The organism is Nocardiopsis sp. MT53, from assembly GCF_019598965.1.
GTDB lineage: Bacteria > Actinomycetota > Actinomycetes > Streptosporangiales > Streptosporangiaceae > Nocardiopsis > Nocardiopsis changdeensis.
Genome location: NZ_CP080599.1, coordinates 2,568,814 through 2,623,749 on the forward strand (window position 1 = coordinate 2,568,814; position 54,936 = coordinate 2,623,749).

The following is a 54,936-nucleotide window of genomic DNA, read 5'->3' on the forward strand; positions in this document are numbered from 1 at the left end:
GGTGCTGGGCCTCGGTCTTGGTGCCCTCGTCCAGCCCGTGGTAGATGAGCGGGTTGTAGGTCTCCAGGACCACCACACCGTCGTCGGCGGTGCGCGAGCGCATCAGGCGCAGGGTGGCCAGCTGCTTCTCCGCGTCGCTGACCATGCAGAGCGTGTTGAGCGGGTTGACCGTGACGTCGAAGGAGCCCTCGGGCAGCTCCTCGGAGAAGTCGCCGGCCACGGCGGTGATCCGGCCCTCGGGGTCGTTCTCCCGCAGCTTGCGGAGCATCTCCTCGGAGGCGTCGATCCCGGTGACCCGCAGGCCCCGGGCCGCCATCGGCAGGGCGACGCGGCCGGTGCCCACGCCCAGCTCCAGGACGCTGCCGCCCGGGGCCAGGCCCGCGATGAACTCCGCGGCCTGGTCGGCCAGGGGGCTCGCCGGGTAGATCATGTCGTAGACCCCCGCCAGGGAGTCCCCGTAAATATTCGCCGTCTGCATGGCTCTCCGGGCGGCTCCGCCCTGTCCTTTCCCGTTCGCCTTCGGTGTGTCCCGCTCTTTCGTTGTCACCATCCTGGACCCGCGCCCCGATGAATGCGCTGCCCGTCTTTCCATTCCTGTTCCAATCCAAGGTCGAGGAATTCTCGGGTGGGTTTGACCCGTTTTGCGCGGAGGTTTGCTAGGGTGTGATCGTTGCAGTTCAGAGGGCTTCTGGTCGAAGGATTGGCCGGGTCCTGGTCTTTGGTCCAACCGGTTTCCAGGCCGTTCGGGGAGTGCGCTAAAAAATAATCCGTGCTTCGCGTGCGGGTGCGGTGAATGATATTGATCGCGCCGTTCCATCGAGGTAGAAAAGGGGGCATGGAACAAACCGCGAAAAAGAACAAGGAAACCGACCACCGAACCGCCGGCCCCGTCGTCGAGGTGCGGGACCTGCGCCAGCGCTACGGCGACTTCGAGGCCGTCAAGGGGATCTCCTTCGAGATCCGCCCCGGCGAGCTGTTCGGCCTGCTGGGCACCAACGGCGCCGGCAAGACCACCACCATCGAGACCCTGGAGGGCTTCCGCCGTCCCAGCGCGGGCACCGTCCGGGTGTTCGGCGTGGACCCCTACGGCCAGCCCTCCCGGATCCGCGAGCGCGCCAACGCCGTGCTCCAGGGCAGCGGGCTCTTCGACGACCTCACGGTCCGCGAGACGCTGGACTTCACGGTCGGCCTGGCCTCCCGCCCGCGCGACGCCGCGGAGCTCCTGGAGACGGTCGGCATGGCGCACAAGGCCGACACCATGGTCCGCCAGCTCTCCGGCGGCGAGAAGCGCCGCCTGGACCTGGCCTCCGCCCTGGTCACCCGGCCCGAGGTGCTCTACCTCGACGAGCCCACCACCGGCATGGACCCCGAGGGCCGCCGGGACACCTGGAAGATCATCTCCGACCTCAAGGAGCAGGGCACCGCGATCCTGCTCACCACCCACTACCTGGACGAGGTCGAGCAGCTCGCCGACCGGCTCGCCATCATGCACCGCGGCGAGATCCGGGTGGAGGGCACCATCGGGTCCGTCCTCGCCGAGTACGGCGACCACATCGGGTTCCGGGTCCCCGCGGGCGTGCGCAGCGGCGACCTGCCGACCCTGTCCGGCGAGCGGCCCGGCCTGGAGACCCGGGACGGGCACCTGCACGTCTCCTACACCGTGCGCGGCGAGGCCGGCCCGCACCGCGCCTACCGGGCGCTGGCCCCGCTGGTCGAGTGGGCGCGCGACAACGACCTGGAGCTCGCCGACCTCCAGGTCCGCGGCGTGACCCTGGAGGACGTGTTCCTCCGGATCGCCGACGAGGGCGACGAGTAGACCCCCGATCCAACCCGCTACGGAATCAGGAGCACCCCATGACGCACACCCTCATCCCGGACACGGCGCGCGAGGCCGCTCCGGCCCCCGCCGACCCCGCGACCCCGGAGGCCCGCCGCCCCAGCGGCCTCTTCCAGCAGGTCTCCGTCCTCGCCCGGACCGAGTTCCGGCTCTTCCTGCGGTACAAGACCGCGCTGATGTACCTGGCCCTGCCCGGCGCCTTCCTGCTCCCCTTCGCGGTGATGGAGCCCACGGAGCTGGTGCCCGGCGTCCTGTCCGTCCACTACCTGCTGCCCGGCACCCTGGTCGCCATCGCGACCACCCTGGGCCTGGTCCACCCCGCCAACGTCCTGACCATGCGCCGCGAGGCCCTGGTCCTCAAGCGGCTGCGCGTGAGCGGGGTGCGCCCGGCGGCGGTCCACACCTCGATGGTCGCCCTGGTCACCCTGCTCTGCCTGGTCGTGGGCGCGGTCTTCCTCGCCCTGGTCGGGGTGATGGCGGACCGGCTCCCCGCCGACCCGGTGATGATGGCGCTGGGACTGCTCCTGTCCTCGGTGTCCATGGCGCTGCTGGGGACCCTCATCTCCCCGCTGGTCCGCAACGGCGAGACCGCGCAGATGGTCTCCATGGTGCCGATGCTCGGCATGCTCGTCCTGGGCGGCGTGATGATCCCCCTGGACGTCATGCCCGACTCGCTGGCCACCGTCCTGCGCTTCCTCCCGATCGCCCCGGCCGTGGACATGCTGCGCTCCGGCTTCCTGGGCGCGGACGCCTTCGGCTCCATCCAGGAGCTGCACGACGCCGGCTTCGCGGAGCTGTGGGTGAACGCCCTGCCCGCCATCGGCGTGCAGCTCTTCTGGATCGCGGTGTTCGCGTTCCTGGCCCACCGGTTCTTCCGCTGGGACCCGCGCCGGTCCTGACGACGGCCCCGACACGACCCCGACACGGGTCGCCCCGCCCCGAGGGCGGAGCGGGCCCGGGAGCGCACGACGCCGTGCGTTCCCGGGCCCGTTCCGCGTTCCGGCGTCCGGCCGGGCTCAGCGCCAGGTGACCCCGGCGTGCTCCCGGGCGAGCTGCGCGTAGTGGACGGAGGTGTACTCCAGCACGGCCCGGTCGTCGTCGTCGAGCTCCCGGACGACCTTGCCGGGAACACCCGCCCACAGGGTGCCGGGCGGCACGGTCTTGCCCGGCGGCACCAGCGCGCCGGCGGCGACGAAGGCGCCCCTGCCCACCCGGGCCCCGCCCATGACGATCGCGCCGATGCCGATGAGCGAGCCCTCCTCGACGATCGCGCCGTGCACCATCGCCTTGTGGCCCAGGCTGACGCCGTCGTGCAGCTCCACCGGCTGGCCGGGGTCGGAGTGCAGGCCGCACTGGTCCTGGATGTTCACGCGCTCGCCCACCACGATGTCCTCGGTGTCGGCGCGCAGGACCGATCCGTACCAGACACTGCTGTCCGCGCCCAGCCGGACGCGGCCGACCACGACCGCGCCCGGGGCGATCCAGGCGTCGGGGTGGATCTGTGGGGCGCCGAATCCGGCCTCCCCGATCCGCGGCCCGGGGGCCGCCTCGCTGCCTTCGGTCCCACTGCCCATGTCGTGCTTCCTTTCGGTGGAGCGTGCACCGGCCCTCACGGCGGTGCGGAAGGCGGCGAAGTTGACCGCTCCGCCCCCGCGCGGGGATGATCGCGCATACCTTAGTAAGAACGTGATCGTAGGCCGCACGCCGATGTCCCCCTCGGGACCCTTGACGGGGTGTAGCGGCGTGTGCCTACCGTGGTCGTTCGGTCGTCCACAGTGTGACGCTCCGCGCCCGGCCGTTCCCCTCGTGCGGTCGAGGTCGCGGTGAAAAAGGACACTCGCCCACGGAGCATGCTTTACACGGGCTTGCGGGTGTTCACCGGACAATGGGGTACGGGGCAAGTCTCACCAGCTGCGACGTGCAGCCGATGACGGTGTACTAGGACATGAAAGGCACATGAGCGATATGTTGCCGGGTAGCGGACTGCAACAGGACATGTTCCCGACGGTGCGCAAGGGCGGTTACGACAAGGCGTCGGTCGACGAGCGCTTCATTCGTCTGAACAACGACAACCAGAGTCTGCGCCAGCGTCTCAACCAGATGGACGACGAGCTGGAGCAGTACAAGCGCGACCTGGCGGTCGCCCGTGAGAAGGCCCAGACCAAGCCCGAGCACGAGCAGATCAGCGAGCGCATGGCCGAGATCCTCCGCATCGCGGAGGAGGAGGCGAACGAGCGCCGGGCCAAGGTGGACTCCGAGGTGCAGGAGGCCCGGAAGCGGGCCCAGGAGGAGATCGCCAAGCTCCGCAAGGACGCCGAGGACCACGCCGAGCGCATCATCTCCTCCGCGCGCTCGGAGGCCACCGAGATGGTCACCGGCGCCAAGAAGGAGTCGGACCAGCTCCGCGAGCAGGCCCGCCAGGAGGGCGAGCGCCGCCTGGGCGAGGCCGAGGCGCGGGCCAAGAAGATCCACGACACCGCCGACCGCAGGCTCGCGACGCTGACCGCGACGCACTCCGAGGCGCTGCGCCGCCTGCGCGACATGCACTCCACGCTGGCCGACCTGGTCGCGGCGGAGGACAAGGCGGGGGCGCTGGAGACCGGTCTGACCCGTGAGGAGAACGTCTCCCCGGCACCGGCCAAGCCCGCTCAGCCCGCCAAGCCCGCTCCCGCCAAGCCGGAGCAGGCCAAGCCGGCTCCCGCCAAGCCCGAGCCGGAGGCCGCCAAGGCGCCCGGCCCGGTCGCGACGGAGCCCGCGGCCCAGGTCGAGGCCAGGACCGAGGTCTTCACGCCCAAGCCCAAGCCGGAGCAGGCCAAGCCCGCTCCCGCCAAGCCGGAGCAGGCCAAGCCCGCACCCGAGGCCGCCAAGCCCGCTCAGCCCGCCAAGCCCGCGGAGGCCCCCAGGCCGGAGCCGGCCCCGGACGAGGCCACCATCCGGATCACCTCCCTTCCCGAGGTCCCGGACGAGTCCACGGTGCGGATCAAGCCCAACCCGCGGCCCCAGGGCCCGGCCCAGGGCCAGGAGCCCAAGGGCCCGCAGGCCGAGGCCCCGCGTCCCCCGCAGGGCGCGCGGTTCACCGGCCCCGCCCCCGAGGGCGGCCCGCAGGCCCCGCAGGGCACCGGCCCGCAGGCCCCCCAGGGCACGGGACCGCAGGCTCCGCAGGGCACCGGCCCGCAGGCCCCGGCCTCCGCCGAGCCCGGCGGCGACCCGGGCATCACCGGCATCTACCGGCGTCCGGAGGGCGGCCAGCCGCCGTCGGGCGACGAGGGCGTGCGGGTCATCCGCAAGCCGTAGCGCCGGCGCCGCGCGCACGACGATTCCGGGGTGGGGACCGAGGTCCCCACCCCTGGTGTTTTATGTCCGGTTGTAGGGCGACGTCCGCCTTGTCGCGGGAGGTCGGCTACCATTCCGGAAGCCATGATTATCCGCGCGGCCATCCGGTCCGACCTCGGTGCGATTCTGCGTCTCCTCCGCGAACTCGGCGATACGACCCACACGCAGAGCGCTCACGTCCGCATGTCCTCCGCGGCCGTGCGCGCCTGGACCCGGATGGAGAACGACCCGGACCGCACCGTCCTGGTCGCCGAGCAGCGGGGCCAGATCATCGGCACCCTCGACCTGCTGGTGGTCGCCAACCTCACCCACGACGCCCAGCCCTGGGCGGTGGCCGACAACCTCGTCGTCGACCCGAACCTGCGCCGCCGCGGCATCGGCCGGGCCCTGATGGAGGACGCGCTGGACCGCGCCTCCCGGGCCGGGTGCTACAAGGTGGAGCTGCTGTCCCACGAGAGCAGGCGGGGGGCCCACGAGTTCTACAGGGCCCTCGGCTTCTCCGACTCCGCCGAGGGCTTCCGCCGCTACCTCTGACCCGTGCCCCGGGCGTCCGCTCCGGGCCCGCGGCGCCTACCGGCCCCGGGCCGGGGGACCGCCGCGCAGCGGCACGCCCCGCATGAACGCCACCGCGACCAGGCCCAGTACGGCGATGGGCACGCCCGCCAGGAACACTCCCTGCATCGCGTGGTCGAACGCGCCCACGATCACGTCGCGCACCGGACCCGGCAGCGTGTGCACCAGTTCCGGCGAACCCTGGGCCGCCCGGCCCGCCCCGGCCAGCTGCTCCGCCAGCTCCGCGGCGCCCGAGTCGGTCCCGCCCGCGGCGTCGGCCGCCGCCCGCTCCCGGGCCGCCGCCACCGCGGCCGCCAGCTCGGTGTTGAGCCGCCCGACCATCACCGCGCCGAACGCCGCCACGCCCGTGGCCCCGCCCAGGTTGCGGAAGAACACCACCGAGGCGGTGCCCGCGGCCATGTCGGCGGTGGGCAGGGAGCTCTGCGTGGCCAGCAGCAGGAGCTGCATGTTCAGGCCGAAGCCCAGCCCCACCAGGGCCTGCCCGGCGACCACCGAGGTCAGCCCCGGGTCCAGGTGCGCCAGGGAGAGCAGCACGAACCCGACCACGCACAGCACCATGCCGACGACCGGGTAGGCCTTCCAGCGGCCGCTGCCGCTCACGGCGTACCCGGAGCCGATCGAGGTGACCAGGAACGCCGCCACCAGCGGCAGCGTCATCATCCCCGACACGGTCGGGCTCATCCCGTGGACCATCTGGAGGTACTGCGGCATGTAGATGATCAGGCCGAACATCATCATGCCCACGCACACCGACGCCGCCGAGGACAGCACGAACGTCCGGTCGCGGAACAGCCGGGCCGGGATGATCGCCTCGCGCGCCCGCCGCTCCACGACCACCGCGCCCGCCGTCAGCAGCACCGCGGCGGCGCCCAGGCCGATCGCGAGCGGCGAGGTCCAGGCGATCTGGGTGCCGCCCAGGCTGAGCAGCACGATCGCGGTGCTGGCCGCCCCGAAGATCAGGGCGGCGCCGGTGTAGTCGACCGGGGCGTCGCGCCGGGGCGTGAACGGCATGGTGAACATGAACTGGATGACCACGAACGCGAACACCGCCAGCGGCACCGTGATCAGGAAGCACCAGCGCCACCCCAGCGGGCTGTCCACCAGGAACCCGCCGACCAGCGGCCCGAGCACCGTGGACACCCCGAACACCATGCCGATGAGGCCGCTGTAGCGGCCGCGCTCGCGGGGGGCCACCACGTCGCCCAGGATGATGTTGGGCAGCGTGGCCAGACCGCCCACGCCCAGGCCCTGGAGGGCGCGGGCGGCGATCAGCCAGTTGATGTCCTGGGCCAGCCCGGCCGCGACCGACGCGACGATGAAGATGCCCAGGGACACCTGGAACAGCAGCTTGCGGCCCCAGATGTCGGAGAGCTTGCCCCACACGGGGGTCGAGGCGGTCATGGTGAGCAGGGCGGCGGTCGCCACCCACGCCAGCCGGTCCTGTCCGCCGAGTTCGCCCATGATCGTCGGCAGCGCGGTGCCGATGATGGAGTTGGTGAGCATCGAGGTGAGCATCGCCAGGACGAGGCCGACCATGATGCGCCGGACCACCCTGGGGGAGGGGAGGACCTGGGCGTGGGGATCGGGCGGTTCCGGGGTACGGGGGACGGATGCACTGCGTACTGCCTGTTCCAACGAGATCCCTCATCCCGGACACACGAAAGGCCCCGCGGCGTATTGCCGGGGGCGGAATGTCCATCTCCAGGTATAGGTAAACGGTGTTGACCTTGTCAAGTCGATATCACCGGGGACGATTCGGTAGGCGAACCGGCAGCCGGGGTGTCAACCTGGAATCCGCACAGTCAGAGCAGGTCCGCCGAAGGGTGTGGAGATGGACGGTACGGACGGAACCGGAAGCGGTGCCGGGCCCGCCCGCGGCCGCGAGGCGACCAGAGAGCGCATCCTGGCCAGTGCCCGGGAGCTCTTCACGGAGGAGGGCTACGGCGCCGTGTCCTCGCGCAAGATCGCCGCGCACGCCGGGGTCAACGTCGCCCTGATCAACCGCTACTTCGGCGCCAAGCGCGGCCTGCTCACCGAGATCCTGCGCGAGGACGGCGTCTTCCCCGGCCTGATCGAGGGGGACCGGGACACCCTCACCCGGCGGCTGGCCGAGCACGTGGTGAGCCGCCTGCACGGCGAGAGCAGCGCCCTCCAGCGCGCCTTGGACCACTCGGCGGGCGACCCCGACCTCCAGGCGGTCTACCAGGGGCGCATCACCAGCGCCCTGATCGACCCCCTGGAGGCCTACCTCGGCGGCGGCACCGGAGCGCGCGCGAACGCCTCCCTGGTGACCGCGCTGATGCTGGGCATCACCCGGGTCCGCCTGGTCGAGGGCGCCACGGCGCTGCGCGCCCAGGCCCGGGAGGACCTCACCCGCCGGGTCGAGGCGCTCCTCGACCTGTGCCTGGAGGACTTCGCCGGGGAGTGACCCCGCCCGCCGCCCGGTACCTCCCGGCCGTCGTCCGCCGACGCCCTCCCGTCGCCCGCCACCGCCCTCGAAGGACGGCCTGCGGCCGGCCCGCCTTCCGGGGGCGGCCCTCGACCGACGGCACCTCCCACGGACGGCCTGCGGGCCCTGTTTTGCCGGATCGGCAAGGAGAGTGGCGTACCGGGGCCCCGGCGGTGAGTCTGGTCGTGGAGGTGGTCGACGATGACCGATGAGCAGTTCCCCGACGCGCCCCCGCCGGAGATGTTCCGCGCGGAGTACTGGGACGAGCGCTTCGCCGCGCCGGAGCGGATCTGGAGCGGGAACCCCAACGTCGCGCTGGTGGCCGAGGCGGCCGGCCTGGAGCCGGGCCGGGCGCTGGAGGTCGGCAGCGGCGAGGGCGACGACGCCCGGTGGCTGGCCGAGCGGGGCTGGGAGGTGACCGCCACGGACATCTCCGCGGTGGCCCTGGAGAAGGCGGCCGCCCGGGTCGCCGAGCAGGTGCCCGAGGCCGCCGCCCGGATCACGTGGCGGCAGGCCGACATCTACACGTGGGTGCCGCCGGAGGGCGCCTACGACCTGGTGACCTCGCACTACCTGCCGCCGCGCCCGGAGCGGCGGGCGGAGGTGTTCGGCGGGCTGGCCGCGGCGGTCGCCCCGGGCGGGACCCTGCTGCTGGTCTCCCACGCCCTGCGCGACCTGGAGGACGGGGTGCCGCGCCCGCCGTGGCCGGAGATGTTCCCGACCCTGGAGGACATGGCGGCCCTGGTCCCCGAGGACCGCTGGGAGACGGTGACCCTGGAGGAGCGGCCGCGCCCGGCCGTCTACAACGGCACCGAGTACACCATCCACGACGTGGTCCTGCGCGCCCGCCGCCGCTCCTGACGCCGGGGCCCGCCCGCCGTCCCCGCGGACGGCGGGCGGACCCGTACCCGGCCGCGGGGCCGCGCCCCGGGCCCGCCTCGGCGGCGCGGGGCGCCCGGCGCCCCGCCGCCGAGACGGGACCCGGAGACGCCCGTGTCCGGGCGCTGCGGTCTCACGCGCCCGCGGTCGGGTGCCGCGCGCCGGGGCCCGGAGGAGCCTGCGTCCGGGCGCCGCGGTCTCGTGCGCCTGCGTCCGGGCGCCATGGTCTTGTGCGCCTATGGTCGGGTGCCGCGCGCCGGAACCTGGAGGTGCCTGCGTTCGGGCGCTGCGGTCTCACGCGCCCGCGGTCGGGTGCCGCGCGGCGCGCGGTCCTACCCCTCGGGATCGCGCGGAAGCAGGGAGCCCAGCGGCCCCAGGTCCAGGTTGAGGTCGGCGGCGGTGAGGCCGTAGCGGTCGCGCAGCTCGGTCATGCGCTCCTCCAGCAGCATGAGGGTCATGCCGATCCGCTCCTCCTGGTCCTCGGTGAGGTCCCCCTGGTCCACGCGCCGCAGGGCCTGCCTCTCCATGAGCTGCCGCACGAGCTCGACCACGGTGAGCACGAGCTTGATCAGGTCGCGCTCGACCGTGTCGGGCTCGGTCTCGATGCGGTGGCGGAGCCGCTGCCGGGCCGAACCGGAGTGCGCGCCCGCGCCCTCCTCCCGCCGCTCCGCCGTCGCGTCCAGCACGTCCCGGAGCGGAGCGAGGACGCCGTCCACACCGTTCGCGCCGGCCTCCCGCGCCTCGTCCGGGTCCGCGCGGGCCGTGGTCCCCGGAGGGCGTCCGTCCGTCTCCGACATCGCTTCACCCCTTCCCGGGCGGGTTCCCGTCATGGCCGGATCCACCCGCTCAGGGGGTGGCCGTGCTCCCAGGGCGAGGGCACGTCCTCGTTGATCGACGAGACCAGCGCGCGCAGGGAGATCCTGACGAGGTCCACGTCCGCGATGGACACGGTCACGTCCCCGGTGATCATCACGCCCTTGGCCAGGACCCTGTCGAGGAGGTCGACCAGGGAGATCTCGCGGTCGGCCAGGGGGAGGTCCTCGTCGAGCACCGTGGTCAGGGATCGGGCCTCCCCGAAGGGGGAGCCGTCCGCCGGCGGTCCTTCCCTCTCCCGGGGCGCCGGGCTCACGTCCCCTCCCCGTCCGTGCGCAGGGACGCGAACGAATAGGGGGTCCACGGCCCGGAGGCCTCCACCCTGGTGCCCTCCGGCGCCTCGGCCGCCAGCGCCTCCACGGCCCCGACGAACTCCGCCGCCCGCCCCCGGTCCACGAGGTAGGCGCTGTTCATGACGTTCTCGCCGGAGGACTCCGACAGGGCCGCGTTCTGCGGCTGGTGCCGCACCCGGGCGAGGGAGTGCCGCTCCAGGGCCAGGGACACGCGCTCGCACAGGTCGGACGCCTTCTCCCACGTGTCGTCGCGCCGGTCGCGCTGCTCCCTGCGCCTGCGCAGATACGCCTTGCCCGGGCTCTCCCCGGGGAGGGGGGCCGCGGGTTCGGGGGCGCGCGCCGGGCGGGCCGCCTCGGCGTACACCTTCACCCCGAACTCGACCCGGCCCGCCAGGGAGTCCAGGGTCTCCTCGAAGGCCGCGGCGTTCTCGTCGAGCACCTCCCGCACCCGGTCGTCGCTCCGGTAGACGGTGGCCAGCCTCAGGGGGGCGGTCACCGACCGCGCGGCCACCCCGGCCACGACGCCGTGGTGCGCCCGCGCCACCTCCTCCAGCCACCGGAGGTCTTCCAGCCTGGTGCGCAGGGCCTGTTCGTCGAACTCGGCGGCGGGGACGGTGCTGATCACGGCGGCGAGCCCGCCCCGGGTGACGAGGTGGACGGGGTGGCCGCCCACACCGGTGAGCCCGTCGAGCTCCCCGGGGTCGAAGGGCCGGCACACGGCGTAGGCGTAACTCGCCTGTTCAGCCCGGTTCATGGCCGTCCTCCTCCAGCCGTTCCGTCCTCGCGTCCTCGACGGAGGCCGCCGCCTCCGGCGCCTCCACCTGCCCCGCCCGGTGCTCCTCCAGGGCCGCGAGGCGCTCGCGCAGCCGCTCGTTCTCCGCGGCCAGCTCGTCGTTCCGGCGCCGGGAGGCACCGGAGGACAGCGCCGGGTCGTGCTCCCACCAGTCGATGCCCATCTCCTTGGCCTTGTCGACCGAGGCGACGAGCAGCCGGAGCTTGACCGTGAGGAGTTCGATGTCCAGCAGGTTGATCTTGATGTCGCCCGCGATCACGACGCCCTTGTCGAGAACGCGTTCCAGGACGTCGGCCAGATTGGCGGACGACGCCCTTCCCGAAGGGCGGATCTCGCTGGGACCGCCCCGCCAGGGTGTGGGTTCACTCATGGGTATCGGCCCTCCGTCCGCGCCGTCTCCGCGGGTCCGGTGTCACGTGCGCGCGCCCGGCGGCGGAGCCGCGGCCCGCTGCGCCGGGCGCCCCCTCTCAGCGCGGCTCGGGCTCGTCCTCCTCGTCATCCTCGATCTCCTCCCCGTCCTCCAGGTCATCCCCGTCCTCCTCGAAGTCCTCCTCATCGAGGTCCTCGTCCTCGAGGTCCTCGTCCTCGAGGTCCTCGTCCTCGGCGGGCTCCTCCTCGGCCCCGTCCTCGGGCTCGTCCTCCTCGTCCTCGAACCCCTCGTCGGGACCGCCCTCCGGGCCGTTCCGTCCGCGCTCGGCGCCCAAGGCGGCGAGCGCCTCCCGCTCCTCGTCGTCCAGCCCGGCGAGCTCCTCGCGCTCCTCGGGGGACAGGTCCTCGAGTTCGGCCCACTCCCGCGCGGTGAGGCCCGCCTCCTCCAGGGCGAGGGCGTCCTCGTGCGAGAGGACCACCTCGCCCCCGCGGATCTCGCCGCGCCAGCCCTCGACCTCGCGCTCCCCCTCGCGGCCGAGCATCATCACCCGGCGCCGGTAGTTCTTGAAGTCCGCGCGCACGCGCCTGCCCTGGGCCCGCCACAGGTTGCCGGTGCGCTCCATGAGGCCCTTGGGCCGGTACTCGATGAGCAGCAGGACCCGGGTCAGGGACGGCCCCAGGGCGTGGAAGGTGACGACCCCCCGCATCGTGCCCTTGTCGCTCTCCGTGGACCACGCGATCCGCTCGTCCGGGACCTGCTCGGTGACCACGGCGTCCCAGCTGCGGCTGGACCAGAAGATCCTGCCCTCCCAGTGGGAGGAGGCGTCGCCGGTCCTCTCCACGTTCCGCACGCCCCTGGTGAACGCGCCGAACTCCGGGAGGCGGGTCCACTGGTCGTAGGCCACGCGGACGGGGACGCCCACGTCGAGGTCCTCGGTGATGACCACCGGAGGGGCCCCGTCCGAACCGGAGTCCTTCCCGCGGAAGATCCGCTCGGCCCTGCGGCCCAGCCCCCGGGCCCCGCCGGAGACGAGGGCGCTCGCGGCGTTCTTCCCCTCCGCGAGCCTGCTCCCCACCTCGGCGGCGACCGGGGACGAGGAGGAGTCCCCGGAACCGAGGCGCTCCACGGCGGAGCCGAGCCTGCGCGCGGCCCCGTGGACCAGGCTGCTCGCCTTGACCGAGAGGTAGTCCTGGAGGGCGTCGGCGAGCCGGGACGTCCCCTCGTGTTCGTCGGCCGCGGCCCGCAGGCGCGCCAGCGGGCCGGCCTCCTCAGTCCTCGTCACGGTCCTCCCCCTCGTCATCGGCGGCGCGCTTGCGCCGGGAGGCGGTCTTGCGCGCGGCGCCCGCGGTCCGCCCGGCGGCACTCTTGGCCCGCTCGGCCCCCGACCGGGCGCGCCCGCGCTTGCGGGTCCCCTTCGCTCCGGAGGTCCCGCCCTTCGCCGAGCCCTCGTCCTCGGAGGAGTCCTCCTTCTCCGGCTCCTCCGGCGGGCCCCCGTCCTCCGACTCGGCCTCGGCATCCGGCCGGCCGTCCCCGGAGTCCTCGGAGCCGCCCTTCTCGGGGGCGAGGCCCTCGCGCAGGCGCGAGGTCCGGTTCTCGAGGGACTCGGCCAGACCGCCGGCCCACCTGTCGGCGATGCCGCCCACCGCCGCCCTGCCGGCCTCGACCAGCTGCTCACGGGACTGGAGCTTCAGATCACCGACCGCGGGCAGGGAGGAGACCTCCTTGAGCAGGTCCCGTCCGATCCTGCGCGGGTCGATGTCGAGCTTCTTCGCCCCCAGGTAGAGGCCGAGCGCGATGGCGAGCTTCAGCTTCCTCCGTCGTCCCAGGACGTAACCGCCCGCCACCGCGGCCACGATCTTGGCTGTGTCCCCCACCGGGTCTCACCTCACTGGTCTCTCGTCGTTCCCCGCTGGAACTCCTCGGCCTCTTCCAGCCGGTCCAGCAGTTCGTCCTCGGCCCGGTCGAAATCGCTCTCGGAGATCTCACCGCGGTCGAGGCGGTCGGACAGCTCCGCGAGCTCGGAGCGGATACGGGCCGGGTCGTACGCCTCCCGCTCCGCCGCGCCCACCACCTGGTGCATCGTCCAGTCCACGAAACGGACGGGAGCCAGGGGGGCGCTGAGGATGGCACTGAGAATTCCCATGGCGCTCCTCGGTCAGGGGCCGTCGGGCCCCGACGGCCGGTTCGGAGGAGGGGTCACGAAGCTGTACGGGGGCAGGGGGCCGTTGACCCGGATCTCCATGGAGGAGCCCGCCTCCTGCTGGAGCCGCGCCGCCTCCTTCAGGAAGCCCTCGACGCGGTCCCGGGGGACGAGGAAGGAGGTGTTCACGAAGGACGCCCCCACGGGCTCGCCCTCGCCGACGCCGTCGGCGAAGCCCTGGAGCGGCCGCAGCACGGCGGCGTCCCTGCGGCGCAGCTCCTCCACCGCGTGGTGGACCCGTTCGCCGAAGGCCATGCGCTCGGCGGGGCTCCCGCCCCCGGCCTCGCGGAGGGCCTCGTTCTCGGCCCGCAGGCCCGCGTCGCCGCGCAGCGCCTCGGCCAGGACGGCCTCCTCGACGTGCTCGGCCTTGACGTTGAACTCCACCCGGTCCCGGAGCCGGTCGAGCAGTTCGGAGTAGTGGTCCGCGGAGCGGGCGAGCTCCGCGGCCACCGCATCGTCGTCCTCGCTCAGGGAGCCGAAGCGCAGGGGCAGGACGGCGCCCGCCTCGGCCAGGTCCTGGAGCACGTTCTGGTGGGCGGTGAGGTCCCGCCGCTTCGCCCGGAGCCCCTCGGGCGCGTCGCTGACGGCGGCGGCCAGGCCGCTGCCGCGGACGAAGCGGACCGGGGCCCCCTCCTCGCCCACGCCGCTCAGCTTCATTCCGTCGAGGTCGTCCCTGTCGCGGACGATCCCGTAGACGTAGGTGCTCACTCCTCTTCCTCCTTCTTGGCCGAGGTGCGGCGGCGCGAGGAACGGGCGGGCTGCTTCTCCTTCTCCTTCTCGTCCGACTTCCCGCTGGAGAAGGAGTCGGAGATGGCCTCGGCCGCACCGGCGATCGCGCCCTTGGACTTGCTGCGGGCGCCCTTCTCCATGCCTCCGTTGACCAGGTCGGGCAGGCCCGCGCCACCACTGCTGGTGAGGTCCAGCCGGTTGCACGCCTCCGCGAAGCGCAGGTAGGTGTCGACGCTGGCCACCACGATCCGCACGTCCACCGTGAGCAGTTCGATGCCCACGAGCGAGACCCTGGCGAACACGTCGATCACCAGCCCCTTGTCCAAGATGAGGTCCAAGACCTCGTAAAGGTTGCCCGAGCTGCGGCCCCCTCCACCTGACTGCTGCACCACCGTCATCGGAATCTCCCCTTTCCGTACGGTTCTTCCGTCTGGTCGGACGCGCTCGTCCCGTCCCCCCGGCCTCAGCGGCCGTCGGACCGGCCCCGGGTGTAGCGCTCGGTGCGCCGGTAGCCCTGGAGCTCTCCGTCCGAATCGATCCGGACGGAGTACGTGGCCAGGAGGCTCACCGTGTCGGGGATCCGGCGCAACTCGACGACCTCGAAGGTCAGAACCCAGCCGTCGTCGGACGACTCGAAGCCGGAGACGCCTTCGACCTCCAGTCCGGTGAGTTCCTCGAACTGCTCCTGGGCCTCGCGCAGGCGACGCATCATCGACTTCCGCCCTTCCGTGCGCGAGGACGACTCCTGGTCCCTGCCGTCCTGACTCATGGATCTCCTGTCGGCCCATTACCGACTTTTCCCTGCCATGGCGTGTTCTCCGCCGACTAGCCCCAATGGCTCAAGCCAAACATCTCCCAGGTCAAAGGTGGGTCACCGATGCGGCGGATTCGCTTTTCCCGGGCGCGCGGCGGCGCGGGAGGGGTCCGTCGGCCGGTCCGCGCCGGACCGGGCACGCCTGCGAACCGCGGCAGCGGGGGTGTCTGCGCGCCGCCGGACCGGGCGCGCTTACGGGCCGTTCGACCGGGGCGTCTGTGGGCCGCGGGAGCGGAGGTGCTTGTGTGCTGCGGGGACGGAGGTGGGGCGGCGGGAACGTGGGCGGTCCGGGCGTGCCTGTGGATCGCGGGAGTGGGTGCGCCTGTGGGCTGTGGGGCCGGGGGTGCTTGTGTGCTGCGGGAGCGGAGGCGAGGGGTGCGGGGGAGACGGAACCGGGGCGGTCCGGGTGGCCGCAGGGCCGCGTGCGCTTTCGGGGGCACGGGAGGGAGCGGGTGCGGGGGAGGCGGGCACGGCGCCCGCGGGGAGGGGCGGTCCGGGCGTACTTGTGGATCGCGGGAGCGGGTGCGTCTGCGGGTCGTTCGACCGGGGCGTCTGTGGGCTGTGGGGTCGGGGGTGCTTGTGTGCTGCGGGAGCGGAGGCGAGGGGCGCGGGGGAGACGGGACCGGGGCGGTCCGGGTGGCCGCAGGGCCGCGTGCGCCTTCGGGGGTGCGGGAGGGAGCGGGTGCGGGGGAGGCGGGCACGGTGCCCGCGGGGAGGGGCGGCGGGATCGGCGGGCGGGCCCGGAGCGCAGCCGGGCCCGCGGGGCCCCCGGGACGGGCCCGGGAACGCATCGGGGCGGCGCCCCCGCCGGGGGCGCCGCCCCGCACGGGCGCTAGTCGCGGAGCTTGGCGACGACGTCGATCTCCACCAGGATGTCGGCGAGGTCGGAGCCCACGGTGGTGCGCACCGGGTAGGGGGCGCTGAAGTGCTGCTCGTACACCGCGTTGTACTCGGCGAAGTCGCGCTTGAGGTGCTCCAGGTGCACCGTGGTCTTGACGACGTCGTCGAGGGTCAGGCCGTGCTCGGCCAGCACGGCGGAGATGTTGGCCAGGACCTGCGCGGTCTGCTCCCCGACGGTCGGGGCGACCTCGCCGGTCGCCGGGTCCTGCGGGCCGAAGCCCGCGGTGAAGAGGAACCCGCCCGCGACGATCCCCTGGCTGTAGGCGCCGGCGGGGGCGGGGGCGTTGTCCGTACGGACCGCCTTCTTGGACATCCGTGGTCTCCTTGTGGTCGCGGGTCTCGCGTGCCGGGCCCGCCTCGTCGATAATGCCTGTACCGACGTGCTTACGGATGCACATGCGAATGCGCACACCGGTGCACACGTCGAGCGGCGGGGCGGCCTGGATCACGCTTATTGGCAACAAAGTTACCGATTTTGTTCCCGGAAGCGTATCTTGGCCTCACCGACATCCGGTCGACGACACACCCGGCCGGTCGGTCCCCCGAGCGGTGACCCGACCCCCTGAGTGGAGGACACAGTGCAGCCCGAGACCGTATTGGCCGGGGGACGGGTGGTCGACGGCACCGGCGGACCCTCCAGGCCCGCCGACGTCGTGCTGCGCGGCGACCGCATCGCCCACATCGTCCCACCCGGCGCCGGCCGGCGGATGACCGGCACCGGCGGCGGACCCGCCGAGGTCGTCGACATCTCGGGGCGCGTGCTGGCACCCGGGTTCATCGACATGCACTCCCACTCCGACCTCGCCGTGCTGGCCGACCCCGGGCACGAGGCCAAGGTCCTCCAGGGCGTCACCCTGGAGGTCGTCGGGCAGGACGGCCTGGGCTACGCCCCCGTCACCGACGACACCGTCGAGGAGCTGCGCGCCCAGCTCGCGGGCTGGAACGGCACCCCCGACCTGGACCACGCCTGGCGCGGCATCGGCGGCTACCTCGACCGGGTCGACGCCGGGGCGCCCGTCAACGTCGCCCACCTGGTCCCGCAGGGCAACGTCCGCATGGCCGTCCTGGGCGGCGAGGACCGCGCGCCCACCGGGGCGGAGCTCGACCGCATGCGCGCCATCGTCGCCGCCGGCATGGCCGACGGCGCGCACGGGCTCTCCTCCGGGCTCACCTACACCCCCGGCATGTACGCCACCGACGACGAGATCGTCGCGCTGCTGGCCCCCGTCCGCGAGGCGGGCGGCTACTACTGCCCCCACCACCGCAACTACGGCTCCCGCGTGGTGGAGTCCTACCAGGAGTGCCTGGACGTCGCCCGGCGCGCCCAGGTGGCCCTGCACCTGGCGCACTGCCACGTCAACTTCCCGCAGAACCGGGGCCGGGCGCCCGAGGTCCTGGACGCCATCGACGAGGCCACCGTCCGCCACGGCCTCGACGTCACGCTCGACTCCTACCCCTACCGGGCCAGCGCCACCTACCTGGGCGCACCGCTGCCCAGCTGGGCGCAGACCGGCGGCACCGCCGCCACCCTGGAGCGCCTGCGCGACCCGGCCACCCGCGCCCGCATCCTCCACGAGATCGAGGTGGAGGGCACGGACGGCAACCACGGCGTCCCCATGGACTGGTCCGCGATCGTGGTCACCGGCACCGCCGACCCCGGCCTCTCCTGGGCGGTCGGCGCGTCCGTCGCCGAGCTGGCCGCCCGCCGCGGCCGCGAGGCGGGCGACCTGTACATGGAGCTGCTCATCGCGGACGAGCTCCGCAGCGGCTGCCTGCTCCAGGTCGGCAACGAGGAGAACATCCGCACCATCATGCGGCACAGCTCCCACACCGCCGGCAGCGACGGCATCCTGGTCGGCGCCAAGCCCCACCCGCGCGGCTGGGGCACCTTCCCCCGCTACCTCGGCCACTACGTGCGCGAACTCGGGGTGCTCGGCCTGGAGGAGTGCGTCCGCCACCTCACCTCGCGCCCCGCGCGCCGGCTGGGCCTGGCCGACCGCGGCGTGGTCCAGCTCGGCGCCGTGGCCGACCTGGTGGTGTTCGACCCCGACACCGTCGACGCCCGCGCCACCTACGACGAACCCCGGCTCCCCCCGATCGGCATCGAGCACGTCCTGGTCGCCGGGGAGTTCACCGTCCGCGACGGGCGGCGGACCGACCGCCTGCCCGGCCGCTCCGTCCGAAGGGAACGGCGATGAGCACACCCACCCGGCCCGACGCGGTCTGCGTCGGCGAGACCATGGCGGTGCTGCACAGCGCCGAGCCGCTCGCCGCCGGAGCGAGCCTGACCCTGGGCACCGGCGGCGCGGAGTCCAACGTCGCCGTCGCCCTGGCCCGCCTGGGGCACACCGCCGCCTGGGTGAGCCGGGTGGGCGACGACCCCTTCGGCCGGATCGTCACCGACGCCGTCGCCGAACGGGGCGTGGACGTGAGCGGTGTGACCGTGGACCCCGGGCGCCCCACCGGCCTGTACGTCAAGGACACCGCGCCCGGCGGCGCCGGGGTCCTGTACTACCGCTCCTCCTCGGCCGCCTCTGCGCTGTCCGCCGTCGACGCCGACCGGGTGTGGTCGTTCGGGGCCCGGCTGGTCCACCTGTCCGGGATCACCCCGGCGCTGTCCGCCCAGGCCGCGGCCCTGGTCGAGCACCTGCTGACCGGGCACTCCGACGCCGGCGCCCTGCGCTCCTTCGACGTCAACCACCGGCCCGCGCTGTGGCCCGCCCGGGCCGCCGCCCACATCCTGCTGGACCTGGCCCGGCGCGCCGACGTCGTGTTCGTCGGCCGGGACGAGGCCGAACGCCTGTGGGGCACGCCCACCGCGGAGGACGTGCGCGCGGTGCTGCCGGAGGTCCCGACCCTGGTGGTCAAGGACGCCGAGCACGGCGCTACCTGCTTCTCCGGCGCCGACGCGGTGTTCGAGCCGTCCCCGGAGGTGGACGTGGTGGAGGCCGTGGGCGCGGGCGACGCGTTCGCCGCCGGGTTCCTGTCCGGGCTGCTGGACGGCCTGCCCGTGCGGAGCCGCCTGCGCCTGGGGCACGCGGTGGCGGGGGAGGTGCTGCGCTCGCGCGGCGACACCCTGGAGGACCCGCCCCGGAGCGTCGCGGAGATCCGGGAGGGCGGTCCCGTCAGCCGATGACGATGGCGCCCGCCAGGACGGGGTCGCCGAAGCTCACGCTGCCGTGCCCGGAGGCGAGCGCGCGGCTGCCCTGGCAGCTGGTCCCGGCGAACAGCGCGAACTTGACCTTGGCCTCGGTGGCGATCGCGGTGACCCCGCCCTGGCCGGTCTTGAGCGCGCGGCAGCCGCCCTGCTCCACCGTCTGCTGGAAGCCGGACTCGAAGGTGATCTTCACCGGGGGCGCCTGGTCCTCCCGGCTGGACAGCCCTGCGATGGCTCCGGCGATGGTGGCGGACATGGTGGCGAGGTTCGCGGGGCGAATCGGCACGGGGCTCCCCTTCACGGCCGGCCTCGTCCGGCGTGCCGCCCGACGAGGTCCTGATCACGCTCTGTCACGTGTCTACAGGGGTCATTTAGCTACACGCGTGCGGCGAACGAGGGGAGCGCGGCCGGAGTGTCGGCGGATTTCTCCGTGTGGGACCGCATCCGTCGACGGACAAGCCGGGGCCGGATAGGATTTGCCGTGATACGGCCGGTGACACGGGGAGGGGACGCGGTGCACGCTCTGCTGCTGTTCCTCGCCGAACTCCTCTTCATCGGCCCCGGACCCGACGCCCTGCCCTCCGCCCCCATGGCGCTGCTGTTCGCCGCGGTGGGCGCCGCCGCCGTCGTCTGGTACCTGGCGTACGGCCCCGCGGCGGTCCCGGCGGGCGACACCACGGCCGGGCGGACGGGCGCGATGCGCCGCCGCTCGGAGCGGTCGGCGGTGCCGACCCTGCGCGACCCCGACGCGGCGGGCAGACCGCGTCCCAGAGCGCCCGGCGCGGCCCGGTAGCGGCCGCCCGACACCCGATCCCGTCGTTCCCGAACGCCCCTTCGGCGTCCCCGGGCGGCCCGACGTCCGCATTCTCCACCCCGGACGAAGGGTCCTTTCCACCGTGTACTCCGTGTGGCCGATCTCGGCCGTCATGTCCCTGCTCACCGCGGTCCTGACCGCCCTCACCGCCTTCTTCACACCCCTGGCGGGCGAACCCGCCGCGGCGCTGGCCGTGGTCGGCCTGACCGTCGCCGTCCGCCTGCTGCTCCTGCCCCTGGGGGTGATGCAGGTGCGCGCCGAGAAGGTCCGGACGCGCCTGGCGCCCCGGATCGCCGAGATCACGGCCCGGCACCGCGACGACCCGCAGAAGATGGTGGCCGCCCAGCAGAAGCTCTACGCCGAGGCGGGCACCTCGCCGCTGGCGGGCTGCCTGCCCTCGCTGGCGCAGCTGCCCGTGGTCATCGCCCTGTACGGGGTGTTCATCGGCCAGGGCCCCGGCGGCGGCGGGCTGTTGGAGCACACCCTGGCCGGGGTGGCGCTGAGCGCCACCCCGGTGGCGGCGGGCGGGCCGGGCGCCCTGGTCTTCGGCTCGCTGCTGGCCCTGCTGGCGCTGGTGGCGTGGGCCTCGCGCCGGTACCTCCCGATGCCCGCCGTCACCCCCGAGGCCGAGCGCATGGCCCGCGGCCCGATCTCGTACCTGCCGTTCATGACGGTGGTCGTCGCGGTGTTCGTGCCGCTGGCCGCGGGCCTGTACCTGCTGGCCTCGGGCGCGTGGGCGCTCGGCGAGCGGCTGCTGCTGCGCCGGGTGCTCCCCGAGCCCACCGTCCCCGCCGCCCGCTAGGAACCGGGGCCCGTCCGGCGGAAGCCCCCGCGGTTCGGCGCCTGCGCCGAAGGAGCACGGGCGGTCTCCCGCGAGGCGACGGGCGCGGGTCGGCCCGGGGCCGCCAGGCGGAACGACCCGCCGGACGGGCCCGGGGGCCGGGGCCCGTGCTCCGAATGCCCCCCTGTGCCATCGGGGGCCGGCGGGGCGCCCGGCGGGCCGCGGCGCAGCGGGGGCTCAGGAGGGCACGGCCTAGAACGCGACGCTGACGCAGGCGAGGCGGTCGCCCGCGGTGCCCGCCTCGCCGTGCTCCGTCGCGGTGTGCCGCTCGTGCAGCACCAGGGAGTTGGCCTCGCCCTCGCGGAACTCCCACGGCACGGTGGCGCTGGCCGTGCCGGCCCCGGCGGAGTCGGTGGTGAAGTCCAGCCAGATCTCGTTCTCGGGGTTGGCGTAGGCCGGGTCGGTGGAGGGGGTCTCCGCGTCGGCGGCCGGGTCCTGCTCGTTCTGGTAGTGCGGCCCGGCGTCCTCGGGCTTCTCCCCGCACGGCCGGGTGTGCACGTGCGCGCCGAAGTCGCGGTCGGCCTCCAGCCCGGTGCCGGTGAACTGAACGAACGTCGTGCCCTCCTGGGTGCGCACCTGGACGTCGGAGGTGGCGCCCTCGGGCACGGCGGTCTCGTCGTAGGTGATGGCGGCCCGGCTCTCCCCGGGGACCATGAAGATCCCGGCGGTGACGCTGGGGGAGGCGGTGGGCTGGACGCCTGCCGGGCTCTGCGGGGAGTCGGCCCCGCCCTCGTCTGAGCCCCCGGAGCAGCCGGTGGCGAGCAGCGCGGTCAGGGCCAGGGCCCCGGCGGTGAGCGGTGGCGTGCGCATGACGGAACTCCCGGTGGTTTCTCGACGGTCGTCCGCAAGGTTACCCAAAGCAATGGATTCATCGCTTTGAGTGCGGATTCAGGGTGTCGCGGGGGGAGGGAAATGCGTCCTGAGAGTGAAGGCCTCGGGGGAGGGGCCGTGTTCGCGCAACAGGTCGAGACGCCTCCCGGCCTCCTCGACACTCGGGATCGTACCGCTCGGAATCCACCACAGCACCAGGTGCGGGCCCTCCGACCGCTCGAACCACTCCCGCCGCCCGCGCAGCAGTTCGAGGTGGTCGGTCCGGTAGGTGAAGTCCCACAGGGTCTCCAGGTCCTCCCACACCGAGTAGTTGACCAGGTAGGAGTCCCCGAACGGGCGCAGGCCGGTCGCGTCCTCCTTGCCCTCCTCGATCAGGCGCCACACGAAGCCGGGGGCCTTCTCGGCCATCAGGTTGACCGGTTCGATCTGTGAGGTGAACCCCTCCATGGAGGGGTCGGAGAGGGGGGCCTTCAGGCGGCCGATGTTGAACTGGGCCAGCTGGTGGCCGGGGCGGGGGTCGCTCATGCGAGGTATCGGACCACGGCCCCGGCTTCTATGTCAATCTTTTTTGTTTTTAGAGATGACCACACAGCACCGGCCCGCCGCCGGGTCCAGTCGGGCCCGGCCGCCGTCCTCCCCGGCCGCCTCCAGCACCCCCCGCAGCAGTTCCAGGTTCAGACCGCAGGCCAGCGGCGGGAAGTCCCGCGCCAGCGCGTGGAACGGGCAGTTGCGCAACCGCAGGCAGCTCTCCCCGGGCTCCCCGCCCGGCACCTCCTCCGGCTCGTAGCCGCGCTCGCGCAGTAGCCCCTCCAGGGACTCCGCGGCCGATCCCCGGGCGATCCGCCGCCCCTCCTCGCGCGCGGCCGCGTGCAGCGCCTCCTCCGCGCCGTGCCGCTCCACCGCCTCCGCCAGCACCCGCGCCGCCAGCCCGTAGTCGCGCGGAGGCAGGTGCACCGACAGCTCCCGGTCGGCCCGCCGGTACAGCTTGGCCGGACGCCCCGCCCCCGGCCCCTCCCGGCCGTTCAGCCGCCGGTGCGCGGTCTCCAGCAGCCCCGCCTCGGCCAGCCGGTCCAGGTGGTGCGCGGCCAGCGTCCGCTGGATGCCGAGCGCCTGCGCGGCCTCGGCCCGGCCCACCTCGCCGCCCGACTCCACCACGAACTCGTACAGCCTGCGCCGCAGCGGGTCGGCCAGGGCCCCGGCGGCGTCGATCGAGGAGTCGTCCATGCCCCCATTGTCCGCGCCCGCCGCGGGTGCGGCGGGCGCGGAGGCGGGTGGGACACTGGACGGGCCCACCAGACCCCGTCCGAACAGGCGACATGCGAACGATCAGACGCGACGGCGAGCACGAGCTGGAGATCAAGCGCTCCCGCTTCCTCTGCGCCCTGGCCCGCGTGGCCGACGAGGAGGCCGCCCGGGAGTTCATCGCCCGGCGGCGCAGGGAGCACTGGAGCGCGACCCACAACTGCACCGCGTACATCCTCGGCGAGGACGGCGGGATCCAGCGCTCCAGCGACGACGGCGAGCCCGCCGGCACCGCGGGCGTGCCCATGCTGGAGGTGCTGCGCCACCGGGGGATGACCGACACCGTCGCCGTCGTCACCCGCTACTACGGGGGCGTCAAGCTCGGCGCGGGCGGCCTGATCCGCGCCTACGGCAACGCCGTGTCCGCCGCGATCGACGCCGTCGGGGTGCTGGAGCGCCGCCGCCTGCTCCTCGTGGACGTGTTCGCCGACTACGTGATCGGCGGGCGGCTGGAGAGCGACCTGCGCGACTCCCGCTTCCACGTCCGCGAGGTCGACTACGGGGCCCGGGTGCGCGTCGAGGTGGCCCTGCCGGAGGCGGAGCTCCCGGAGTTCGAGGTCCTCCTCGCCGAGCTCACCGGCGGGAGGGCCGAGGCGGAGGTGCGCGGCAGCACCGTCGTGGACGTGGAGCCCTGAGCGGACGGCCCGGTTCACGGCGGCGTAACGACCGGTGGCCGTGTGTATCGGCACGCCGACACCCGGCTTAGGATTTGCCGTAAACGTCATCGTTCGTGGGGAGAAACCGTTCATGCGCAGCTCACGGGCGCCTGGGGCCCTCACCTGCGGCCTCGCGGTCCTGTTGCTCGCGGCGTGCAGCGGCGACCCCGACCCCGGCCCCGGGCCGTCCGGGCAGGAGAGCGAGCCCGCGCCGGTGCCCACGGCGTTCGAGGGCCAGGCCCCGCCCGGCATCGAGGGCGAGGTGCTGCGGGTCCTGCACGGTGACGGCGCCGACGTCCACGAGATCTTCGCCGACCCGCTGGGCGTGCGGATCAGCCCCGTCGGCGACGCCTTCCTGGTCAGCTCCGGGGGCGAGGACCGCCACCTGCTCCAGGACGCCGCCACCGGCGCCGACCTGTGGGAGGGCGAGGCGCGCTTCCGCGGCTTCGACGCCGACCTGGACGGCGACCCGGTGCTGCTGATGTCCGACGGGGACCGCCCCTTCGTCCTGGACGCCGGGGGCGGCGTCCTGTGGGAGCCCGCCGAGGAGGGCGACCTCTACCTGGACGGGATCGGCGTGCGCCGCCCCGCCGAGTGGTCGGCGGAGGAGCCCTACGGGGAGTACACGGTCCTGGACGCCGACGGCGGGGAGCTGTGGACCTACGAGTTCGCCGCCCCGCCGGAGGAGCCCTCCGACGAGCCCTCCGACGGCGCCGGGGAGGACGGGTCCGCGGACGGGGACGAGGCCGCGCGGGAGCCCGGCGAGGAGCCCCAGGGGCTCGGCGTGCCCGTCACCGCCTGGGACGGGGCCGTCCTGCTCGACTCCGGCGGCGGCGCCCTGCACGCCCGCTCCCTCGACCCCGACGAGCCCGGCGGGGAGCTGTGGACCCTGGACGCCGGGTCCGACGACGACCTGGGGCTGGCCGACCTCGCCCCCCTGCCCGTCCCGCACGTGCTGGGCCTGTTCCCGCTGCCCGCCCCGGAGGAGGACGCCACCGGGGACGGGGAGGAGGCCGGCGAGCCCGGCGACGACGTCCTGCTGGTGCGCTGGAGCAGTGCCGAGTCCCCCTCGGTGCTCTCCGCCCACGACCCGGCCGACGGCGCTCTGCTGTGGACCCTGGAGGAGCCCGGCCCCAACCCCGTCGGCGGCGCCTACGACCCGGCCGGGCCCGCGGGCGGCCTCTACGACACCGCCACCGGCACCTTCCTGCTGCCCCAGGCCAGCGGCACGGCCACCGCCGTCGCCGTCGACCTGGCCGCCGGAGAGGTGCTGTGGGGCCTGGAGGAGGAGGACGGCGCGTTCTCCCCGGCCTTCGCCCACGCCGGGTTCGTCTACGGCTCCGACCGCGGCGGGGAATCCGACTCCCAGGTGGTGCTGGACGCCCTCGACATGGACGTGGCCGCCGACGACCTGGACGCCCACGTCGAGGCCGTCACCGAGGGCGGGCACGCCATCCTCGTCCAGGGCCGCCAGCGCTTCGTCTACGGGCCGCCCCCACAGGAGGAGCCGGAGGAGTCCGCGAGCCCCTCCGAGTCCCCCGGCGACGACGCGAGCTGACGGTGCGGTTCGTGGTGGGAATTCCGCATTGACGGGTTTCCCGGGGGCTGGTAGACAATTGCCTGTCCTCTGCTCGGCCCGTGCCCCGTGCCGACCCCCCGACCCCGGCCCCTTCTCGGTGCCCGCCCGCACGCGCCACCCCGTCAGAGGGAGAGCAGCATCGTGGCCCCCTCCACCGAACCCACCGCGCCCCCCGGACGCCCCGCCCGCCAGGGCCGCGCGGCCCGCCTGTTCGGCTCCCTCCGGAACCGGGCCCGCGCCAACGCCTCCGGACTGACGGTCGTCCTCCTCACCGCAGCCCTGGTCAGCACCGTCCTGGGCACCGGAGCCCTCGGCCGCGCCGACGAGATGTCCGACGGCGCCGTGTGGCTGTGGACCAGCCCCCTCGGCGAGGCCGCCCGCGTCAACGGCAACAGCGGCGAGGTCGACCTGGTCGCGGGCCTGCCCGAGTCGGCGGGCACCGACGTCCGCGTCGTCCAGAACGACGACTACCTGCTCCTCTACGACCCCGTCACCGGCAAGGTCACCTCGGTGGACCTGCGCCGGATGGGCTTCTCCGGCGTCCTCGAACTGGGCTCCGGCGACTTCGACCTGGTGCTCGGCGAGGACGCGGCCGCGGTGATCGACCGGGCCTCCGGCGAGGTGAAGGCGGTCGACCCCGCCACCCTCCAGCCCACGGGGGAGACGCTGAAGATCCCGGCACCGCTGGTCGGCGGGGCCTTCGACGACGAGGGGACGCTCTGGCTGGGGGCGCCCTCCCAGGGCACCGTCGTGGGCGTGGAGATCCCCGAGGACGAGGCGGTCATCGAGCGGACCGCCGCCGTCGCCGAACCCGGCGCCGACCTCGCCCTCACGGTCCTGGACGAGGGGGCGCTCGCGGTCGACCGGACCGGGGACCGCCTCGTCACCCTGGACGCGGGCGGCGAGACGGAGGCCGTCGACTCCCCGGTGCCGCTGGAGGACGCCGAACTGCCCGCGCGGACCCGCGGCGACCTGGTCGCCGTGTCCCTGCCCGGCGCCGGAGAGGTCCTCACGGTGACCGACCCGCACGGCGCGGCCGGGGTCGCGCACTTCCCGGTCGGCGAGGACGCCGGCGCCGCCGTCGCCTACGAGGGGCGCGTCTACGTGCCGTTCGCCGGCGAGGGCACGGTGCGGGTCTTCGACGCCGAGGGCGGAGAACTCAACCCGGTCACCCTGCCCGAGGCCGAGGGGCCGCTGGAGCTGGAGGTCCGGGAGGGGCGCCTGTTCATCAACTCGCCCCGCACCGGGACCGCCGCGGTCGTCGACCCCGACGGCACGGCCACCATCGTCGACAAGTCCGACCCGCCGCCCGGCCCCGGCGACGAGGAGGACGGCGCCCCGGCGCCCGGCTCCCCCGACGCCGGCGACACCGGCGAGCCCGACGACCAGCCCGGCACGGACCCCGGGACCGGCCAGGCCGCCGACGAGCCCGGCGACGACGGACCGGCGGACCTGCCGGACCTCCCCGGCCCCGGCGACGAGTCCGGCGACGGCCAGGGCGGCCGCGGCGAGGGCGACGGCGCGGGCGAGGGGGACGGCCCCGGAGAGCCGCTTCCGCCCGTCCCGAGCTCCGACCCCAGCCCCGACCCCGAGGAGCCGGAGGAGCCCGAGGGCGCGCCGCCCGGCGCCCCCACCCCGGTGACCGCCACCGCGGGCGACGGCTCCGTCTCCCTGAGCTGGCCGGAGGCCTACTCCCCGGACGCGCCGGTGGAGGAGTACCTGATCACCTGGGACGACGGCGAGCTGACCGTCGGCGGCGACGAGCTCTCCGCCGAGATCTCCGACCTGGTCAACGGCACCACCTACCGGTTCCGTGTCCGGGCCGCCAACGCCAACGGGCCCGGCCCGGCGGCGCAGAGCACCGAGGTCACCCCCGGCGAGCGGGCACCGGGCGCCCCCGGCTCCGTGACGGCCACGGCCACCGGGGGCGGGAGCGCCACGGTCTCCTGGGAGGCGGTGGACGGTGCGCACGACTACCTGCTGACCATCGACGCGGCTTCGGGCGCGGACCCGGCCGACCGCACCTCCACCGGGACGTCCGCGGACGTCTCCGGGCTGACGCCGGGCGGGACCTACACCTTCACCGTCACCGCGCGGACCGAGGGCGGGGTGAGCGGCGGCTCGACGAGCAGCGAGCCGCTCACCATGCCCAAGCCGGAGCTGGGCGCTCCCGCGAGCGTCAGCCACACCGTCTCGGGCGGCAACGTGACCGTCACCTGGACCGCGGTCGAGGGCGCGGCGCGGTACACGATCACGCCGCGCGGCGACGGTGCGCTCCAGCCGGTGACGGTGGCCGGGTCCTCCGCCGGGGGCGGATCGGTGTCCCACACCATGGCCCGCGGGTCGACCGGGCGCTGCTACGGGTTCACCGTGGTCGCGGTGGCGGAGGACGGCACGGTCGCGCAGTCCTCGACCAGCGGTCCCTCCAGATGCGAAAGGGAGTTCCGGTGATGCGTCGTCGAACGAGGACCCGCGCCTCCTGGGCCGGGGTCCTGGTGGCCGCCGTCGCGGCGGTGCTGCTGTCCCCGACCTCGGCCGTACAGGCGGCCGACCCGGTCGCCATCTGCAACTCGGGGAGTGCGGAGGGGGCGTTGACGTACACACAGAACGCCGCCGGATGGCCCAGGTCCATTCCCGGCGGTGGCGGGACGATGTACCTCTTCTACGAGGGCAACCTCGGCCAGAACTGCGCCGTGACCGTCGGCTCCGGCGCCGTGGACATCGGCCTGCGCGTCTCGGGCGGCGCCGGGGCGCAGTGGAGCACCGGGAACGGGGTCACCGGCCCGGTGTACGTGCGGGCCAAGGGCGTCTGCGTCGACGTCACCGGCTCCTCCGGCGGTCGGTCCCACACCGTCTGGGGCACCAACTGCGGCAGCTGACCCTCAGCCCGCGCCGCGCTCGGTGCAGACCTCCTCGGAGTGGGCGATGGTGTCCGCGCCCAGGACGGCGATGACGATGAAGCAGTACTCCGTCTCCGGGTCGAGCCCCTCCACCCGGGCCTCGGCCGTGCCCGCCACCGCGTCGGCGAGCGAGGCTGGGGTGTCGCCCGCGGGGCCGCCCACGACGTGATGGGGGGCGGACTCCGCGCCGGGGGCCGCCGTCCAGGTCAGCACCACGGCCTCGCCGGAGTCCTCCAGGGCCACGTCCGCGGGTGCCGACTCCGGGTCGATGGCGGCGCCGGGGACCTCCGAGGCCTCCGGCAGCTCGGCCCCCGGAGGGGGTGTCTCCTCGCGGGACATGAGGCCCACCGCGCCCAGCACCGCCGCCACCGGGCCCGGGTTGAGGAAGGTCGCCACGCCCAGGACGATGACGAGGACCGACGCCGCCGCGACCACGATCCGGAGCGCGCCCCAGCGCGGTGCGCCCTCGTCCGGCTCCGGTCGCGGGCCGGCGCCGGGGGTGCCCGGCTCCAGCAGGCCGTGCCAGGGGTCACGCGGGGCGCCGCCCGAGGGCTGCCCGCCGGGCGGCGGCGGTGCCTGTCGGGCGACGACGGGGGGCGTCGATGGGGTCTGGTCGACGATGCCGTGCCAGGGGTCCCGGGGCACGGGGTCCGTCTTCGCCGGGAGGGGCGCCGTGGCGGTCGGCTCCACGGCGCCGCTCCGGGTCTGGGAGGGCGTACCCGGGGCCGGTGGCCGGGGGATGGGCGTCGCGGGGATGGTCGTCGGCCTCGCGGGGGCAGGGGGCTCCACCGGAGGGGGAGCGGGGTCGGTGCGCGGCCCGGGCCCGACCGGCGGCTCCGCCGCAGCCGGGGGCGCCTCCCCGGGCGCCTCCACCACAGGCGGCACCCCCGGCACTTCCCCGGCGGACGCCGTAGGGCTTACGGGAGCCGCTGTCCCCGCAGGCATCGCCTGCTCCACAGACGCCGCAGGGGCCCCGGGCGTCACAGGCATCGCGGGCGCGGTGTCCGGGACCGCCGCCTCCTCTGCGGGCGGGTCCTCCGTCGTGGGTGCCGCAGAGGCCACAGAGACCCCGGGCGTCACAGGCGCCGCAGGCATCGCGGGCGTCACGTCTGAGGCCGCCGCCTCCGTAAGGGGCACCGTCTTCTCTGCGGGTACCGCAGGGGCACCAGGGGGCGCGGACGCCGGGTTCGGGGCCGATGCTGCCTCTGCATGCGTCGCCTCGACCTCGGAGGGGTCCTCCTTCACAGGGGTCACGTGTGTCGCAGGGGGCACAGGTGTGCCGGGGGTCGCGGCTGCCTCTGCGGGCTGGCCCTCTGTCGTGGGCGCCGCAGAGGCCAGAGAGGCCGGAGGGGCCCCGGGTGTCACAGGTGGCGCAGGCATCGCAGGGTGCGCGGGCTCCGCAGGGGCCACGGGGGTCGCGGGCGTCGCGGGTGGGGCTTCGGGGACGGGCGGTGCGGGCGGGGTCGGCACCGCGCCTGGGGTGGCGGCTCGGAGGGCGGCGGCGAAGGCGGCCGCGTCGGGGTGGCGCAGGGCGGGGTCCTTGGCCAGGCCGCGCGACAGCACCGACCACCACGCGCCGGGCAGGTCCGCGCGCGGCGGCGGCAGCACCTCGGCGAGCACCCGCTCCCGGAGCGAGAACAGGTCCGCGGGGCCGTCGGCGAACGGCGGGCGCCCGGCCAGCAGCGTCCACAGCGTGGCGGCCAGCCGGTACACGTCGGAGGCCGGGGTCGCCGCCCGGCCGTCCACCGCCTCCGGCGGGGTGTGGGGCAGGGCGGCGACGTCCGGCGCGGGCCCGGGTGTCCTCAGCGGCAGCACTCGGTCCAGGCCGGTGAGCGCGACCTCCCCGCCGCCGAGCAGGACGTGCGAGGGCTCCACGGCGTGGTGCGCCAGCCCGGCCGCGTGCAGCGCCTCCAGCGCCCCGGCCACGACCGCCCCGACCCGGGCGACCTCCGGCAGGGGGAGCGGGTGGCGGCGGTCCAGCACCCCCGCGTAGTCGCCGTCCCCGTACAGGGGCATGGCGACGAAGGGCCGCCCCGACCGCGTGCTCCCGGCGGCCAGCACCCGCACCGCCCCGGGCACGTCCTCCGGCACCCGCGCCCGCTCCGGCGCGGCGCCGGCCGTGCGCGCCACCTTGAGGACGACCGGGTCGCCGCCGCCGTCCGGGACGGCCCGGTAGACGGTGGCGGCCGCACCCCGGTGCAGCACCTCCAGGGAGTGGAACCCCTCCACGAGGCTCCCGCCGGACGTCATCCGGTCCATCGCCCGTACCTCCTCACGGCCGGTCCATCCACGAAGCCCCCTACCGCGGCGGCGCTCACCGGGCCCGCCAGAACAGCGGCCGGGGGTCGAACCACCACAGCGCCCGCCGCGCCCGGCCGCGGGTCCGGCGCAGCCCGGACGAGCACCGCCGCACCGCGGCGGCGGCCTCGGCCGCCGCCTCCCGGCTCACCCGGGCGTTCTCGGCGAACCCGATCCAGTTCACCGCCCGGCCCAGCCGGTCCAGCCCGACGCCCGCCCCCGCGGGGAGCAGGCCGTCAACGGCGGCGAGGGTCTCGCCCACCGTCCGTCCGGCCGGGAGCGGCGCCCCGCACTGGCGCAGCGTGTCCCGCAGCTCCCACCAGGCGCCCAGCACCCGGCGCTCGGGGGACCCGGTCCGCAGCCGCAGCCACCTCCGGGCCAGCCGCGCCGCCGGGACCGCCACCGCCGCCGCGAGCAGCGCGGTGCCCGCGAACAGCGCGGGCCGGGTCCACGCGTCCTCGCGCTCCGGCGGCCGCTCCTGCGACCCCTGGGCCCCGCCGCCCTGCGCCCCCTGGCTCTCCGCCTCCGGGCCGTCCTCGTCGCCGGCGGTGCCGGCGGACGTCTCCTCGGGGGCCTCCTCGCCCTCCTCGCCGGGGGTCACGGAGAAGGGCACCCAGCCGAAGCCCTCGAAGTACACCTCGCCCCACGCGACGGCGTCGCCGGTGCGCACCGTGCGCGCGCCGCCCTCGGCGCCGTCCCCCGGGCCGAAGCCGACGACGACCCGGCTCGGCAGCCCGGCGGCCCTGGCCAGCAGGGCGAAGGCGCTGGCGAACTGCTCGGAGGTCCCCCCGCCGCCCTGCTCCCCGGGCGGCGCCAGCACCCGCGCGACGTGGGCGTACCCGTGGCCGCCCGGGGACTCGGCGGAGAAGTGGTGCGACTCGCGCAGGTACTCGGCGATGAGCCGGGCCCGCTCGTAGGGCGGCCCCTGGCCGGAGACCGCGGCGACCACGTCGTTCAGGACCGGGGGAGCCCCCGGGGGCAGCTCCCGGTACCGGTCGAACTCCGGGCCCGCCGGGACGTGCGCCGTCTCCAGCTCGGCGGGCCGCCAGTCGCCCACGTCCCCGGTGACCGTGTACTCCGTGCCCGCGACCGGGCCCTCCCGGAGCACCACCACCCCCGACCGGGCGTCGTGGCCCACGGAGGGCAGGTCGATCGTGCGCGGGGCCCCGACGACCGGGACCCACCCGCCGGGCAGTTCCTCGCCCACGGCCACCTCCGCGCTGCCGCGGACGGCGTGCGGCGGCGCGGGCACCGGCGCGGGGAGCACCTCTCCGGCGGCCCGGTAGCCCCCCTCCGGCAGCCACGTCGTGCCGGTGAAGTCCGCCAGGGCGACCCAGCGCAGTTCGACGGGCTCCTCGGACCGCACCGTCAGCAGCGGGTCGTCCGGGGCGGCGGCCCACTCGGAGAGGTGGCCGAGCGGGTTCAGGGCGGCCTCGGGGGCCAGTGGCGGGGTGAGGGCCTCGCGCGGGTCGCGCGGCCGGGCCTCCCAGTCCGCGAGGAGCACCGGGCCGCCGAACACCGTGACGGCGGCCGCCAGGACGGTGACGAGCACCGTCGTCAGGAACCGGCCGGCCCGCCCGCCCGGCGCCGCCCCCTCCGGGCCGCCGTCCTCGACCACCAGGTCGGCGGCCGTCGGACCGTCCGCCCCCGGCGGCGGGCGTTCGGCGGAGACCGCGGACATCAGCAGCACCGCGGCCACCGCCACGAGCCCGATCGAGGGGAACCCGGGCGGGGCCACCGGCCCGTTGAGCACCACCGCGCCCACCAGCCACAGCAGCCCCGGCAGGATCGCCAGCGCGGGCCGCCGCCCGTGCCAGAGCAGCACCGAGCCGACCCCGGCGAGCCAGGTGGCCAGCAGCGGAGCCGTGAGCGTGTCCACGCTGAGCGGCGTGGGAGCGGCACTGGTCAGGATCCGGGCGCCGGAGTGGACCAGCGCCTCGACCGTGGAGTCGACCACGCCCGTCCCCTGGCCCGGGAGCAGGACGGCGCAGACGACGACCGCCGCCAGCGGCAGCGGGAGCCCGGCCGGGACCACCAGGGACGGGCGCAGCCGGGCCCGGGCCGCCAGCGTCACCAGCACCGCGAGCAGCGCGCACGCCGGCAGCACCACCTGCACCGGCAGGGGCGTCGCGTACCCGGGGGCGAGCGCCACGCCTCCGGCGGAGGAGGCCAGGACCAGGCCCGCGGCCGCCAGGAGCGTCCGCGGGACCGCGCGCCCCCCGCCGGTCCCGCCGGGGGAGGCGTCCGCGCGCTCGCGCGTCAGCGTGACCATGGGGCTCCGTTCCAGCGTTCCGCGAAACCGCGCGCGTCCCCGGCGCAGAGCAGGGTCACCGACGGCGGCGCCGCCGGCCGCTCCGCCGCTCCGAGGGAGATCGCGACCAGGGAGGAGTAGTGGTGCTCCAGCCGGCCGAACGACCGCAGGTCGGCGGTGCCGAGCGCGCCCCCCACCAGGATCGCGGTGTCCCCGGCCGGCCGGGACCGGGCCAGGCGCAGGGCGCCCTCCAGGTCGGCGTCCGGGGAGGGGACCGCCTCGGCGAGCAGGTCGAGCATCGGCGGCAGCCCGCCGGCGGAGTCGCGCCCCCGGCCGCTCACCAGCCACAGCTCGCAGTGCATGGACGCGCCCACCCCCGTCCCCACCAGGGAGGCGGCCACGCTCGCCACCTCGTCGAGCGCGTCCTCGCCGCCCGGGGCGGGCCGGTCGTCGACGATGACGTGCAGCCGCGGCTGGGAGACGTCGATGTACTCCCGCACCACGAGCCGGTCCAGCCGGGCCGAGCTGCGCCAGTGGACGTGCCGCAGGTCGTCCCCGGGGACGTGGTCGCGCAGGGTGTGGAAGGTCAGGGCCCCGGAGGGCGCCCCGTCGGCCTCGCCGTCGGGGTCGGCGCGCCGGCCCACCGGCACCGAGCCGAGCGGCTCCCACCGGGGGTGGACCCAGACCAGGTCCGTGTCCCCGTGGTCGCGGTACGCCGCGGCCAGCCCCAGCGGGTCCGAGCGGCCCGCGCGCAGCGGGCCCAGCCGGACGAGGCCGCGGCGGCCGGGCCGGAACCGGTAGTGGACCTCGGCGGCGGCCCGCCCCGCCAGCCGCTGCGGCCGCACCGGCCGCTCGCCCCGGTGGCCGCCCACGCGGTCGGCGGCGCGGACGGCCCGCCGCCCGGTGTTGCGCAGGGAGAGCCGCACGTCCACGGCGGCGCCGGGGGACGTGCGGACCGCGGAGGGGGAGCGCTCGACGGCCACGGCCGCCGGCCGCCCCACCGCGACCACGGCCAGGACGACCGCCGCCACGGCCACGCCGCCGAGCAGGGCCAGCTCCTGGTACTCGGACAGGACGCCGAGCACGAGCAGCAGGACACCGGTCCCGGCGACGGCCAGGCCCCGTGCTGTCGGCATCAGCCGGCCGCCGGGCCCGCGGGACGGCCGGGCGTGGGCGCGGGGGTGTCGCGGAGGATCTCCTCCAGCACGTCGGCGCCGCCCCGGCCGCCGATCGACGCCTCCGGGGAGGGGACCAGCCGGTGCGCCCAGACCGGGCGGGCCAGGTACTTGACGTCCTCGGGCTCCACGTAGGGGCGCCCGGAGGCGAGCGCGAACATCTTCGCAGTCCGCGCCATCGCCACCGTGGACCGGGTGGACAGGCCCACGCTCAGCTCCGCGCGGTCGCGGGTGGCGTGGGCGACGCGCAGGATGTACTCGTAGATCGAGTCGTGGACGAACACCCGCCGCGCGTCCCCGCGCAGCAGCTCCGCCTCCTCCGCGCTCAGGACGGGCTTCAGGTCGTCCGGGGAGGTCAGCGTCTCCCCGCGCATGATGGCGATCTCCGCGGCAGGGTCGGCGTAGCCCAGGGAGAGGCGCATGAGGAAGCGGTCCAGCTGGGCCTCGGGCAGCCGGTAGGTGCCCGACATCTCCACGGGGTTCTGGGTGGCCACGACCAGGAACGGGGAGGGCACCGCGTACCGCTCGCCGTCCACGGTGACCGCCTGCTCCTCCATGACCTCCAGCAGGGCCGACTGCGTCTTGGGCGAGGCCCGGTTGATCTCGTCGGCGACGACGACGTTGGCGAAGACCGGGCCGGGCCGGAACTCGAACTCCCGGGTGGCCTGGTTGAAGATCGTCACGCCGGTGACGTCGGAGGGCAGCAGGTCGGGGGTGAACTGGACGCGGCGCCAGTCGCCGCCCGCGACGGCGGCGACGGCGCGGGCCAGCGTGGTTTTGCCGGTGCCGGGCACGTCCTCCAGCAGGACGTGCCCCTGGCACAGCATGGCGACCAGGGCCAGGCGCACGACCTCGGACTTGCCCAGCAGGGCGGTCTCGACCGAGGCGGCGACACCGTCGAACAGGTCGGCGCGGATGACCGCGTCGTCCATGGTCAGCGGGAGGGCGGGGGCCGTGGCGGCGTGCGTGTTCACAGTGCGGTTTCCGGGGTGGTGAGGGAGGGAGGCGGAGGTGTCGGCCCCGGCGCGGGCGCGCCGGGGCCGGATTCAGGCGTGCAGTGGTGTGGCCCCCTTGCCCTTGCCTCTCAGCGCCGGCCCCGACATGCCGTACGACTGTCCCGACCCCGCGCCCTCGAAGGCGCTCGCCAGCATGCCGAGCAGGCTGGTGGCGCCGCCGAGGGCGGCCCCGGCCGCGCCCAGCACGGTGGCCCCGGCGCTCATGGCCATACCCGCCATGGCGGGCAGGGCGCTCGCTCCGAGCTTGAGGGCGCCCAGGCCGAAGCCGAGCGCGCCGCTGCCGATGCCCTTCGCCAGGCCGCCCCAGCCGCCGCGGGCGGCGAGCCAGCTCGCCCCCCGGCTGCCGAGGAAGCTCAGGGCGCGGCCGCCGGCGGCCCGCAGGGCGGTGCCGCCCGCGGCGGCGAGGAGGGGTACGAAGAAGGCCATGGCGGATCGTCCTTTGTGATCGGGTGCGGTTGCGGGGAGCGGGGGCGGGGGGTCACACCTGCATGGAGTCCGGTCCGTCGCCGTCCGGGGTGATCCGCACGGCGCCGATGTAGGAGGAGCGGTAGTACTGCGAGTCCAGGGAGACCTCTTCGATGGGTTTGCGGGAGTTCGCCGCATGGACCATCATGCCCCCGCCGGCGTAGATGCCGACATGGGAGGGGCTGGCCGCGCCCGGGTTGGTGTGGAAGAAGAGCAGGTCGCCGGGCTGGAGGACGGAGACGTCCAGGCTGCCCTCCTGGACGCGCTCGGCCGTCCCTCCCCGGTAGTCCGGATGGTCCGGGTTCCACTGGGTGGTCGTCACCCAGGGGATCTGCACCCCGGCCGCCCGCCACGCCCCCTGGGTGAGCCCGGAGCAGTCGAAGGAGTCGGGGCCCCGGCCGCCCCAGACGTAGGGTTTGCCGAGCTGGGCCCGGGCGAACTCCACCGCCGTCCGGTGGGCCTCGCCGACGTCGCCGAGGAACGCCGCCTGCGTGGCGCCGCCCCCGCCCTCGCACTCCCGGTCGGAGGAGCCCGAGGACGCCTGGACGATGTTCAGGGAGGGGGAGGTCGGGGCGATCCCCGAGTTCTGGTAGTACTCGGCGACCTCGAAGACCTGGTCGACGTACCACTTGGCGGGGTTGTGCCGGAAGACCGTGCACTGCATGGGGGTCAGGTCGCTCCGCCCGCAGACGGAGGATGAGCCCTTCTGCTCGGCCTGGCGGGCGTAGTAGGCGATGCGGAAGGCCCCGGAGGTGATGTTGTCCCACGGGTCCCAGACGTTGACCATGCCGTCGTCGTTGCCGTCGATGCCGAAGTACCGGGGGTTCGACGGCATCGCGCCGACCTCGTGGTCGTAGGGGACGCGCGCCGAGACCGGTTCCTTGGGCTCGCCGCCCCACGCGTTGCCCGCGCTGCCGAGCCGGCCGCCGACCTGCCCGGTCACCGGGTCCTTGACGCCGAACTGGACGATCCCGGCCGCCCCGTAGGGGTTGCGCTGCCCCTCGACCAGGCCGGAGTGCCAGTTCGGGTCGGTGGAGACGTAGGCGCCGTTCTGGGTCTCGATGGCCCCGATGGCGGCCATCAGCTCCCAGGGGAGGTCGTACGCCTCCGCCGCGGTCCGGTGCATGCGCAGGATGTTCTCGGGGATGTCGACGCGGACGGTCTTGGTCGAGGAGCCGGGCTCCCCGTGCGCGCTGATGGTGATGGTCTTCTGCGACGACCCCGTCGTGGAGGCGTGGACGACCCCGCCGCCCCCCTGGTCCGCCCCGGTGAAGCCGCTCGCGGTGGCGCCCGTGGGGCCGCACATCGTGGCGGCGTAGGCGATGCCCCCCATGACGGCGAGCGCGGTGACGCCCCCGCCCACCCGGGCGGCCCCGCCGCCCTGCGGCAGGGCGACCGACCCCCGGTCGCCGTCGCGTCCGCCCGGGGGCAGGACGAGGGCGACCAGCCGGGACCACAGCGCCTTCGCCCGTGTACGCGCGCGGGTGCTCATCCGGTCTCCGCGATGTCCCCGACGGCGGCTCCCTGGAAGGCGTACACGGCCCACCCCCCTTCCTCGGGGACCATGGTGACCGCGTACGACACGGGCTCGTTCCCCCCGTCGTCCCCGGTGTCGGTCATGAACCGCGCCTCCACCTCGAAGATCACCGATCCCTCCCCGATGTTGCGGATGCCGGTGACCACCGCGTCCGACCGCAGCGCCTGGGGGTCCCCCTGGGGGACGGCGCTGGTGGGGGCGCCCAGGACGAGGGCCTCCACGGCTCCGAAGAACTCCTCGGACACCAGGGGCGAGAGCCGGGCGAGGCGCTCCTCGTCGGTCTCCTCCGGGCGGACCTCGGTGTAGGCGGCGACGAAGCTCCGAGCGCTCTCGGCGCCGGCGCGGAGCTCGTCCTCGGAATGGGGCATGAGCGCCAGGACGTCGTCCACGGGCTCGCCGGGGGCCTGCGTCGCCGGGGCCTCCGCTCCGGGCCCGGGGTCGGGCTCCTCGGCGTCGGAACCGCCCGAGAGCTGCCGGAACAGCAGGACGAGGGCGACGACCAGGGCCGCGATGATCGCGATCACGATCGTTTTCTCGCGTGAACCGCTGGTGAAGTCGCTCATGCTGGACCCGCCGTTCCGCTCCTGGACATCCGGTACATCCATACAGAGGGCGTTCCGGTACGGCAATGGATTAAGGCGTCCGGATATGGTGACGCAGCGTGAACGAGGATAACTTTTAGATAAACCCTTGAGTGTTCCATTGTTCGCGGGCAAGAAGTCCCGAATGGATCTCCTGGCGAAAGGCGGGGGTCGACCAAGCGCGATCACACTTCGGAGTTTCCGAATTCCGCATGGTGACCGAGAAAAAGTCCATCTTTTTCGCATTGTCGACGGAGAGTCCATGCGGTCCATTGCTCAAAGTGACGAATGTGACACTGGTCACTTGAGGGGTTTTATGTCTTTGCGGTATATATGGCCTGCTGTTCGACCCCCGCCCCGGCCCAGCGGCATCACCGTCCGTTATCTCCTGTCCGCGGACTCCGATTTTCGGACGTCGCGAATGGCGAGGCTCCGAGTGACGGGACGTTCTCCGAACCCCGTCGGACCCGTCGTCCCTTCCGGCGGAACGGACCGAGCGATCCGGGGAGGACCAGATGAGGAGGCGACCCATCGACGTCGATGACGTGCGCGGAGCCTCCACCGCGTCCTCCGGGAGCGGTCTCGGGGAGGCCGTGGTCCTGGGCTGCCACGGGGGCGCGGGCGCGACCACCCTGGCCGCACTGCTCGGCACCCCCTGGGACCTCGGCGCCTACACGCCCGACCGCGACCTGATCTCCGTCTTCGGCCGCCCCCTGGTCCTCGTCACCCGGGACGGCATCACCGCGACGACGCGGCTGGCGGAGGTCGTCAACGTCCTGGAGCACAACGGGCTGCGCCCCGCCGCCCTGGTGGTCGTGGCCGACGGCTCCGGCCCCGAACCCCCCGAGTCCTCGGCGCGGTTGCGCCTGGTGGGCGAGCGCACCGGGCCCCCGATCCGCTTCCCCTTCGTCCCGGGCCTGCGCTACGTCGACGCGGCCGAGGCGGCGAGGGTGAAGCTGCCGGGCAAGGCGTCCCGGGCCCTGGCCCGGATCACGGCGGCGGCCGGGGTCCGGACCCCCACCCCCGCAGGCTGACGAGAACGGATGAGCATGGACGGATACCTCCAGGTCGCGGCCGACCTGACCCACCACCTGGCCATGGTCCCCATGGACTTCGGGTGGACCACCGACCCCAAACTGCCCGACTTCGACGAGGGCGACGACCCGATCGGCACCGCCATCAACTGGGGCCAGGGCATCATCGTCGTCATCGGCATCATCGGCGTGCTCTTCGCCGCCGGGAAGATGGCCATCGGCAAGTTCGGCCGCTCCGACCTGGCCGCCGACGGTGTCGGCGGCCTCGTCTGGACCATCATGGGCATCTCCCTGATGCTCGTCGCCGTGCCCGTGATCCGGGCCGTCGCCAACGTGGGCGGCGGTTGATGGCGGGTGCGCTCGCCGTCCTCGCGGACGCCGCCCACCTGGCCGCCTCCCTTCCCCTCGAAGTGACCTGGGACCCCGAGCCCCGGATGCCGGCCTGGTCGCAGAACGGCGAGCAGAACCCCTCGGGGAACCCCGTCGGGAGACTGCTCAACTTCGCCCAGGGGGTCGTCGTCGTGGTCGGGGTCATCGGGCTGCTGTACTCCGCGGGGAAGATGGCCGCCGGCAGGCTGGGCCGCTCCGAGATGGCCGCCGAGGGCGTCAGCGGCGCCCTGTGGACCATCATGGGCGTCTCGCTGATGCTCGTCGCCGTCCCCATCGTGACCACGCTGCTCGGGGTGTGAACCTCACTGTCATGACGACGGGAAAGACGTGATGACGTACTCCGCGTACCGGTTCTCGGACCGGGCGGCCTCCGACGCCGCCACGGGCATCGACTCCGCCGCGGCCCTGGTGCAGTTCGAGCGCGCGGGCAACGAGCTGCTGGGCTACGTCGTCGGCCTCGGCGCGGTCGTCGGGGTCCTCGCGCTGATCATCATCGGCGGGCGGATGATCCACGCCAACTTCACCGGCGACCCCTGGATCGCCGCGCGCGGCATGGCCGAGCTCCCCTGGGTCATCCTCGGGATCATCCTGCTCATCGCCGCGGGCTCCCTGGCGGCGGTGCTCCTCCAGGGGTCACGGCACGACACCGAGGAGGACCTGGGGAACCTCGTCGAGCGGGTCGTCCAGGAGCAGGCCGCCAGGGAGCAGGAGAGCTCCTGCGAGGGCGGGCTCAGGGACCCCGACACCAGCACGTACGTCTGCCCCGACTCCGACCGGTGGACCGAGCTCTCGCACACCCTCCCCCTGACCGGCGCCGACGACGTGCGGTGCACCTACGACGGGGCCTCGGACTGCTACGAGTACTGCTTCGTCACGGGCTTCGCGGACGTGCACAACAACTTCGAGCACTCCCCCTGCACTCCCCGGGGGGACGACCGCGACCTCATGGGGAGGTCCGACTGGATCTGGGCGACCTACCACTGCGCCAACCTCCCGTCGAGCCTGCTGAACGAGACCGCGAAGTCGTGCAAGGACGCCATCGACGACTTCGACGAGGTCCCGCGCAAGTACCAGCTGGCCGCCGGCCGGGGGGAGGGCGCGGTCAAGCGCTACTACATCTGCACGCAGTACCCGGCCTGGGTGGAGGCCAACCGGGAGGTGGGCGACTTCCCGCAGGACTACTGCCCGGACTGACGGACGAATGAGGGCCGGCGCGACCGGGAGGGACCGGGGCGGCTGGAGGAGAGGGGGCGAGGCGAATGAACATGGACGAATGGGTCGGTGAGAGCCTTCAGGGCGTCACCGAGCGTATGTTCGACCTGCTGATCCTCGGCGGGAGCAGGCCGCCCATCGGCGCCGACGCGAACGGACCGCCCACGGGCGGCCTGCTCGTCGTCGACGAGGGCGTGCTCCACATCCAGAACATCTTCAACCCCCTGGTGCTCTTCCTGGCGACCCTGGGCATCCTGCTGGCGGCGGTCCGACTGCTCTGGACCCGCCGCCTCGACCCGATGATGGACCTGGTCCGCGGCCTGCTGTCGGTGATCATCACGACCTTCGCCGGGCTCTTCCTCGTCTACGTCCTGATGTCCTTCGGCAGCGCGCTGACCCAGATGATCATCGACGCGCCGACCTACCAGGGGCAGCGGCCGCACCTGAACAACAGCGAGGGGCCGATCAACCTCCTCTCGTCGGCACGGGAGGTCTACCCCAGCATCATGCGGGTGGGCGCCGACGAGGACGCCCTGGGATTCGACAACGACGCCGCGCGCCAGGCGTTCACCAACCTCGTCTCCCTCGCCGTGATCCTCGGGCTCATCGCGCAGATGGTCATCCTGTCCGTGCTGAACGCGATCGTCTACCTCCTGGCCTGCCTGCTGCCGCTGGCGGCGGCCAGCACGATGGTGCCCGGCCTGCGGATCTTCCCCAAGGTCATCGGCTGGCTGTTCGCCTGCATCCTGTACAAGCCGCTGCTGCTGATGATCTACCTGGTCGGGCTGGTCCTCCTCGGCACCACCGGCGACGACAGCAGCAACGGGCTGTCCACGTACCTGGTGGGCGCCGGCGTGATGCTCCTGGCCACCGGCTCCCTCCCCGTGCTGATGCGCCTGATGGGCTCGGCCGGGGTCTGGATGGTCGCCCTCACCGCGGGGGGCATCGGTTCCATCACCGGCGGCGGCGGGAGCGGCGGAGGCGGGGGCGGCGGCAGCGGCGCCTCGGAGGGCGGCGGCTCCTCCGCCGGGGCCGGCGGGGGCACGGACGGCTCCCCGGCCTCGTACTCCGGAGGGTCCGGCGGCCTCCAGGCGGCCGCCGCCGGGGCCAACGAGCGCGCCTCCGGGGTGGCCCGCAACCTCGACGGGGGGAGCGGGGGCGGGGTGCAGCAGGCCGGCGACTCCGGCCCGGCGTCCGGTGCCGCGGACCGGGGCGCCCTGGGGACCCTGGGCGGCCAGGGCGGTTCCGGGGCCGCGACGGCCGGGCTCGCCGCGGCCGGGGCCCCCGAGGCCGGGGGCGCCCTCGACGGGACCGGCGACGCCGGGCTCCCCGAGGGGACCGGCGGCGACCCGACGGCGCAGGCCGGCGCGGACTCGGCCCTCCCGGGCGGTTCGGGATCGGCGGCCCCGGGCGCGTCGGAGTCGGTCGGATCGACGACCTCGGCCTCCGAGGCGTCCTACGTCTCCGCCTCGGGAGCGGTCGAGGGAGGCGGGGGCGGCGGGGCCGACCCCGGCGCTTCGGGCGCCTCCTACGCGGGGGGCGGCGACTCGTACGGGGGGAGCGTCTCGGAGGGCGCGTCCCTGGACACGGGGGGCTCGGTGTCGACCGCCGGCCCCGGGGGAGCGGCGGGCGCGGACGCGCCCACCGGAGCCGACGGAAGGATGGTCTAGGTGGTCCGCACGTACGGGGGGTGGCGCAAGCGCCGCAGCATCGGGCTCTTCGGGCTCGGCCTCACCGCCACCCTCGTCCTCTTCGCGGGGCTCATCCTGCTGATGCTGGCCGGGCTGTTCGCCCCCGGGCTGGCCCTGTACCTGCTGCCGGTCATGTCGGTGGCGTTCGTGCTGGCCGCGGTGCCGGTGCAGGGCGAGTCCCTGCTGAGCTTCCTGCTCACCCGGCTGCGCTGGTGGTGGGCCAAGGCGCTCGGGCACACCCGCTACCGGGCGGGCGTCATGGTCGAGCACCCGCGCGCCTTCCAGCTGCCCGGCGTGCTGGCCCCCGTCACCCTGCTCTCCTGCGAGGACGGCCGGGGCGGCCGGTTCGGGCTGGCCTGGAACCGGCGCCTGGGCCACATGACCGCGACGGTCCTGGTGTCGTCCAACTCGGTGTGGCTCGCCGAGCCCTCCGACGTCGACACCTGGGTGGCGGGCTGGCACCAGTGGCTGGCCTCCCTCGGGTACATGCCGTGGGTCCAGTGGGTGACGGTGACGGTCGAGTCCCGGCCCGACCCGGGCAGCACGCTGCGCCACCGCGTCGAGGCGGAGATCGACCCGGCCTCCCCCGAGGCCGCCCGCAAGATCATGCACGACCTCGTCGTCAACGCGCCCACCGTCAGCGCCCAGGTGGAGACCCGCGTCAGCATCACCTACGACCCGCGGAGGTTCCCCACCGCCCCCAAGGACCGCATGCAGGCCGCGGTCGAGATCAACGGCTACCTGAACCAGATCGAGACCTCCCTGGCGGGCTCGGGCGTCTCGGTCCTGGGCCGGGCCACCCCGGAGCAGCTCGTCGCGATGGTGCGCTCCGCCTACGACCCGACGGCGCTCAACGACCTCAGCTCCCTGCTCCAGAAGACCCCCGAGGGCATCGGCAGCGTCGACTGGACGGACGCCACCCCGGTCGAGGCCGAGGCGCACCACGACCGCTACACCCACGACAGCGGCACGAGCGTCTCGTGGATCTGGCAGGAGGCGCCGCGCACCCACGTCACCAGCACGGTGCTCGCCGAACTGCTCTCTCCGACCCGCTGGGTCAAGCGCACCACCCTGCTGTTCCGGCCCTGGCCGGCGGCCGCGGCGGCCCGCGCCCTGGAGGCGCAGAACGCCGCCGCCCAGTACAAGAGCGAGCTGTCCTTCCGGGTGCGCCACCGGGTGAGCGCCCGGGACCGGCAGGACCTGGCCTACGCGCGGCAGGCGGCGCAGGAGGAGACGCGCGGCGCCGGCCTGGTGCAGGTGAGCCTGTACACGACGGCGACCGTCGACGACGAGCAGAAGATGCAGCAGGCGATCGCGCACACGGAGTCGGCGGCCGAGACCTCCCGGATCCGGCTGCGCCGGGCCTGGGGCAGCCAGGACGTCGCGTTCGCCACGACCCTGCCCCTGGGCGTGTGCCCGCCGTTCCTCGTCCAGCGCGGTATGGGTTAGGAGACACCGATGGCGATCGTCGACAGGCAGAGCCGGGCGGAGGAGCGCCGCCAGCAGCGCGAGGAGCGCAGGCGGCTCAAGCGCAAGAAGCAGCGGGAGACGGCCGCGCCCGACCGGTCGGCGGAGCGGGACCGCGAGGTCATCGCCCCCCTGCTCGGCTGGCGCCACCGGGGCGGCGGGGCCTCGCCCAACATCCCCAACGTCGTGGAGTACCAGGCCACCACCGCGCAGGCGTGCGGGCTGTTCCCCTTCGTCACCAGCAGCAAGCCGCCCGCGATCGGCACCCCCATCGGCCGCGACCTGCTCTCGGGCGAGGTCGTCTGCCTGGACCCGATGGCGTGGCTGCGCGCGGGGCTGATCACCAACCCCGGGTGCTTCGTCCTGGGCCAGCCGGGCACGGGCAAGTCCACGTTCGTCAAGCGGCTGGTCACGGGTGCCGTGTCGTTCGGATCCCAGGCGATCATCCTGGGCGACACCAAGCCCGACTACAGCGACCTCATCGCCCACCTGGGCGGCCAGGTGGTGCGCATCGGACGGGGCCTGGACCGGATCAACCCGCTCGACGCCGGGCCCCTGGGCCAGGTCATGGGGCGGCTCACCGACATGGAGCGGGAGAAACTGCGCTGGGAGGTGCGCTCGCGCCGGATCTCCCTGCTCATGGCGCTGTGCACCCTGGTCCGCGAAGGGCGGATCGCCAACTCCGAGGAGGTCGTGCTCGGCGCGGCCATCGACCTGCTGGACGAGCGGCTCGCCGGCCTGCGCCAGCCCACCGTCATCGACGTGCTCAACGTCGTGGAGGAGGGGCCCGACTCGCTGCGGTCGTTCGCCCGCGCCGACACCCGGGACCAGTACGACAAACGCGTCGACGACCTCGTCTTCACCCTGCGCCTGCTGTGCACGGGCTCCCTGGCGGGGGTCTTCGACGGCGAGACCACGACACCGCTCGACCTGGAGGCCCCGGGGATCAGCGTCGACATCTCCCGCGTGGGCGCGGCCGGGGACAAGCTCCTCACCGCCGCCATGCTCTGCACGTGGAGCTACGGGTTCGGGATGGTGGACGCCGCCGCGGTCCTCTCCGAGCACGGCGTCATCCGGCGCCGCTCCTACATCGGGGTCATGGACGAGCTGTGGCGGGCCCTGCGCGGCGCCCCCGGCCTGGTGGAGTTCGCCGACTCCCTCACCCGGCTCAACCGCTCCAAGGGCATGGCCTCGGTCATGGTGACGCACTCCCTCAACGACCTGGAGGCCCTGGCCACCGAGGAGGACCGGGCCAAGGCGCGCGGGTTCGTGGACCGCTCCGCCATCACCGTCCTGGCGGGCCTGCCGCCGCGCGAGCTCGCGGCCGTCAACCGCATCACCCCGATGACCGCCCCCGAGCAGGGGCTGGTCTCCTCCTGGTCCTCACCCGACTCCTGGCAGCCCGGGGCCCGCCACCCGGGCCGCGGCAAGTACCTGATCAAGACCGGTGCGGAGCGCCTGGGCATCCCGGTGCAGATGACCCTCACCCGTGACGAGCTCGCCCTGTACGACACCGACCAGGCGATCCGGAGGGAGTGAACCGTGGCCCGTGAACGTCCGAAGTACCAGGTGAAGGGCGGGGTGGCCGCGGCGGGCGCGCCGCCCCTGCTGGTCCTGCTCGCGCTCTGGGGCGTGGTCGGCCTGTTCTTCCTGTTCTGGCTCTCCGCCCGCCTCGTGGCGGCGGTGCTGGGCGGGACGGTGACCCCCTTCGGCCCCCTGTGGGCCTACTCCCTCCTGATGCGGGACACCGCGGCGGTGTGGCCGGGCGTGCCCACGGTCCCGGTCCTCGTGGTGTTCACCCTCCTGGCCGCCGCGTCCGTCGCGGCGGTGTGGTGGGCCCTGGCCCGCCTGCGCGACGCCCTGTACGGGCAGCCGGACGCGGTCGGCGCCCTGAACAAGGACAACGACACCGTCTCGGAGCTGGCCCGACCCGAGGCCGCCGACAAGGCCGTCCGCCTGCGGCGGCGCTCCCTGGCCGGGTCCCGGGGGCGGTCGCTCGGGGACGCCGACGTGGGCCTGGCCCTCGGGGACGTCCGCATGGGAGGGGACCGGGTCGGCAAGCGCCTGTTCGCCTCGTGGGAGGACACCGTCCTCGCCTTCATGGCGCCCCGGGCGGGCAAGACCACCGCGATGGCCATCCCCTACGTCCTGGACGCGCCCGGCGCGGCGCTGGCCACCAGCAACAAGGCCGACGTCTGGTCGGCGACGGCGGCCATCCGGCAGCGGACCACCGGCGAGCGCGTGTGGCTGTTCGACCCCCAGCACATCACCCACCAGGAGCAGGAGTTCTGGTGGGACCCGCTGGCGGAGGTGCGCGGCGTCGAGGACGCCTACCGGCTCGCCGGGCACTTCGTCCTCACCATCGACGACGACTCCAAGAAGGACATGTGGGGGCCCGCCGCCCGCGCCCTGCTCTCCCAGCTCATCCTGGCCGCCGCCCTGGACGGCCGGTCGCTGCGGGAGGTCGGCGAGTGGCTCCACGACACCAAGCTGCCCCAGCCGGTGGACATCCTGTTCGAGCACGGGTTCACCGCCTACGCCGAGGCCCTGCGCGAGACGCAGAACATCGTCGCGGAGACCCGCGACGGCATCTACACCACGGCGCGCACCGCCGCCCGCTGCCTGGACGACCCCGAGATCATGCGGTGGGTGACGCCCCAGGAGGGCGACCCCTTCCCCGAGTTCCAGCCGCGCTCCTTCGTCACCACCCGCCAGACCCTGCACCTGCTCAGCAAGTCCCGGGCGGCGTCCGCGCCGCTCATCGCCGCGCTCACGGACGCGATCTTCCTCGCCGGCGAGCAGGCCTCCGAGGCGCAGGGCGGCCGCCTGGACCCGCCGCTGGTGGCGGTCCTGGACGAGGCCGCGAACATCTGCAAGATCGCCGACCTGCCCGACATGTACTCCCACCTGGGGTCGCGGGGCATCGTGCCGGTCACCATCCTCCAGAGCCACCGCCAGGGCGTGCGGGTGTGGACGGAGAACGGCATGGAGGCGATGTGGTCCGCCGCCACGGTCAAGGTGTTCGGCGCCGGACTCGACGACCACAAGATCGTGGACGCCCTCTCCAAGCTCGTCGGCCAGCACGACGTGTCCACCACGTCCTTCAGCTATGGCGAGGGCAAGGGCAACCACTCGGTGCAGCTGCGGCGGCAGGAGATCCTCCAGGGCTCGGACATCCGCCGGATCGACAAGGGCGACTGCCTGCTCTTCGCCACCGCCGCCAAGCCCACCATCCTGCGGATGCTCCCGTGGTACCGGGACCGCCGCGCCCCCCTGATCTCCGCCGAGATCAAGGCCGCCGAGGCGCTCATCACCAGCGGGGCCCGCAAGCGCTACGGCGGCCGCCGCAGCGGTGCGGCCGTCGCGGAGAAGGAGTAGGACATGGCCGGAGCCGACGCGGCGCAGCCGCCCGAGCACACGCGCTCCCGCGACCGGGAGCGCAGCGGTTCCTCCCTGGCCCAGGAGGCCGCCGGACTGACCCCCCGCTCCTCCGGGGGCGTCCCGGGGGGGCCGGGGCTCCCTGACGGCGGCGGGCAGATCGCCCCGGAGACCGCCGCCGCGCTCAAGGGCCTGAACAGGCTCGCGGGCTGGATCCTCCAACTGCTGGGGGCCGTGCTCAGGGCCCTGGCCGAGGCGGTGTTCCGGCTCTCGCGGTTCGCCTTCCGGGTCTCCTTCCTCGTGCTGCGCTGGTCGCTCCGGCGGGGCCGCCCGGTGCGGCGCTGGCGGATCAGGGCCCGGCTCGCGAGCATCGAACGCGCGAGGAAGAGGACGGACCGGGAGGCCGAACAGGCCCTGGGGCGTGTCGAGGACCGCGTGGCCGCCGTCCGGGAGAACGGCGACGCCCGGGTCCGGGAGGCCGTGCGGCGCCGGGCCGCCCGGGTCGGGGAGGCCCGGGAGCGGGCCGGCCGGCTCACCGACCAGGCGCGCCGGACCGGCGAGGCCGGCGTCCGGCGTGCGCGCTGGGAGGCGCGCAACCTCCCCCCGGCGCAGGCCGACGCGCGCGTGCGCGCCGCCGAGCAGGCCCGCGACCGGCGCGTCGACCGGGCACGGCAGCGCGGCGACGCCGTCGTGGACCGCGTCCGCGCTTCCGCCGACGCCGAGGTGGTCCGGGCCCGGGCCGACCGCGACCGGGACAACCGACAGGCCGTGACCCGTGCGGGTGCGGCCCTGCGGGAGATCGACGCCGCGCGCACGGAGCGCCTGGCGGACCTCGACCGCAGGGCCTCCGAGGTGCGGGACCTGCGCGGGCAGCGCCTGGCCCCGCGCGCCCTGCACGCCCGCCTGCGCGCGGACCACCGCCAGGGGCGGGAGTCGACCCGCGGGTTCCGGAACCGGATCGCGGCGGCGGAGCAGAGCCTGGGGCCCGCTCCGGCGCCCGTGCGCCCCGCGCCGGCCGGTTCGCCGACCGCGACCCCGGCGCCCCGCCCGCGCATCCCCGGGCTGCGGCTCGGCGGCGCGGCCGGACGCGGCCCCGGCCTGAGGCTCGGCGGGGCGGTCGGACGCAACCGGGGGAGGGCGGTGCCCGCGCCGCGCCGCGCCCCGGTGCGGGTCCCCGCCCCCAGGAGAAGGGCGGGCGGCTCGTGAACCTCCGCACGCACCGCCGGCCGGCGCGGGCCGGAGCACGGCGGCGCCCGCCCGAACCCACCCCCCACGGAAGGACCAGGCCATGGCAGACGGCGAAGCAGGACCGCTTCTGAAGCGGGGTTCCGCGGAGCGGGCGCGTCCCCCGCGCGGGCTCCCGCCGGGCGCCGGTGGCGGCCGGGACGCCGAGGGCCGCCCCGTGCGGGACCTGTGGATCGGGAGACGGCTCAAGGAGGTCGAGGAGTCCCGGACACAGGCGTACATAGCGGGCGTGGGCAGCAGCATCAGGATCGATGAGCACGTGGACCGCGTCCGCCGGGACGGCGAGGCCCGGGTCCGTGCCGCGCGGGCGCGCGGAGCGGAAGCGGTCCGGCACGCGCGGTCCGAGGCCGAGGGGCTCGTGGAGCGCGCGGAGGGCACCGGCAGGGCACTGGTCCGCGACGCGGAGAACAGGGCGCTCACCCTCGCCCCCGCCGAGGCCGCCGGGCACGTGCGGGCCGCCGGGGAGGAAGGGGAGCGGGGTATCGGCCTCGCCTCCGCCCAGGGGAGCGCCCTCGTCGACCGCGCCCGCACCGACAGCGCCGCCGAGGTGCGCCGGGTCGGGGCCGCGTCCGCCGAGGCGGCCGCCAAGGCCGAAGCGGACGCGGCCGTCGCCCGGCCGGAGGTCAAGGCGGCCAGAGCGGACCGCCTGGCGGAACTCGGCCGGAGGAAGGAAGCGCTCCAGGGCCTGCTGGGCACCCGCATGCCCCTCGGTGAACTGCGCTCGCTTCTGCGGGAGGACCGCAGGCGGGAGCGGGCGAGCCTCGCCGGGTTCGAGAGCCGGCTCGCCAGGGCGGAGCTGCGGGCGGGTCTCCTGCCGGCGGACCTCACCGTTCCCCTCCCCGTGTCGGTGCCGGAGGCCGTGGAGCCCGGCCGGCGTCGGCCGAATGCCGCGACGGGGCTCCGCGGGGCGGTCGCGCGCGCCTCCGGTGGGAAGGTCTCCCGGCCGCGCCGTTCCGCATCGCGGGCACACGACCAGGGGTCCGACCGAAGGGGGCGTGGAGTGTGATGGTTCCGCGACGGGGACGACGGCGTCCGGGAGGCAGGGGATGAGCGAACGGAACGGCGGCGTCGGCCGCTGGGACGACGAGGAGGCGCGTTCCCGGCGCCGCACCCGGGAACAGCCGACCGGCCCCCGCGAGAGCGGGGGGTCGGACTCCGGCGGGGGACGGCTCGACACGGCCGACGCCCTCCTGGCCGCCGCCATGCGGGCACCGATCGCGCGCGGCGGCATGACCAACTCCGGCTGGCTCGCCATGGCCTCCCTCCACGGCCACCTGCGCAGGCGCCGGCTCCAGAGCAGCGGCGAGGCGTTCTTCCCCGAGACCCACGTGGCGGGCTCCCCGGCCCTCGTGCAGGCCGCCCTCCACCTGGCCCGGGGCGCCGACCCCGCCGCCGCTGCGGCCGCGCTGCCCGGGGCGGACACCCGGCAGGTCCGCGAGGCCCGCGACCGGCTCGACTTCGCGACGATGGCCAAGGCCCTGGAGCGGGACCTGGTGAGCGGGAACCTGGAGAGGACCGCGCACGCCGCCCTCCAGGAGAAGGGGATCGACCCCGGTACGCCGCCCGAGCAGTCCTGGCGGCGCGCCCTCGACGGCTCCGACCTGGGCAGGCTGCGCCCGCGCGACCTCGGCGCGCTCTACCTCAGCGCGGCCGAGGCCACCGGGCCGCAGGCCCGGCAGGCCGAGGCCCGGGTCCTGGAGGCCCTGGCCGAGCGGCACCCCCAGCTCGCGGCGTCCGTCGAACGCGGCCTCGTCCAGGACCGCGCCTTCGCGGGCGACCCGCACTCCGCCCGGCTCGACAAGAACACGGCCGTGGCCGGCGCGGTGTGGTCGGCGGACGAACGCCCCGTACCGATGGAGGAGTGGCTGGTCAGGGCCGTCCCCCGGTTCAAGGACGCCCGCACCGACCCGAACTGGCGGCGCGACGCCGCCGAGTCGGTCATCACCGCCGCCCTCGACGGGAGGGCCCCCGCGGGCTCCGTGCCCGCGCTCATCGACAACGCCCGGCGGAGCCTGCCCGGGTTCGACGCCCGTTACCGCGAAGGCCTGGCGCTCGCCGAGGAGCGCACCCGCGCGGGGACCGGCAGCGGCTTCCCCCAGGGGGACGCCGTCCTCTACGCGCTGGACCGGGGCAGGGACTTCCCGGTCAACGAGGCGCGCCAGGGCCGCGGGGCAGTGGTGGCGGCGGGGAACGGGGACGCCGCCCGCCTGCGCGCCGGAGCCGGGGCCGACGCCCCCGACCGGCGCCCGGAGCTGGCCGACGCGCGCCTGCCGAAGAACCGGGGGCAGGCGGAGCGCGCGGTGGAGGCCAACGGCCGCGCGGTCGCCCGGACCCCCGCCACCCGCCTGGACCGCGCACAGCAGGGGAACCTCGACGAGCGCCGCGACCGGAACCGGCAGCGCGTACAGCAGGCCCGCGAGCAGCGGGCCGCCTACCGGGCGGGCCGGACCGACGCAGTCCGCCGCGACGGCGTCGGGCTGCCGCGCACCCGGGTGCAGGCGAACGCGGCGGTCCGGCGGGCGACCGTCGTCCACCGGCGCCAGCGCAACGAGCTGAGCACCCTGACCCGGCGGTCGGCCGCCGGCCGCTGACGGGGCGGCCCCGCCCGCGGACGCCCCCGGGCCCAGGGCCGGGGGCCGCGGCCCGGCACACGACCACGACAAGGAGAGACAGGACACCGATGGACACCGAACAGGAAGAACGGCCGGACGGGGCCCTGCTCCCCGGGGCCGGGGGGACGCTGAAGGACGAGACCCCCGACGTCTCCGAGGCCCTCGGCGGCGTGGACGTCCCCGGGGACGGGGAGGAGGGCGACCCGGCCCCGGAGCCGGTGTTCCGGAACGTCGAGGAGTTCGTGCGGCTGCGCTTCCTGCCGGTCTACGTCCGCCCCGAGGGCGGTCAGTTCCGGTGGTGCAAGGAGTGGTGGCGCCACGCCGAGGCGGTGTCGCGCTTCCAGGCGCTGTGGCACGCCTGGGAGGTGCTGCGCTGGGAGGCGGGCACCGGCATGGCCATCTGGTACCGGGACCACCTGGACTTCCAGATGGGCATCCTGCTCGGGGACAACGGGCCGTTCCGCGAGTGCACCTCGCGCCGCCACCAGGAGCCCCGGCCCCTGCCCGCCGACCCCGCCCCCGAGGGCTGGTTCGAGGACGAGTGGTGACGGGCCGGGGGTGCGCCGCTCCTAGCCGAGGATGAGCGCGAAACCCAGGACCCCGCCGACGACCACCAGGGCCGCACCGGCGGCGGCCAGGACGAGGTCCGCCACGCGGGCGGCCCCGGCGGCCGCCCGCCTGCGCGGCAGGTCGGCCTCGGCCGCCTCGGCGGCCCGGTCGGCCTCGGCCGGGTAGGCGGCCAGCTCCCGGTCGGCACGTTCGGCCGTGGTTTCGGCCGCGTCGGCGTCCCCCGCCGCCGAGGCCCGGTCGGCCTCGTCCAGCAGGGCGTCGACCCGGGCCAGCGCGGCCAGGGACACCTCCGTGCGGGCGCGTTCGGCCTCCTGGGCGGTCAGCGCCGCCGGGACGTCCAGCCCGTGGTCCACGATCCGACGCATGGACTTGGTGAAGACGAAGGCCCCGGCGAGCACGCAGAGAAGTAGAACCATGGTGTGCGTCTCTCTACGGGGTGGACGACCGGCCGGAGGAGGGGCCCCGTCCGGTGTTCCTGACGGTCGTGTTCGTCACGGGCAGCCGGGGGATGTTGGCGGGGTCGGTCGCGGGCCGGGAGGGGCCGTTCTGGATGGCCGCCATGATGCCCTGGGCCGGGCCGAGCCGGGAGTGGGGGCCGAAGTACTGGGGAGGGGCGACGCCCCGCCTGTTCGGATCGGTGAGGCCGTGGCGGGCCCCTGCCCGGGCGATGCTCGCCGGACGGTTCTCCAGGGCGTCCCGGAGGAGGTCGTTGACCGTGGAGTTGAGGTGGTTCTGCTCCCGAACGTACCGGTCCAGCCGCTTCTTGTCCTCGGCGGAGAGGGGGGCGTCCGCCCTGGCCTCGTAGAGCTCGGAGATCAGACCGGCGCGCCCGTGCTCCCGGAGGGCGAGGTCGTCCAGCGCGGTGTCCTGCCCCGCCTCCTTCTTGCGGTTGCGCTCGTCCACGGCGGCCTGGAGGGCGCCGCCGGTGCTGACGTCGGATCGCAGGCCCGCGTCGGTCAGGCTGAAGACGATGTCGAGGGCGCCCGCGCGCTCCAGGGTCCCGACGGTCTGGTTCTTCTTCTCGACGACCCGCTGGACCTCGTCGGCCCGCTGGAGGATCGTGTTGACGGCGATGACCTGCTTGTCCAGCAGTTCGAGCTGTTCGGCGGCGAGCTCCTCCGGCTTGCGCTTCAGGTCGTCGATCCGGTCCAGGGCCTTGTTTTTCTCGGTGGGGCTGTTGAGGGCCGCGAGGTAGTTCGACTGGCGCGTCGTCCTCGCGGTCTTCAGGGTGTTCCGGAGCTGGACGGAGATACTCGTCATCAGGACGAGGAAGGCCGTCGTCACAAGCCCGGTGACCACGAAGCTCAATGTTCGACCTCTTCTTCTACCACCCGGCGAGGGTGCAGACACCGATCAGCAGGATCAGCGCCGCCCAGGGCCAGGAACCCGCCCACGCGCGGGCGGTCGGGGAGGGCGGCCGGGACGGCGAGGGCGGCGTGCGGGGTCCGGGGTCGGGGGACGGGTCGGCGGAGCGCCGCTCCAGGAGGCGGGATTCGTACTCGGCGACGAGCCGCCGGCCGTCGGCCGGGTTCGGCAGGTCCCGCAGCCGGGTCCCCTCGGGGAGGTGGACCCGGCTCCGTACCAGGGAGAAGTGCAGGACCCCCTGGACGGCGAGGACGAGGAGGGTGGCGGCGGCCAGGACGAGGATCCGCTCGTCGGGCAAGGGGATCACTCCTTCCGCGACGGGTGTGCTCGGCGGGCGGTCACGGGGACGGCCTCGCGCCGCGGCTTCTCCCCGGTTCGTTGGGGAGGTGGTTCTGGCGGGCCGAGCGCAGGGCGGCCCCCTGGTTGTTGCCGCGGACGACGACCAGGCCGGTGCGCTCGGCCGTCGCGGCCGTGGCGGCCTCGGTGTCCACCGCCTTGACCAGGGCGTCGCCGTCCTTCGCGGCCCCGTCGAACCTCTTCTGGATGCCTTCCAGGAGGGTGCTCTGGCTGGCTGTCTTGGTGGCGTGCACCTTCATCAGCCGGGTCTCCTCCTCCATGGGGCGCAGTTCGCTCTTCATCTTCTGTTCCGTGCGTTGGAGCTCGTCCAGCTCCTTCTTCGGAACGATGCCCATGGAGGTGATCCTGGTGTCGGTCCCCGGGAACTTCTTGTTCTTTTCCACGTCCTTTTTGGTGGGGCCGTTGAGCAGGAGGTTCTTGCTCTTGTCGGTCCTTCCCTCGACAGCCGAGCGGATCGTGAAAATGACCATGAGGGACATGCCCGAGATGATCGTGTAGGACATCATGAGCAACTGCAACCAGGTCGGTAATCCACCGAGCAGGGACGTGCCCATCCGCTTCCCCCGTTCTCCTCCGGCCGATCGTCGCTTCGTGTCGCCGGATCGTGTGAACCGGGGCATCTTTCGCAACAGAGGATGTATACCACGTTGCTCGGGTGCGAGGAATGCCGACCCTGCCGCCGCATTTCCGGTACCGGGTCCCTTTCGTGGAAAGGTGAATCGACGTGCCGGTGATTCACCGGTCGGGGTCAGCCGGTGTCGGCGCGGTCGGTGCAGACCTCCTCGGAGGGGGCCAGGACCTCGGTCGAGTGGACGGCGACCACCTGGAAGCAGTACTCCACCTCCGGGTTGAGACCGGAGATCTCCACCGAGGACTCGCCCGCCTCGGTGCGGGCCATCGACGTCCCCCGGGTGTCGGCGGGGCCACCGACTATCACGTGCGCGCTCTCGCCGCCGGTGTTGTCCGTCCAGGTCAGCGACACGGCCACGAGGTCGTCGGTGAGCGCCACGTCCGCGGGGGCCAGCGCCACGGCGGGGTCGTCGGCCGGGGGCGCCGAGGCCCCGGGCTCCGGGCCGCCGGAGGACTCCGCCCCCGCCTCCGGGGAGGCGGACGGAGAGTCGTCCCCGCCCATGCCCCGCACCAGCACGGTGATGCCCGCCGCCACCACCACGACGGCCAGCAGGCCGACGAGTACCGGTCCGACGAGGGCGCCGAACCGGCGTTCCCGCGGCGGTTCCGGAGCCAGGTCGGGGTACGGCGGCGCGAAGCGGTCCGGGCCGCCGGTGCCGAAGGCGGGCGCGGGGGGTGCGGCGGGCCGGGGAGCCGGCGACGGCCGGAACGGCGGCGCCGGGGCCGGCCCCGGGTCGCGCCGCGTCGGCGCGGGGGAGCCGGACAGAGGGGCGGTGGGAGCGGGGGCGGCCGGAGTGGACACGGACGGCCGGACTCTCGGCGCGGGCGCGGTGTGCGCCGCCGCGGGGGCCGTCGAAGGGCTGAGGGGAGTGGTCGACGCGGGGGCGTCCGCCTTCGTGCCGGTGCTCGGCGCGGGCGCGCTGTACGCCGCGGTGGGGGCCGTCGAAGGCCCGGTGGCGGCCGGGGGACGGGGCGGCGCGGGCGGCCGGGGGGTGCCCGTCGCCGACGTGCCGGAGTCGGGCCGCGCGGGACCACTCGCGGTGCCGAGGGCGCCGAGCGGTTCCGTCTCCTCCTGGTCTGCGGAGCCGGGTCCATCGGCTTCCGGAAGGACGGCGGCCCGCCGCGCGCGGAGGGTTCCGGGGACTCCGGCCCCCGTGCTCGTGTCGTCGTCGGGGTACCCGTCGTCCGGGTAGCCGTCATCGTCGGGGTCGGGACCGGAGTCTGTCCGGGAGGCTGCGTCCGCTCGGGCGGCGGGGGACGACAGGGGCTGCGGTTTCTCGTCCTCCTCCCACCAGGCGCGTTCCTCCGCGGCCAGGGGCGCGGTTTCCGTCTCGTCGGGGTATCCGTCGTCGGGGTCGGAATCGGACTCTGCCCGGGCGGGTGCTTCCGTCCGGGTGGCCGCGGCCAGGGGCGCGGTTTCCGCCTCGTCGGGGTACCCGTCGGCGGCGCCGAGCGTCGCCGCGCGGGGCTCTGGTGCCTCCTGTGCCTCTTCGGCCCCCTGCGCCCCTTCGGCTTCGGGGTCGGTGGCCCCTCCGACCT

General features: G+C 74.7%; 56 protein-coding genes (2 of these 56 cut by a window edge). 26 read left to right on the plus strand and 30 right to left on the minus strand.

The window, feature by feature from the left end:
• Nucleotides 1–478, minus strand: partial view of a bifunctional 2-polyprenyl-6-hydroxyphenol methylase/3-demethylubiquinol 3-O-methyltransferase UbiG gene (locus tag K1J57_RS11350; protein WP_220564406.1) — the 5' portion only. The gene continues 263 nt to the left of window position 1, outside the view; only the first 478 of its 741 coding nucleotides appear in the window; the start codon lies at nucleotides 476–478; its stop codon lies off the left edge, out of view.
• A 357-nt stretch (nucleotides 479–835) separates the two neighbouring features.
• Between K1J57_RS11350 and K1J57_RS11355 the strand changes: the two genes are divergently transcribed.
• Together K1J57_RS11355 and K1J57_RS11360 are read left to right on the plus strand one after the other, a co-directional pair.
• A complete protein-coding gene (locus K1J57_RS11355; protein ID WP_220564407.1) occupies nucleotides 836–1,816 on the plus strand; it encodes an ABC transporter ATP-binding protein in 981 nt (326 codons plus the stop codon).
• 38 nt (nucleotides 1,817–1,854) lie between these two features.
• Nucleotides 1,855–2,736, plus strand: a complete 882-nt coding sequence (locus K1J57_RS11360; protein ID WP_220564408.1) for an ABC transporter permease — start codon at nucleotides 1,855–1,857, stop codon at nucleotides 2,734–2,736.
• A 117-nt stretch (nucleotides 2,737–2,853) separates the two neighbouring features.
• Here K1J57_RS11360 and K1J57_RS11365 read toward each other — a convergent pair whose 3' ends face one another.
• Complete coding sequence (locus tag K1J57_RS11365) at nucleotides 2,854–3,411, minus strand: gamma carbonic anhydrase family protein (RefSeq protein WP_220564409.1); 558 nt, start codon at nucleotides 3,409–3,411, stop codon at nucleotides 2,854–2,856.
• A gap of 391 nt (nucleotides 3,412–3,802) precedes the next feature.
• Here K1J57_RS11365 and K1J57_RS11370 point away from each other — a divergent pair, with 391 nt between their 5' ends.
• The gene (locus tag K1J57_RS11370) at nucleotides 3,803–5,131 is read left to right on the plus strand and encodes an ATP synthase F0 subunit B (protein ID WP_220565461.1); all 1,329 of its coding nucleotides are present in this window, start codon (nucleotides 3,803–3,805) and stop codon (nucleotides 5,129–5,131) included.
• 123 nt (nucleotides 5,132–5,254) lie between these two features.
• Nucleotides 5,255–5,704, plus strand: a complete 450-nt coding sequence (locus K1J57_RS11375) for a GNAT family N-acetyltransferase (RefSeq protein ID WP_220564410.1) — start codon at nucleotides 5,255–5,257, stop codon at nucleotides 5,702–5,704.
• Between the two features lie 36 nt (nucleotides 5,705–5,740).
• On the opposite strand, the gene K1J57_RS11380 is transcribed toward K1J57_RS11375, so the two are convergent.
• Nucleotides 5,741–7,378, minus strand: coding sequence for an MDR family MFS transporter (locus K1J57_RS11380; protein ID WP_370634646.1), 1,638 nt, complete (start codon nucleotides 7,376–7,378; stop codon nucleotides 5,741–5,743).
• A 196-nt stretch (nucleotides 7,379–7,574) separates the two neighbouring features.
• Here K1J57_RS11380 and K1J57_RS11385 point away from each other — a divergent pair, with 196 nt between their 5' ends.
• Both K1J57_RS11385 and K1J57_RS11390 read left to right on the plus strand, forming a co-directional pair.
• The gene (locus K1J57_RS11385; protein WP_220564411.1) at nucleotides 7,575–8,171 is read left to right on the plus strand and encodes a TetR/AcrR family transcriptional regulator; all 597 of its coding nucleotides are present in this window, start codon (nucleotides 7,575–7,577) and stop codon (nucleotides 8,169–8,171) included.
• Between the two features lie 222 nt (nucleotides 8,172–8,393).
• Entirely contained in the window at nucleotides 8,394–9,053 is a 660-nt protein-coding gene (locus tag K1J57_RS11390; protein WP_220564412.1) for a bifunctional 2-polyprenyl-6-hydroxyphenol methylase/3-demethylubiquinol 3-O-methyltransferase UbiG, read from the plus strand.
• Between the two features lie 350 nt (nucleotides 9,054–9,403).
• Here the strand turns inward: K1J57_RS11390 and K1J57_RS11395 are convergent, their stop codons facing one another.
• The 11 genes from K1J57_RS11395 to K1J57_RS11445 all read right to left on the minus strand — a co-directional run bounded on the left by K1J57_RS11395 (nucleotide 9,404) and on the right by K1J57_RS11445 (nucleotide 16,356).
• Nucleotides 9,404–9,868, minus strand: coding sequence for a gas vesicle protein K (locus K1J57_RS11395; protein ID WP_220564413.1), 465 nt, complete (start codon nucleotides 9,866–9,868; stop codon nucleotides 9,404–9,406).
• A gap of 29 nt (nucleotides 9,869–9,897) precedes the next feature.
• A complete protein-coding gene (locus K1J57_RS11400; protein WP_220564414.1) occupies nucleotides 9,898–10,200 on the minus strand; it encodes a gas vesicle protein in 303 nt (100 codons plus the stop codon).
• Nucleotides 10,197–10,991: a GvpL/GvpF family gas vesicle protein gene (locus K1J57_RS11405; protein WP_220564415.1), complete on the minus strand. Its 795-nt coding sequence runs from the start codon at nucleotides 10,989–10,991 to the stop codon at nucleotides 10,197–10,199. Before K1J57_RS11405 ends, K1J57_RS11400 begins: the two co-directional genes overlap by 4 nt.
• Nucleotides 10,978–11,400 (minus strand): gas vesicle protein, encoded by a 423-nt coding sequence (locus K1J57_RS11410; RefSeq protein ID WP_220564416.1) that lies wholly within the window; start codon nucleotides 11,398–11,400, stop codon nucleotides 10,978–10,980. Before K1J57_RS11410 ends, K1J57_RS11405 begins: the two co-directional genes overlap by 14 nt.
• A gap of 97 nt (nucleotides 11,401–11,497) precedes the next feature.
• Complete coding sequence (locus K1J57_RS11415; RefSeq protein WP_255646970.1) at nucleotides 11,498–12,682, minus strand: SRPBCC family protein; 1,185 nt, start codon at nucleotides 12,680–12,682, stop codon at nucleotides 11,498–11,500.
• Nucleotides 12,669–13,274, minus strand: a complete 606-nt coding sequence (locus K1J57_RS11420) for a hypothetical protein (protein ID WP_220564418.1) — start codon at nucleotides 13,272–13,274, stop codon at nucleotides 12,669–12,671. Before K1J57_RS11420 ends, K1J57_RS11415 begins: the two co-directional genes overlap by 14 nt.
• Before the next feature lie 11 nt (nucleotides 13,275–13,285).
• Nucleotides 13,286–13,543, minus strand: coding sequence for a gas vesicle protein GvpG (locus K1J57_RS11425; RefSeq protein WP_220564419.1), 258 nt, complete (start codon nucleotides 13,541–13,543; stop codon nucleotides 13,286–13,288).
• 12 nt (nucleotides 13,544–13,555) lie between these two features.
• Nucleotides 13,556–14,308 (minus strand): GvpL/GvpF family gas vesicle protein, encoded by a 753-nt coding sequence (locus K1J57_RS11430; RefSeq protein WP_220564420.1) that lies wholly within the window; start codon nucleotides 14,306–14,308, stop codon nucleotides 13,556–13,558.
• Entirely contained in the window at nucleotides 14,305–14,727 is a 423-nt protein-coding gene (gvpJ, locus tag K1J57_RS11435) for a gas vesicle protein GvpJ (RefSeq protein WP_220564421.1), read from the minus strand. The genes K1J57_RS11430 and gvpJ overlap by 4 nt, the downstream gene beginning before the upstream one ends.
• Before the next feature lie 65 nt (nucleotides 14,728–14,792).
• Nucleotides 14,793–15,098, minus strand: coding sequence for a gas vesicle protein (locus tag K1J57_RS11440; RefSeq protein WP_220564422.1), 306 nt, complete (start codon nucleotides 15,096–15,098; stop codon nucleotides 14,793–14,795).
• Between the two features lie 877 nt (nucleotides 15,099–15,975).
• Entirely contained in the window at nucleotides 15,976–16,356 is a 381-nt protein-coding gene (locus tag K1J57_RS11445; protein WP_220564423.1) for a RidA family protein, read from the minus strand.
• A gap of 265 nt (nucleotides 16,357–16,621) precedes the next feature.
• Between K1J57_RS11445 and K1J57_RS11450 the strand changes: the two genes are divergently transcribed.
• Both K1J57_RS11450 and K1J57_RS11455 read left to right on the plus strand, forming a co-directional pair.
• Nucleotides 16,622–18,241, plus strand: coding sequence for an amidohydrolase family protein (locus tag K1J57_RS11450; RefSeq protein WP_220564424.1), 1,620 nt, complete (start codon nucleotides 16,622–16,624; stop codon nucleotides 18,239–18,241).
• Nucleotides 18,238–19,179 carry a sugar kinase gene (locus tag K1J57_RS11455; protein WP_220564425.1) on the plus strand — a complete coding sequence of 314 codons (942 nt, stop codon included), beginning with the start codon at nucleotides 18,238–18,240 and terminating at the stop codon, nucleotides 19,177–19,179. The genes K1J57_RS11450 and K1J57_RS11455 overlap by 4 nt, the downstream gene beginning before the upstream one ends.
• On the opposite strand, the gene K1J57_RS11460 is transcribed toward K1J57_RS11455, so the two are convergent.
• Entirely contained in the window at nucleotides 19,169–19,486 is a 318-nt protein-coding gene (locus tag K1J57_RS11460) for a hypothetical protein (RefSeq protein WP_220564426.1), read from the minus strand. The two genes, K1J57_RS11455 and K1J57_RS11460, sit on opposite strands and share 11 nt — an antisense overlap.
• 228 nt (nucleotides 19,487–19,714) lie before the next feature.
• On the opposite strand from K1J57_RS11460, the gene K1J57_RS11465 reads away from it, so the two are divergent.
• Together K1J57_RS11465 and K1J57_RS11470 are read left to right on the plus strand one after the other, a co-directional pair.
• A complete protein-coding gene (locus K1J57_RS11465; RefSeq protein ID WP_370634647.1) occupies nucleotides 19,715–19,993 on the plus strand; it encodes a DUF6412 domain-containing protein in 279 nt (92 codons plus the stop codon).
• Nucleotides 19,994–20,096: 103 nt separating this feature from the next.
• Nucleotides 20,097–20,816 carry a YidC/Oxa1 family membrane protein insertase gene (locus tag K1J57_RS11470; RefSeq protein ID WP_220564427.1) on the plus strand — a complete coding sequence of 240 codons (720 nt, stop codon included), beginning with the start codon at nucleotides 20,097–20,099 and terminating at the stop codon, nucleotides 20,814–20,816.
• A 231-nt stretch (nucleotides 20,817–21,047) separates the two neighbouring features.
• Here the strand turns inward: K1J57_RS11470 and K1J57_RS11475 are convergent, their stop codons facing one another.
• The 3 genes from K1J57_RS11475 to K1J57_RS11485 form a co-directional block, all read right to left on the minus strand.
• Nucleotides 21,048–21,665, minus strand: coding sequence for a superoxide dismutase family protein (locus K1J57_RS11475; protein WP_220564428.1), 618 nt, complete (start codon nucleotides 21,663–21,665; stop codon nucleotides 21,048–21,050).
• Between the two features lie 78 nt (nucleotides 21,666–21,743).
• Nucleotides 21,744–22,211 carry a DUF3291 domain-containing protein gene (locus tag K1J57_RS11480; RefSeq protein WP_220564429.1) on the minus strand — a complete coding sequence of 156 codons (468 nt, stop codon included), beginning with the start codon at nucleotides 22,209–22,211 and terminating at the stop codon, nucleotides 21,744–21,746.
• A 33-nt stretch (nucleotides 22,212–22,244) separates the two neighbouring features.
• Nucleotides 22,245–22,910, minus strand: a complete 666-nt coding sequence (locus K1J57_RS11485; protein WP_220564430.1) for a metalloregulator ArsR/SmtB family transcription factor — start codon at nucleotides 22,908–22,910, stop codon at nucleotides 22,245–22,247.
• Between the two features lie 92 nt (nucleotides 22,911–23,002).
• Here K1J57_RS11485 and K1J57_RS11490 point away from each other — a divergent pair, with 92 nt between their 5' ends.
• The 4 genes from K1J57_RS11490 (at nucleotide 23,003) to K1J57_RS11505 (ending at nucleotide 28,102) form a co-directional block, all read left to right on the plus strand.
• Nucleotides 23,003–23,623: a YigZ family protein gene (locus K1J57_RS11490; protein WP_220564431.1), complete on the plus strand. Its 621-nt coding sequence runs from the start codon at nucleotides 23,003–23,005 to the stop codon at nucleotides 23,621–23,623.
• A 112-nt stretch (nucleotides 23,624–23,735) separates the two neighbouring features.
• Nucleotides 23,736–25,202 (plus strand): PQQ-binding-like beta-propeller repeat protein, encoded by a 1,467-nt coding sequence (locus K1J57_RS11495; RefSeq protein WP_220564432.1) that lies wholly within the window; start codon nucleotides 23,736–23,738, stop codon nucleotides 25,200–25,202.
• 162 nt (nucleotides 25,203–25,364) lie between these two features.
• Entirely contained in the window at nucleotides 25,365–27,674 is a 2,310-nt protein-coding gene (locus K1J57_RS11500) for a fibronectin type III domain-containing protein (RefSeq protein WP_220564433.1), read from the plus strand.
• Nucleotides 27,674–28,102 carry a spore-associated protein gene (locus K1J57_RS11505; RefSeq protein WP_220564434.1) on the plus strand — a complete coding sequence of 143 codons (429 nt, stop codon included), beginning with the start codon at nucleotides 27,674–27,676 and terminating at the stop codon, nucleotides 28,100–28,102. Before K1J57_RS11500 ends, K1J57_RS11505 begins: the two co-directional genes overlap by 1 nt.
• A gap of 3 nt (nucleotides 28,103–28,105) precedes the next feature.
• Here the strand turns inward: K1J57_RS11505 and K1J57_RS11510 are convergent, their stop codons facing one another.
• The 7 genes from K1J57_RS11510 to K1J57_RS11540 all read right to left on the minus strand — a co-directional run bounded on the left by K1J57_RS11510 (nucleotide 28,106) and on the right by K1J57_RS11540 (nucleotide 37,470).
• Nucleotides 28,106–30,382, minus strand: a complete 2,277-nt coding sequence (locus K1J57_RS11510; RefSeq protein ID WP_220564435.1) for a hypothetical protein — start codon at nucleotides 30,380–30,382, stop codon at nucleotides 28,106–28,108.
• 55 nt (nucleotides 30,383–30,437) lie between these two features.
• Entirely contained in the window at nucleotides 30,438–32,693 is a 2,256-nt protein-coding gene (locus K1J57_RS11515) for a transglutaminase domain-containing protein (RefSeq protein WP_220564436.1), read from the minus strand.
• Nucleotides 32,681–33,808 (minus strand): DUF58 domain-containing protein, encoded by a 1,128-nt coding sequence (locus K1J57_RS11520; protein ID WP_220564437.1) that lies wholly within the window; start codon nucleotides 33,806–33,808, stop codon nucleotides 32,681–32,683. The genes K1J57_RS11515 and K1J57_RS11520 overlap by 13 nt, the downstream gene beginning before the upstream one ends.
• Nucleotides 33,808–34,779, minus strand: coding sequence for a MoxR family ATPase (locus K1J57_RS11525; RefSeq protein ID WP_220565464.1), 972 nt, complete (start codon nucleotides 34,777–34,779; stop codon nucleotides 33,808–33,810). Before K1J57_RS11525 ends, K1J57_RS11520 begins: the two co-directional genes overlap by 1 nt.
• A gap of 114 nt (nucleotides 34,780–34,893) precedes the next feature.
• Nucleotides 34,894–35,289, minus strand: coding sequence for a hypothetical protein (locus K1J57_RS11530; RefSeq protein WP_220564438.1), 396 nt, complete (start codon nucleotides 35,287–35,289; stop codon nucleotides 34,894–34,896).
• Nucleotides 35,290–35,341: 52 nt separating this feature from the next.
• Nucleotides 35,342–36,820, minus strand: a complete 1,479-nt coding sequence (locus tag K1J57_RS11535; protein ID WP_220564439.1) for a bifunctional lysozyme/C40 family peptidase — start codon at nucleotides 36,818–36,820, stop codon at nucleotides 35,342–35,344.
• Nucleotides 36,817–37,470 carry a hypothetical protein gene (locus tag K1J57_RS11540; RefSeq protein ID WP_255646972.1) on the minus strand — a complete coding sequence of 218 codons (654 nt, stop codon included), beginning with the start codon at nucleotides 37,468–37,470 and terminating at the stop codon, nucleotides 36,817–36,819. Before K1J57_RS11540 ends, K1J57_RS11535 begins: the two co-directional genes overlap by 4 nt.
• A 491-nt stretch (nucleotides 37,471–37,961) precedes the next feature.
• Between K1J57_RS11540 and K1J57_RS11545 the strand changes: the two genes are divergently transcribed.
• The 12 genes from K1J57_RS11545 to K1J57_RS11600 all read left to right on the plus strand — a co-directional run bounded on the left by K1J57_RS11545 (nucleotide 37,962) and on the right by K1J57_RS11600 (nucleotide 51,023).
• Nucleotides 37,962–38,480, plus strand: a complete 519-nt coding sequence (locus tag K1J57_RS11545) for a hypothetical protein (RefSeq protein ID WP_255646973.1) — start codon at nucleotides 37,962–37,964, stop codon at nucleotides 38,478–38,480.
• A 9-nt stretch (nucleotides 38,481–38,489) separates the two neighbouring features.
• A complete protein-coding gene (locus K1J57_RS11550; RefSeq protein WP_255646975.1) occupies nucleotides 38,490–38,828 on the plus strand; it encodes a hypothetical protein in 339 nt (112 codons plus the stop codon).
• Nucleotides 38,828–39,169: a hypothetical protein gene (locus K1J57_RS11555; RefSeq protein WP_220564440.1), complete on the plus strand. Its 342-nt coding sequence runs from the start codon at nucleotides 38,828–38,830 to the stop codon at nucleotides 39,167–39,169. Before K1J57_RS11550 ends, K1J57_RS11555 begins: the two co-directional genes overlap by 1 nt.
• 31 nt (nucleotides 39,170–39,200) lie before the next feature.
• Nucleotides 39,201–40,064 (plus strand): hypothetical protein, encoded by an 864-nt coding sequence (locus tag K1J57_RS11560; protein ID WP_255646976.1) that lies wholly within the window; start codon nucleotides 39,201–39,203, stop codon nucleotides 40,062–40,064.
• 65 nt (nucleotides 40,065–40,129) lie between these two features.
• Nucleotides 40,130–41,752, plus strand: a complete 1,623-nt coding sequence (locus tag K1J57_RS11565; RefSeq protein WP_220564441.1) for a hypothetical protein — start codon at nucleotides 40,130–40,132, stop codon at nucleotides 41,750–41,752.
• Entirely contained in the window at nucleotides 41,753–43,222 is a 1,470-nt protein-coding gene (locus K1J57_RS11570; RefSeq protein WP_220564442.1) for an SCO6880 family protein, read from the plus strand. It abuts the gene before it with no gap.
• Between the two features lie 9 nt (nucleotides 43,223–43,231).
• Nucleotides 43,232–44,779: a hypothetical protein gene (locus K1J57_RS11575; RefSeq protein WP_220564443.1), complete on the plus strand. Its 1,548-nt coding sequence runs from the start codon at nucleotides 43,232–43,234 to the stop codon at nucleotides 44,777–44,779.
• A gap of 3 nt (nucleotides 44,780–44,782) precedes the next feature.
• The gene (locus tag K1J57_RS11580; RefSeq protein ID WP_220564444.1) at nucleotides 44,783–46,618 is read left to right on the plus strand and encodes a type IV secretory system conjugative DNA transfer family protein; all 1,836 of its coding nucleotides are present in this window, start codon (nucleotides 44,783–44,785) and stop codon (nucleotides 46,616–46,618) included.
• A 3-nt stretch (nucleotides 46,619–46,621) separates the two neighbouring features.
• Nucleotides 46,622–47,824: a hypothetical protein gene (locus K1J57_RS11585; protein ID WP_220564445.1), complete on the plus strand. Its 1,203-nt coding sequence runs from the start codon at nucleotides 46,622–46,624 to the stop codon at nucleotides 47,822–47,824.
• An 82-nt stretch (nucleotides 47,825–47,906) separates the two neighbouring features.
• Complete coding sequence (locus K1J57_RS11590) at nucleotides 47,907–48,869, plus strand: hypothetical protein (protein ID WP_220564446.1); 963 nt, start codon at nucleotides 47,907–47,909, stop codon at nucleotides 48,867–48,869.
• A 40-nt stretch (nucleotides 48,870–48,909) separates the two neighbouring features.
• Nucleotides 48,910–50,454 carry a hypothetical protein gene (locus K1J57_RS11595; protein ID WP_220564447.1) on the plus strand — a complete coding sequence of 515 codons (1,545 nt, stop codon included), beginning with the start codon at nucleotides 48,910–48,912 and terminating at the stop codon, nucleotides 50,452–50,454.
• An 89-nt stretch (nucleotides 50,455–50,543) separates the two neighbouring features.
• Nucleotides 50,544–51,023, plus strand: a complete 480-nt coding sequence (locus K1J57_RS11600) for a DUF4913 domain-containing protein (protein ID WP_220564448.1) — start codon at nucleotides 50,544–50,546, stop codon at nucleotides 51,021–51,023.
• Nucleotides 51,024–51,044: 21 nt separating this feature from the next.
• Here the strand turns inward: K1J57_RS11600 and K1J57_RS11605 are convergent, their stop codons facing one another.
• The 5 genes from K1J57_RS11605 to K1J57_RS11625 all read right to left on the minus strand — a co-directional run.
• Nucleotides 51,045–51,461: a hypothetical protein gene (locus K1J57_RS11605; protein WP_220564449.1), complete on the minus strand. Its 417-nt coding sequence runs from the start codon at nucleotides 51,459–51,461 to the stop codon at nucleotides 51,045–51,047.
• 13 nt (nucleotides 51,462–51,474) lie between these two features.
• Nucleotides 51,475–52,305 carry a hypothetical protein gene (locus K1J57_RS11610; protein WP_220564450.1) on the minus strand — a complete coding sequence of 277 codons (831 nt, stop codon included), beginning with the start codon at nucleotides 52,303–52,305 and terminating at the stop codon, nucleotides 51,475–51,477.
• Nucleotides 52,306–52,369: 64 nt separating this feature from the next.
• Entirely contained in the window at nucleotides 52,370–52,708 is a 339-nt protein-coding gene (locus tag K1J57_RS11615; RefSeq protein ID WP_220564451.1) for a hypothetical protein, read from the minus strand.
• A 40-nt stretch (nucleotides 52,709–52,748) separates the two neighbouring features.
• A complete protein-coding gene (locus K1J57_RS11620) occupies nucleotides 52,749–53,321 on the minus strand; it encodes a hypothetical protein (RefSeq protein WP_220564452.1) in 573 nt (190 codons plus the stop codon).
• Nucleotides 53,322–53,515: 194 nt separating this feature from the next.
• A protein-coding gene (locus K1J57_RS11625) for a serine/threonine protein kinase (RefSeq protein ID WP_220564453.1) crosses the window boundary here: on the minus strand, nucleotides 53,516–54,936 show its 3' portion. Its footprint extends 1,075 nt past the window's final position; only the last 1,421 of its 2,496 coding nucleotides appear in the window; its start codon lies off the right edge, out of view; the stop codon is at nucleotides 53,516–53,518.

Coding starts and splice junctions, on each gene's coding strand:
- K1J57_RS11355 (WP_220564407.1), top strand. CDS start 836: ATGGAACAAACCGCGAAAAAGAACAAGGAAACCGACCACCGAACCGCC.
- K1J57_RS11360 (WP_220564408.1), top strand. CDS start 1,855: ATGACGCACACCCTCATCCCGGACACGGCGCGCGAGGCCGCTCCGGCC.
- K1J57_RS11365 (WP_220564409.1), bottom strand. CDS start 3,411: ATGGGCAGTGGGACCGAAGGCAGCGAGGCGGCCCCCGGGCCGCGGATC.
- K1J57_RS11370 (WP_220565461.1), top strand. CDS start 3,803: ATGTTGCCGGGTAGCGGACTGCAACAGGACATGTTCCCGACGGTGCGC.
- K1J57_RS11375 (WP_220564410.1), top strand. CDS start 5,255: ATGATTATCCGCGCGGCCATCCGGTCCGACCTCGGTGCGATTCTGCGT.
- K1J57_RS11385 (WP_220564411.1), top strand. CDS start 7,575: ATGGACGGTACGGACGGAACCGGAAGCGGTGCCGGGCCCGCCCGCGGC.
- K1J57_RS11390 (WP_220564412.1), top strand. CDS start 8,394: ATGACCGATGAGCAGTTCCCCGACGCGCCCCCGCCGGAGATGTTCCGC.
- K1J57_RS11395 (WP_220564413.1), bottom strand. CDS start 9,868: ATGTCGGAGACGGACGGACGCCCTCCGGGGACCACGGCCCGCGCGGAC.
- K1J57_RS11405 (WP_220564415.1), bottom strand. CDS start 10,991: ATGAACCGGGCTGAACAGGCGAGTTACGCCTACGCCGTGTGCCGGCCC.
- K1J57_RS11410 (WP_220564416.1), bottom strand. CDS start 11,400: ATGAGTGAACCCACACCCTGGCGGGGCGGTCCCAGCGAGATCCGCCCT.
- K1J57_RS11425 (WP_220564419.1), bottom strand. CDS start 13,543: ATGGGAATTCTCAGTGCCATCCTCAGCGCCCCCCTGGCTCCCGTCCGT.
- gvpJ (WP_220564421.1), bottom strand. CDS start 14,727: ATGACGGTGGTGCAGCAGTCAGGTGGAGGGGGCCGCAGCTCGGGCAAC.
- K1J57_RS11440 (WP_220564422.1), bottom strand. CDS start 15,098: ATGAGTCAGGACGGCAGGGACCAGGAGTCGTCCTCGCGCACGGAAGGG.
- K1J57_RS11445 (WP_220564423.1), bottom strand. CDS start 16,356: ATGTCCAAGAAGGCGGTCCGTACGGACAACGCCCCCGCCCCCGCCGGC.
- K1J57_RS11455 (WP_220564425.1), top strand. CDS start 18,238: ATGAGCACACCCACCCGGCCCGACGCGGTCTGCGTCGGCGAGACCATG.
- K1J57_RS11475 (WP_220564428.1), bottom strand. CDS start 21,665: ATGCGCACGCCACCGCTCACCGCCGGGGCCCTGGCCCTGACCGCGCTG.
- K1J57_RS11480 (WP_220564429.1), bottom strand. CDS start 22,211: ATGAGCGACCCCCGCCCCGGCCACCAGCTGGCCCAGTTCAACATCGGC.
- K1J57_RS11485 (WP_220564430.1), bottom strand. CDS start 22,910: ATGGACGACTCCTCGATCGACGCCGCCGGGGCCCTGGCCGACCCGCTG.
- K1J57_RS11490 (WP_220564431.1), top strand. CDS start 23,003: ATGCGAACGATCAGACGCGACGGCGAGCACGAGCTGGAGATCAAGCGC.
- K1J57_RS11495 (WP_220564432.1), top strand. CDS start 23,736: ATGCGCAGCTCACGGGCGCCTGGGGCCCTCACCTGCGGCCTCGCGGTC.
- K1J57_RS11505 (WP_220564434.1), top strand. CDS start 27,674: ATGCGTCGTCGAACGAGGACCCGCGCCTCCTGGGCCGGGGTCCTGGTG.
- K1J57_RS11510 (WP_220564435.1), bottom strand. CDS start 30,382: ATGGACCGGATGACGTCCGGCGGGAGCCTCGTGGAGGGGTTCCACTCC.
- K1J57_RS11515 (WP_220564436.1), bottom strand. CDS start 32,693: ATGGTCACGCTGACGCGCGAGCGCGCGGACGCCTCCCCCGGCGGGACC.
- K1J57_RS11520 (WP_220564437.1), bottom strand. CDS start 33,808: ATGCCGACAGCACGGGGCCTGGCCGTCGCCGGGACCGGTGTCCTGCTG.
- K1J57_RS11525 (WP_220565464.1), bottom strand. CDS start 34,779: ATGGACGACGCGGTCATCCGCGCCGACCTGTTCGACGGTGTCGCCGCC.
- K1J57_RS11530 (WP_220564438.1), bottom strand. CDS start 35,289: ATGGCCTTCTTCGTACCCCTCCTCGCCGCCGCGGGCGGCACCGCCCTG.
- K1J57_RS11535 (WP_220564439.1), bottom strand. CDS start 36,820: ATGAGCACCCGCGCGCGTACACGGGCGAAGGCGCTGTGGTCCCGGCTG.
- K1J57_RS11540 (WP_255646972.1), bottom strand. CDS start 37,470: ATGGATGTACCGGATGTCCAGGAGCGGAACGGCGGGTCCAGCATGAGC.
- K1J57_RS11545 (WP_255646973.1), top strand. CDS start 37,962: ATGAGGAGGCGACCCATCGACGTCGATGACGTGCGCGGAGCCTCCACC.
- K1J57_RS11550 (WP_255646975.1), top strand. CDS start 38,490: ATGAGCATGGACGGATACCTCCAGGTCGCGGCCGACCTGACCCACCAC.
- K1J57_RS11555 (WP_220564440.1), top strand. CDS start 38,828: ATGGCGGGTGCGCTCGCCGTCCTCGCGGACGCCGCCCACCTGGCCGCC.
- K1J57_RS11560 (WP_255646976.1), top strand. CDS start 39,201: ATGACGTACTCCGCGTACCGGTTCTCGGACCGGGCGGCCTCCGACGCC.
- K1J57_RS11565 (WP_220564441.1), top strand. CDS start 40,130: ATGAACATGGACGAATGGGTCGGTGAGAGCCTTCAGGGCGTCACCGAG.
- K1J57_RS11575 (WP_220564443.1), top strand. CDS start 43,232: ATGGCGATCGTCGACAGGCAGAGCCGGGCGGAGGAGCGCCGCCAGCAG.
- K1J57_RS11585 (WP_220564445.1), top strand. CDS start 46,622: ATGGCCGGAGCCGACGCGGCGCAGCCGCCCGAGCACACGCGCTCCCGC.
- K1J57_RS11590 (WP_220564446.1), top strand. CDS start 47,907: ATGGCAGACGGCGAAGCAGGACCGCTTCTGAAGCGGGGTTCCGCGGAG.
- K1J57_RS11595 (WP_220564447.1), top strand. CDS start 48,910: ATGAGCGAACGGAACGGCGGCGTCGGCCGCTGGGACGACGAGGAGGCG.
- K1J57_RS11600 (WP_220564448.1), top strand. CDS start 50,544: ATGGACACCGAACAGGAAGAACGGCCGGACGGGGCCCTGCTCCCCGGG.
- K1J57_RS11605 (WP_220564449.1), bottom strand. CDS start 51,461: ATGGTTCTACTTCTCTGCGTGCTCGCCGGGGCCTTCGTCTTCACCAAG.
- K1J57_RS11610 (WP_220564450.1), bottom strand. CDS start 52,305: ATGACGAGTATCTCCGTCCAGCTCCGGAACACCCTGAAGACCGCGAGG.
- K1J57_RS11620 (WP_220564452.1), bottom strand. CDS start 53,321: ATGGGCACGTCCCTGCTCGGTGGATTACCGACCTGGTTGCAGTTGCTC.